At 60.4% G+C, this 56,401-nt stretch carries 53 protein-coding genes, 2 tRNA genes and 3 pseudogenes (1 of these 58 cut by a window edge); 29 read left to right on the top strand and 29 right to left on the bottom strand.

The window, feature by feature from the left end; all coding sequences use genetic code 11:
* From pheT to CKW16_RS11675, 4 genes are all read left to right on the top strand, one after another.
* Positions 1-55, top strand: the 3' portion of a protein-coding gene (pheT, locus tag CKW16_RS11690; RefSeq protein ID WP_095128561.1) for a phenylalanine--tRNA ligase subunit beta. It extends 2,327 nt beyond the left edge of the window; only the last 55 of its 2,382 coding nucleotides appear in the window; the start codon falls outside the window, past its left edge; the stop codon is at positions 53-55.
* 3 nt (positions 56-58) lie between these two features.
* Complete coding sequence (gene ihfA, locus CKW16_RS11685) at positions 59-361, top strand: integration host factor subunit alpha (RefSeq protein WP_002553164.1); 303 nt, start codon at positions 59-61, stop codon at positions 359-361.
* Complete coding sequence (locus CKW16_RS11680; protein WP_003179985.1) at positions 342-698, top strand: MerR family transcriptional regulator; 357 nt, start codon at positions 342-344, stop codon at positions 696-698. Before ihfA ends, CKW16_RS11680 begins: the two co-directional genes overlap by 20 nt.
* An 89-nt stretch (positions 699-787) precedes the next feature.
* A tRNA-Pro gene (locus CKW16_RS11675) sits at positions 788-864 on the top strand.
* 69 nt (positions 865-933) lie between these two features.
* Here CKW16_RS11675 and CKW16_RS11670 read toward each other — a convergent pair.
* Positions 934-1,107, bottom strand: a pseudogene (locus tag CKW16_RS11670) (site-specific integrase); the annotation flags it as partial.
* Between the two features lie 267 nt (positions 1,108-1,374).
* Here CKW16_RS11670 and CKW16_RS11665 point away from each other — a divergent pair.
* The 11 genes and pseudogenes from CKW16_RS11665 to CKW16_RS11615 all read left to right on the top strand — a co-directional run bounded on the left by CKW16_RS11665 (position 1,375) and on the right by CKW16_RS11615 (position 12,657).
* Positions 1,375-1,449: transfer RNA gene (locus CKW16_RS11665), tRNA-Gln, on the top strand.
* Positions 1,450-1,485: 36 nt separating this feature from the next.
* Positions 1,486-1,641, top strand: a pseudogene (locus CKW16_RS32555) (LysR family transcriptional regulator); the annotation flags it as partial.
* Positions 1,642-1,854: 213 nt separating this feature from the next.
* Positions 1,855-2,070 carry a hypothetical protein gene (locus tag CKW16_RS11655; protein WP_095128560.1) on the top strand — a complete coding sequence of 72 codons (216 nt, stop codon included), beginning with the start codon at positions 1,855-1,857 and terminating at the stop codon, positions 2,068-2,070.
* Positions 2,071-2,386: 316 nt separating this feature from the next.
* Positions 2,387-2,728, top strand: coding sequence for a hypothetical protein (locus tag CKW16_RS11650; protein ID WP_095128559.1), 342 nt, complete (start codon positions 2,387-2,389; stop codon positions 2,726-2,728).
* Between the two features lie 99 nt (positions 2,729-2,827).
* A complete protein-coding gene (locus tag CKW16_RS11645; RefSeq protein WP_095128558.1) occupies positions 2,828-4,084 on the top strand; it encodes a TolC family protein in 1,257 nt (418 codons plus the stop codon).
* Positions 4,081-5,565, top strand: coding sequence for an efflux RND transporter periplasmic adaptor subunit (locus CKW16_RS11640; RefSeq protein WP_095128557.1), 1,485 nt, complete (start codon positions 4,081-4,083; stop codon positions 5,563-5,565). The genes CKW16_RS11645 and CKW16_RS11640 overlap by 4 nt, the downstream gene beginning before the upstream one ends.
* Positions 5,562-8,720, top strand: coding sequence for an efflux RND transporter permease subunit (locus CKW16_RS11635; RefSeq protein ID WP_095128556.1), 3,159 nt, complete (start codon positions 5,562-5,564; stop codon positions 8,718-8,720). The genes CKW16_RS11640 and CKW16_RS11635 overlap by 4 nt, the downstream gene beginning before the upstream one ends.
* Positions 8,717-9,067: a copper-binding protein gene (locus tag CKW16_RS11630; RefSeq protein ID WP_095128555.1), complete on the top strand. Its 351-nt coding sequence runs from the start codon at positions 8,717-8,719 to the stop codon at positions 9,065-9,067. The genes CKW16_RS11635 and CKW16_RS11630 overlap by 4 nt, the downstream gene beginning before the upstream one ends.
* A gap of 179 nt (positions 9,068-9,246) precedes the next feature.
* Positions 9,247-10,341, top strand: coding sequence for an alpha/beta fold hydrolase (locus tag CKW16_RS11625; protein WP_095128554.1), 1,095 nt, complete (start codon positions 9,247-9,249; stop codon positions 10,339-10,341).
* Positions 10,342-10,401: 60 nt separating this feature from the next.
* Positions 10,402-11,457, top strand: a complete 1,056-nt coding sequence (locus CKW16_RS11620; protein WP_095128553.1) for an alpha/beta hydrolase — start codon at positions 10,402-10,404, stop codon at positions 11,455-11,457.
* A gap of 18 nt (positions 11,458-11,475) precedes the next feature.
* A complete protein-coding gene (locus CKW16_RS11615) occupies positions 11,476-12,657 on the top strand; it encodes a carboxymuconolactone decarboxylase family protein (protein WP_095128552.1) in 1,182 nt (393 codons plus the stop codon).
* Between the two features lie 36 nt (positions 12,658-12,693).
* Here the strand turns inward: CKW16_RS11615 and CKW16_RS11610 are convergent, their stop codons facing one another.
* From CKW16_RS11610 to psrA, 13 genes and pseudogenes are all read right to left on the bottom strand, one after another.
* Positions 12,694-13,587 (bottom strand): LysR family transcriptional regulator, encoded by an 894-nt coding sequence (locus CKW16_RS11610; protein WP_095128551.1) that lies wholly within the window; start codon positions 13,585-13,587, stop codon positions 12,694-12,696.
* 74 nt (positions 13,588-13,661) lie between these two features.
* On the bottom strand, positions 13,662-14,198 hold the full coding sequence (locus CKW16_RS11605; RefSeq protein ID WP_095128550.1) for an AAA family ATPase: 537 nt from the start codon (positions 14,196-14,198) through the stop codon (positions 13,662-13,664).
* 127 nt (positions 14,199-14,325) lie between these two features.
* A complete protein-coding gene (locus CKW16_RS11600) occupies positions 14,326-15,798 on the bottom strand; it encodes an aldehyde dehydrogenase family protein (RefSeq protein WP_095128549.1) in 1,473 nt (490 codons plus the stop codon).
* Positions 15,791-16,618, bottom strand: coding sequence for an ABC transporter permease (locus CKW16_RS11595; RefSeq protein WP_095128548.1), 828 nt, complete (start codon positions 16,616-16,618; stop codon positions 15,791-15,793). Before CKW16_RS11595 ends, CKW16_RS11600 begins: the two co-directional genes overlap by 8 nt.
* A gap of 1 nt (position 16,619) precedes the next feature.
* A complete protein-coding gene (locus tag CKW16_RS11590) occupies positions 16,620-17,537 on the bottom strand; it encodes an ABC transporter permease (protein WP_095128547.1) in 918 nt (305 codons plus the stop codon).
* Positions 17,538-17,568: 31 nt separating this feature from the next.
* On the bottom strand, positions 17,569-18,711 hold the full coding sequence (locus tag CKW16_RS11585; RefSeq protein WP_095128546.1) for a PotD/PotF family extracellular solute-binding protein: 1,143 nt from the start codon (positions 18,709-18,711) through the stop codon (positions 17,569-17,571).
* Between the two features lie 39 nt (positions 18,712-18,750).
* The gene (locus CKW16_RS11580) at positions 18,751-19,878 is read right to left on the bottom strand and encodes an ABC transporter ATP-binding protein (protein ID WP_371918019.1); all 1,128 of its coding nucleotides are present in this window, start codon (positions 19,876-19,878) and stop codon (positions 18,751-18,753) included.
* A gap of 105 nt (positions 19,879-19,983) precedes the next feature.
* Positions 19,984-20,793 carry a response regulator transcription factor gene (locus CKW16_RS11575; RefSeq protein ID WP_095128545.1) on the bottom strand — a complete coding sequence of 270 codons (810 nt, stop codon included), beginning with the start codon at positions 20,791-20,793 and terminating at the stop codon, positions 19,984-19,986.
* 579 nt (positions 20,794-21,372) lie between these two features.
* Positions 21,373-21,471: pseudogene (locus CKW16_RS32550) on the bottom strand (hypothetical protein); the annotation flags it as partial.
* Between the two features lie 53 nt (positions 21,472-21,524).
* The gene (gene phnX / locus CKW16_RS11565) at positions 21,525-22,352 is read right to left on the bottom strand and encodes a phosphonoacetaldehyde hydrolase (RefSeq protein WP_095128543.1); all 828 of its coding nucleotides are present in this window, start codon (positions 22,350-22,352) and stop codon (positions 21,525-21,527) included.
* An 86-nt stretch (positions 22,353-22,438) separates the two neighbouring features.
* Entirely contained in the window at positions 22,439-23,311 is an 873-nt protein-coding gene (locus tag CKW16_RS11560; protein WP_056744707.1) for a LysR substrate-binding domain-containing protein, read from the bottom strand.
* A gap of 53 nt (positions 23,312-23,364) precedes the next feature.
* Positions 23,365-24,660, bottom strand: coding sequence for an MFS transporter (locus CKW16_RS11555; protein ID WP_095128542.1), 1,296 nt, complete (start codon positions 24,658-24,660; stop codon positions 23,365-23,367).
* Positions 24,661-24,786: 126 nt separating this feature from the next.
* The gene (gene psrA, locus CKW16_RS11550; protein WP_095128541.1) at positions 24,787-25,878 is read right to left on the bottom strand and encodes an iron-containing alcohol dehydrogenase PsrA; all 1,092 of its coding nucleotides are present in this window, start codon (positions 25,876-25,878) and stop codon (positions 24,787-24,789) included.
* A gap of 259 nt (positions 25,879-26,137) precedes the next feature.
* Between psrA and CKW16_RS11545 the strand changes: the two genes are divergently transcribed.
* From CKW16_RS11545 to CKW16_RS11520, 6 genes are read left to right on the top strand one after another with little or no spacing between them, the layout of a single operon-like run.
* Positions 26,138-27,310, top strand: coding sequence for an acyl-CoA dehydrogenase family protein (locus tag CKW16_RS11545; protein WP_095128540.1), 1,173 nt, complete (start codon positions 26,138-26,140; stop codon positions 27,308-27,310).
* On the top strand, positions 27,307-28,500 hold the full coding sequence (locus CKW16_RS11540; protein WP_095128539.1) for an acyl-CoA dehydrogenase family protein: 1,194 nt from the start codon (positions 27,307-27,309) through the stop codon (positions 28,498-28,500). Before CKW16_RS11545 ends, CKW16_RS11540 begins: the two co-directional genes overlap by 4 nt.
* Before the next feature lie 14 nt (positions 28,501-28,514).
* A complete protein-coding gene (locus CKW16_RS11535; protein ID WP_095128538.1) occupies positions 28,515-29,297 on the top strand; it encodes an SDR family oxidoreductase in 783 nt (260 codons plus the stop codon).
* A 2-nt stretch (positions 29,298-29,299) separates the two neighbouring features.
* A complete protein-coding gene (locus CKW16_RS11530; RefSeq protein ID WP_095128537.1) occupies positions 29,300-29,758 on the top strand; it encodes a MaoC family dehydratase in 459 nt (152 codons plus the stop codon).
* A gap of 31 nt (positions 29,759-29,789) precedes the next feature.
* Positions 29,790-30,992: an acetyl-CoA C-acyltransferase gene (locus CKW16_RS11525; RefSeq protein ID WP_095128536.1), complete on the top strand. Its 1,203-nt coding sequence runs from the start codon at positions 29,790-29,792 to the stop codon at positions 30,990-30,992.
* Entirely contained in the window at positions 30,993-31,382 is a 390-nt protein-coding gene (locus tag CKW16_RS11520) for a steroid Delta-isomerase (protein ID WP_095128535.1), read from the top strand.
* A 161-nt stretch (positions 31,383-31,543) separates the two neighbouring features.
* Here the strand turns inward: CKW16_RS11520 and CKW16_RS11515 are convergent, their stop codons facing one another.
* On the bottom strand, positions 31,544-32,041 hold the full coding sequence (locus CKW16_RS11515; protein WP_095128534.1) for an SRPBCC family protein: 498 nt from the start codon (positions 32,039-32,041) through the stop codon (positions 31,544-31,546).
* A gap of 17 nt (positions 32,042-32,058) precedes the next feature.
* Entirely contained in the window at positions 32,059-32,832 is a 774-nt protein-coding gene (locus tag CKW16_RS11510; protein ID WP_095128533.1) for an SDR family oxidoreductase, read from the bottom strand.
* A gap of 163 nt (positions 32,833-32,995) precedes the next feature.
* Between CKW16_RS11510 and CKW16_RS11505 the strand changes: the two genes are divergently transcribed.
* The 4 genes from CKW16_RS11505 to dmpG are packed head-to-tail and all read left to right on the top strand — an operon-like array spanning position 32,996 to position 36,601.
* Positions 32,996-33,838 carry an alpha/beta fold hydrolase gene (locus tag CKW16_RS11505; protein WP_095128532.1) on the top strand — a complete coding sequence of 281 codons (843 nt, stop codon included), beginning with the start codon at positions 32,996-32,998 and terminating at the stop codon, positions 33,836-33,838.
* The gene (locus CKW16_RS11500; RefSeq protein WP_095128531.1) at positions 33,835-34,626 is read left to right on the top strand and encodes a fumarylacetoacetate hydrolase family protein; all 792 of its coding nucleotides are present in this window, start codon (positions 33,835-33,837) and stop codon (positions 34,624-34,626) included. The genes CKW16_RS11505 and CKW16_RS11500 overlap by 4 nt, the downstream gene beginning before the upstream one ends.
* 18 nt (positions 34,627-34,644) lie before the next feature.
* A complete protein-coding gene (locus CKW16_RS11495) occupies positions 34,645-35,553 on the top strand; it encodes an acetaldehyde dehydrogenase (acetylating) (protein ID WP_095128530.1) in 909 nt (302 codons plus the stop codon).
* 13 nt (positions 35,554-35,566) lie between these two features.
* Positions 35,567-36,601 carry a 4-hydroxy-2-oxovalerate aldolase gene (gene dmpG / locus CKW16_RS11490; RefSeq protein ID WP_095128529.1) on the top strand — a complete coding sequence of 345 codons (1,035 nt, stop codon included), beginning with the start codon at positions 35,567-35,569 and terminating at the stop codon, positions 36,599-36,601.
* Positions 36,602-36,654: 53 nt separating this feature from the next.
* On the opposite strand, the gene CKW16_RS32290 is transcribed toward dmpG, so the two are convergent.
* From CKW16_RS32290 to CKW16_RS11475, 4 genes are all read right to left on the bottom strand, one after another.
* Complete coding sequence (locus CKW16_RS32290; RefSeq protein WP_176471540.1) at positions 36,655-36,822, bottom strand: hypothetical protein; 168 nt, start codon at positions 36,820-36,822, stop codon at positions 36,655-36,657.
* A gap of 327 nt (positions 36,823-37,149) precedes the next feature.
* Positions 37,150-37,755, bottom strand: coding sequence for an ADP compounds hydrolase NudE (nudE, locus tag CKW16_RS11485; protein ID WP_256580480.1), 606 nt, complete (start codon positions 37,753-37,755; stop codon positions 37,150-37,152).
* Positions 37,756-37,842: 87 nt separating this feature from the next.
* Positions 37,843-38,973 (bottom strand): helix-turn-helix transcriptional regulator, encoded by a 1,131-nt coding sequence (locus tag CKW16_RS11480; RefSeq protein WP_046054842.1) that lies wholly within the window; start codon positions 38,971-38,973, stop codon positions 37,843-37,845.
* Positions 38,974-39,108: 135 nt separating this feature from the next.
* Entirely contained in the window at positions 39,109-40,152 is a 1,044-nt protein-coding gene (locus CKW16_RS11475; protein ID WP_095128528.1) for a Rieske 2Fe-2S domain-containing protein, read from the bottom strand.
* A gap of 145 nt (positions 40,153-40,297) precedes the next feature.
* Between CKW16_RS11475 and CKW16_RS11470 the strand changes: the two genes are divergently transcribed.
* A complete protein-coding gene (locus CKW16_RS11470) occupies positions 40,298-41,137 on the top strand; it encodes an SDR family NAD(P)-dependent oxidoreductase (protein WP_095128527.1) in 840 nt (279 codons plus the stop codon).
* A complete protein-coding gene (locus tag CKW16_RS11465) occupies positions 41,124-42,062 on the top strand; it encodes an alpha/beta hydrolase (RefSeq protein ID WP_095128526.1) in 939 nt (312 codons plus the stop codon). The genes CKW16_RS11470 and CKW16_RS11465 overlap by 14 nt, the downstream gene beginning before the upstream one ends.
* 516 nt (positions 42,063-42,578) lie before the next feature.
* On the opposite strand, the gene CKW16_RS11460 is transcribed toward CKW16_RS11465, so the two are convergent.
* The 3 genes from CKW16_RS11460 to CKW16_RS11450 form a co-directional block, all read right to left on the bottom strand.
* Complete coding sequence (locus CKW16_RS11460; protein ID WP_095128525.1) at positions 42,579-43,556, bottom strand: 5'/3'-nucleotidase SurE; 978 nt, start codon at positions 43,554-43,556, stop codon at positions 42,579-42,581.
* Between the two features lie 78 nt (positions 43,557-43,634).
* Positions 43,635-45,014, bottom strand: coding sequence for a DUF1329 domain-containing protein (locus CKW16_RS11455; protein WP_095128524.1), 1,380 nt, complete (start codon positions 45,012-45,014; stop codon positions 43,635-43,637).
* Positions 45,015-45,037: 23 nt separating this feature from the next.
* On the bottom strand, positions 45,038-46,615 hold the full coding sequence (locus CKW16_RS11450) for a DUF1302 domain-containing protein (protein WP_095128523.1): 1,578 nt from the start codon (positions 46,613-46,615) through the stop codon (positions 45,038-45,040).
* 265 nt (positions 46,616-46,880) lie between these two features.
* On the opposite strand from CKW16_RS11450, the gene CKW16_RS11445 reads away from it, so the two are divergent.
* Together CKW16_RS11445 and CKW16_RS11440 are read left to right on the top strand one after the other, a co-directional pair.
* The gene (locus tag CKW16_RS11445) at positions 46,881-48,623 is read left to right on the top strand and encodes an FAD-dependent oxidoreductase (protein ID WP_095128522.1); all 1,743 of its coding nucleotides are present in this window, start codon (positions 46,881-46,883) and stop codon (positions 48,621-48,623) included.
* A complete protein-coding gene (locus tag CKW16_RS11440; protein WP_095128521.1) occupies positions 48,620-49,498 on the top strand; it encodes an SDR family NAD(P)-dependent oxidoreductase in 879 nt (292 codons plus the stop codon). The genes CKW16_RS11445 and CKW16_RS11440 overlap by 4 nt, the downstream gene beginning before the upstream one ends.
* 40 nt (positions 49,499-49,538) lie before the next feature.
* Here CKW16_RS11440 and CKW16_RS11435 read toward each other — a convergent pair whose 3' ends face one another.
* From CKW16_RS11435 to CKW16_RS11410, 6 genes are all read right to left on the bottom strand, one after another.
* Entirely contained in the window at positions 49,539-51,119 is a 1,581-nt protein-coding gene (locus CKW16_RS11435) for a FadD3 family acyl-CoA ligase (protein ID WP_095128520.1), read from the bottom strand.
* A gap of 70 nt (positions 51,120-51,189) precedes the next feature.
* Entirely contained in the window at positions 51,190-51,936 is a 747-nt protein-coding gene (locus CKW16_RS11430; RefSeq protein ID WP_095128519.1) for an SDR family NAD(P)-dependent oxidoreductase, read from the bottom strand.
* A gap of 99 nt (positions 51,937-52,035) precedes the next feature.
* Positions 52,036-53,118, bottom strand: a complete 1,083-nt coding sequence (locus CKW16_RS11425) for a ferredoxin--NADP reductase (RefSeq protein WP_095128518.1) — start codon at positions 53,116-53,118, stop codon at positions 52,036-52,038.
* A gap of 13 nt (positions 53,119-53,131) precedes the next feature.
* Positions 53,132-53,887: a glucose 1-dehydrogenase gene (locus tag CKW16_RS11420; RefSeq protein WP_095128517.1), complete on the bottom strand. Its 756-nt coding sequence runs from the start codon at positions 53,885-53,887 to the stop codon at positions 53,132-53,134.
* Positions 53,875-55,554 carry an FAD-binding protein gene (locus tag CKW16_RS11415; RefSeq protein ID WP_095128516.1) on the bottom strand — a complete coding sequence of 560 codons (1,680 nt, stop codon included), beginning with the start codon at positions 55,552-55,554 and terminating at the stop codon, positions 53,875-53,877. Before CKW16_RS11415 ends, CKW16_RS11420 begins: the two co-directional genes overlap by 13 nt.
* A gap of 11 nt (positions 55,555-55,565) precedes the next feature.
* Positions 55,566-56,081: a flavin reductase family protein gene (locus tag CKW16_RS11410; protein WP_046049829.1), complete on the bottom strand. Its 516-nt coding sequence runs from the start codon at positions 56,079-56,081 to the stop codon at positions 55,566-55,568.
* Between the last annotated feature and the right edge of the window lie 320 nt (positions 56,082-56,401).

Here is a 56,401-nt window from a genome sequence, read left to right as displayed (position 1 = left end):
GCAAAACATCCTCACCTCGCTCGAACAAAGGTTGAACGCCACGTTAAGGAAGTGACGTATGGGGGCTCTGACGAAAGCTGAGATGGCGGAACGTCTGTATGAAGAGCTGGGCCTGAATAAACGGGAAGCCAAGGAATTGGTCGAACTGTTTTTTGAAGAAATCAGGCACGCTCTTGAAGACAACGAACAAGTCAAATTGTCCGGTTTCGGCAATTTCGACCTTCGGGACAAACGCCAGCGGCCTGGCCGCAATCCGAAAACGGGTGAAGAAATCCCGATCACGGCTCGCCGTGTGGTCACCTTTCGTCCAGGGCAGAAGTTGAAGGCCCGAGTTGAGGCTTATGCTGGAACCAAGTCATAACGACGAGCTACCCGTCATCCCAGGCAAACGCTACTTCACCATTGGTGAAGTCAGCGAGCTGTGTGCGGTAAAACCACACGTGCTGCGTTACTGGGAGCAGGAGTTTCCTCAACTCAACCCCGTCAAACGCCGCGGAAACCGCCGGTATTATCAGCGACAAGACGTGCTGATGATCCGGCAGATCCGCGCGCTTCTTTACGATCAGGGGTTCACCATCGGCGGTGCACGCCTGCGTTTGTCCGGCGATGAAGCTAAAGACGACACCACTCAATACAAGCAAATGATTCGGCAGATGATCGCTGAATTGGAAGATGTACTGGTTGTGCTCAAGAAATAATTTCCTGCTTTTAAATACTTCCAGTTTTCAAAAGCTTGCGATATATTCTTGAGCGTTCTTCGAGAAGAGGAACGGGTTTCACGCCTAGTCGGGGCGTAGCGCAGTCCGGTAGCGCACTAGCATGGGGTGCTAGGGGTCGAGTGTTCGAATCACTCCGTCCCGACCATATTTATCAGTAACTTAGCCGAACTCTAGCCAGTTCGGCTTTTTTACGCGTAAGGACTTTTGCGGGGGATCATCCCGTTTTCCTCCTGATAATGGTCAGTGCCTGTCCGCGGGAATCCGTGGTCGACGCTTTGTTTGCCGCTTCGATCAGTTGCCCAAGCTCTGCGGTAGAATAATGGCTCGTGATGCTGCCATTCTTGTGTCCAAGCAATGCTTTGCGATCTTCCTCGGTCACGCTTGGGGCCGGAACTGTCACCGGCCACCTTCGTGGTACTGCTGGAAAACTCAAAAGCCCCGGAGAGGATTGGATCTAACCTGGATAAACAGTAAGTGACTGTTTTGTAGCGAATTTTTTGTTTTTTATCTTCCCAGGCGAAGCGAAAGTTGATAAATTTCCGCGCATCTTGCAAAGGCCCTTACAGGGCTTATAGCGTAAGGACGCAGCATCTCGATGTTGCTCGCAAGCTGCAAAATCAGGAAGAGAGTGCTGGGCACTCGTAGCAACAGATACAGGGGCGTCGCCAAGCGGTAAGGCAGCAGGTTTTGATCCTGCCATGCGTTGGTTCGAATCCAGCCGCCCCTGCCATTTTCCTTATACTCATTCAGGTATAACTCAGCCGGCATGCTCGAAAGCATGCCCGGATGCACCACGGTCAACGTCTGGCCGTCGTCGGAATCCTTCCGTTATTTTCTCACCTGGCTGGTATGGCGCAGAGATGCTGTGTCGCAGAGCCTGACCATGTTTGTGCGCTTGCTGGAGGAGCGATGCGCAGCGCTTGAACCATTCGCAAGTATCAGCTCAAATATTCGTCTAGGTTGCTGGATTCTTCTGCAAAGCGCTCGATCAGAATTTCGAGAAGGGCGCGCCTAATCCTGGGCTCGGACGACGGCAACAGCTTCACCGAGCCTCAGAGCGACACTTGTTCCGATGGGCGATGTATTCGCACTAACAATTGAAAGACAGAGCAATGCCCTGCAGAAGGGTTACTGAATGCCGAAGAAAAAGCCGGAAAGTAAAGTAGCAGCGACGGCTACTGCTACTGAAATTGAGCACGCCATCCAAGCCCTGAACAGAATGGCTGAACGCCTTTGGGGAGATGGTCGAGAGATCGAGGCGAAAGCCCTCCTTGACGCCCTGGATTCTCTAAACAGGGCACTGGACCGGATCAGGATTGGCGAAAGCCGCAGGGTTGTGACTCTTCATTGACGACCGCATGTCAGCTATGACTCAAGAGCAGGTAGAAGCTATTGCGCAGCAAATAATAAGCGACATCAAGAGCGCAAAGGCTAAGTAATCTGGCGCGGCGGAGATCTGCAGGCGAAGATCCGCGCAATACCGGCACTTGTTTGGCGTTGTAACCCCGGAGAAATCGGCGTTCGGTGCTTGTATGAGTTCCGGTTTTTATCCGTAACGCTGGCTTAATCAAGCGATGGTGAGATCACGCTTCTTCAGCGTCTTTCACTAGATAGCTAAGACATTTTTCGAATGGTAACCGCTGTTTTCAAAGACTACACTCCAGCCCATGAAACGCTATCTGCGGTTTTGCATCATCTTCATGATTAGCCTGGCGCTTCCCCTCAACGGGATGGCAGGCGTTCAGGCACCGACAGAACCTTGCCCAATGAAGACGATGGGCATGGCGATGATGGACGACATGGGGATGGACTGCTGCAACGACATGAAAAGTTCTGTCGAGCACGGCAAACCTTGCAAGCCGGGCCAGGAGTGCAAGTCGGGCGGCATGCTGCAAGTCTCGATCTTCAAGCCTCCTGTAACCGTATTCAGCCCCGTTGTGATTTCCTTCTTCAGCGATTCCCTACCCGTACAGACCCCGTCCGGGGTATGGCGACCGCCTCGCGTTTGATTCCTGTCCCACATTGAGCCTCTTTCCGCATTAGCGGGATGGACTAGCTGCGCGCGTGTCTTTTGCCGCGCGCAGTGGATGATCACAGGAATCGTAAACATGAACTCCAAGTGCTATTGCACAGGTTGGTCCCTCGTGGCCGGTCTGGCGGCAAGCGTATTGGCATTGCCGAGCTTAGCTGGCGCATTGACACTCGATGAAGCGTTGCGGCTGGCCGAAAACAATGCACCGTCGCTGACCGCACAAGACGCCAAAATTCAGGCTGCCAGCAGCGCGGCTATTCCAGCCGGTGAGCTACCTGACCCCAAACTGCTGCTGGGTGTGCAGAACTACCCCATTGGCGGTCCGGATCGCTGGAGCTTCGACCAGGACTTCATGACTATGCAAATGGTCGGGGTCAGGCAAGAAATGCCCAACAGCGACAAGCGCAAAGCGCGCATCGAGGTCGCCGATGCGGCCATTGATCGCGCCGCTGCGGAGCGTCGAGTCGAACGTCTGAAGGTACGCCAGTCCACAGCGTTGGCCTGGATTAGCAGCTACTCGGTTGAACGCAAAGATGCGCTGTTCCAGGACGTCTACAAAGAAAACCGCCTGCTGAGCGATACCGTCCGGGCCCAGATTGCCGGTGGCCGTGCTCAACCCGCCGATGCCGTGACGCCCAAGCAAGAAGCGGCTCAACTGGCGGAGCAACAGGACGATCTGACTCGCCAGCGCACGCAGGCCCAGGCAGCCCTCAAACGCTGGATTGGCTCGGCTGCCAACGACAAGCCTGTGGGCAGCTTGCCTGAATGGCCCGTCGATCCCTCAAGTTACTCCCATAAACTGCCACACCATCCCGAGTTGGCAGCGTTTGCGCCGATGACCCGCGAAGCGCAAGCCAAGGTTCGTGAAGCCGTGTCGGAGAAGCAGTCGGACTGGAGCTGGGAACTGGATTACCAGCGCCGTGGCCGTGAGTTTGGCGATATGGTCAGCGTGCAATTTTCCTGGGATCTACCGCTGTTTCCTGACTCGCGCCAAAACCCCAAAATCGCAGCCAAACAGGCTGAACTCAGCCAGCTTGAGGCCGAGCGCGAAGCCCTGTCACGCGAGCACACCCAGCAACTGGAAAACGAACTGGCTGACTATGAGCGCCTGAACCGTGCCGTACGCCGAAACCAGGAAAGCCTGTTACCACAGGCCAAGGAAAAGGTCGAACTCAGCATGGCGAGTTATCGCGCCGGCAAAGGCGATTTGAACGCCGTTGTTGCCGCCCGACGTGAACTCATCGAAGCCCGTCTCAAACAGATCGATGTGGAAGAGCAGCGAGCGCTGACCAGTGCGCGTCTGTATTTTGCTTATGGGGAGTCCAGCCAATGATCCTTAAAAAATGGAACGGGGCATTGCTGGTAGGCATCTCGCTGGCATTGGGTGTTGCCGGTGGCTACTGGTTCGCTCACCAGCGCATGAGCGGAGTACCAGGTACCGCCCCGGAACAGCGCCTCAATTCACCGGATGAAGGCAAGGCTCTGTATTGGTACGACCCCATGTACCCGCAGCAAAAGTTCGATAAGCCGGGGAAATCCCCCTTCATGGACATGCAACTGGTTCCCCAATACGCCAGTGGCGCAGGGGACCGCGCGGCCGTCAGTATCGATCCAGGTCTGACCCAGAATCTAGGTCTGCGTTTTGCGACTGTCACTCGTGGGATCTTTGAGTCGAGCCTCGAAGTAACCGGTGTCTTGGCGTTCAACGAACGTGATGTCGCTGTGATTCAGGCACGCACCACTGGCTTTGTGGAGCGGGTCTATGCCCATGCTCCCGGCGATGTACTCAAAGCCAACGCGGCGTTGGCGGATATCCTGGTGCCTGAGTGGGCCGCTGCCCAGACAGAGTTTCTTGCACTGAAGCGCAACGGGGATGCCGACCTGTTGGCTGCGGCCCGCCAGCGACTACGACTCACAGGGATGCCGGCAACACTGATTACTCAGGTAGAGCGTGGCGGTAAGGTTCAGCCCTACCTGACGCTCACCAGCCCCATTGCCGGTGTGCTGCAAGAATTGAACGTACGTGCGGGCATGACCGTGGCGACTGGCGATACGTTGGCACGCGTCAATGGCTTGAGCCGTGTCTGGCTAGCGGTGGCCGTTCCAGAATCGGATGCCGGATCGATCACAGTGGGGCAGGCGGTCGAAGCGCGTCTGCCAGCCCTCCCAGGGACAACGCTCAATGGCAAGATCAGCGCGATTTTGCCCGAGACCAATCCGGACAGCCGCACCCTTCGTGTGCGGGTGGAACTACCCAATCCGGACGGGCGCCTCAGGCCGGGTTTGACCGCGCAGGTACGCCTGAACCGCTCGACCGAGAAAAGTGTGTTGTGGGTGCCGAGCGAGGCCGTCATTCGCACGGGCCGACGTGCTCTGGTGATGCTCGCCGAAGACGCTGGCCGCTACCGTCCCGTGGCGGTGCAACTCGGGCAGGAAAGCGACGGCAAGACAGCGATAGTGAAAGGTCTGGAAGAGGGCCAGAGGGTGGTTACCTCTGGCCAGTTCCTGCTCGACTCGGAGGCCAGTCTCAAGGGCATCGTTGCAAGCTCGGAGGAAGAGTCACCACCCAGCGCAGCAGCCTCCAGCTTTCATGAAGCGGATGGGCAGATCGTTGAGATCAACGACAAAGAAGTCACGCTCGCTCATGGACCTTTCAAAACGCTGGGCATGCCTGGCATGACGATGACATTCCCACTCGCCAACCCGGTGCTGATGCAGGGCTTCAAAACGGGTGACAAGGTTCGGGTTGCGGTGAGTCAGACCGACGACGGCCTGCGTGTTGAGCTCCTGGAAAAATCGGGGAGCCAGCCATGATCGCTGCCCTGATTCGTTGGTCAGTGGCCAACCGATTCCTGGTGCTACTGGCGACGCTGTTTGTCACGGCTTGGGGCATTTGGTCGGTGCAGAGCACGCCTATCGATGCGCTGCCAGATCTCTCGGATGTTCAGGTGATCATCCGCACCCCTTTTCCGGGACAAGCGCCGCAAATTGTCGAGAACCAGGTGACCTATCCGTTGGCCACCACCATGCTCTCGGTGCCGGGAGCCAAGACGGTGCGTGGTTTTTCCTTCTTCGGTGACAGCTTCGTGTACGTGCTGTTTGAAGACGGCACTGACTTGTACTGGGCCCGCTCTCGGGTGTTGGAGTATCTGAGCCAAATACAAAGTCGGTTGCCGGCCAGCGCCAAGCCGGCGTTGGGGCCGGATGCAACGGGAGTGGGCTGGATCTATCAGTACGCACTGGTGGATCGCAGTGGAGGACACGATCTGGCGCAGCTACGCGCACTTCAGGACTGGTTCCTCAAGTTCGAACTCAAGACCCTGCCCAACGTTGCGGAAGTGGCCACCGTGGGCGGCATGGTCAAGCAGTACCAGGTCCAGCTTGATCCCCTCAAACTGGCCAGCCTCGGTATCACTCAGGCTGAGGTGACCGAAGCTATCGGCAAGGCCAATCAGGAAACCGGTGGCGCGGTGCTGGAGATGGCAGAGACCGAGTTTATCGTGCGTGCTTCCGGCTACCTGAAGACGCTCAATGACTTTCGGGCGATCCCGCTCAAGCTGGCTTCGGGAGGAGTGCCGGTAACCCTTGGCGATGTCGCCACGATTCAGTTGGGACCGGAAATGCGGCGTGGCATTGCTGAACTCGATGGCGAAGGCGAGACCGTCGGCGGCGTGGTGATTTTGCGCAGCGGCAAGAATGCTCGCGAGACCATTGCGGCGGTCAAGACCAAGCTCGACGAACTGAAAAGCAGTCTGCCGGCCGGGGTGGAAATCGTCACCACCTACGACCGTAGCAAGCTGATCGATCGCGCTGTGGAAAATCTCAGCCACAAGCTAATCGAAGAGTTCATCGTCGTCGCGCTGGTCTGCGGGATCTTCCTCTGGCACCTGCGCTCATCCCTGGTGGCGATCATTTCGCTGCCGGTGGGGGTGCTGATTGCCTTCATTGTCATGCGTTACCAGGGCATCAACGCCAACATCATGTCCTTGGGCGGGATAGCCATCGCCATCGGCGCCATGGTCGATGCGGCCGTGGTGATGATCGAGAACGCCCACAAGAAGATTGAGGCTTGGCACGCGGCCAATCCGGGGGAAGAACTAAAGGGTGAACGTCATTGGCATGTAATGACCGAAGCAGCGGCAGAGGTAGGCCCGGCGCTGTTCTTCTGTTTGTTGATCATAACTCTGTCGTTCATTCCGGTGTTCACACTCGAAGCTCAGGAGGGACGGCTGTTCGGTCCTTTGGCTTTCACCAAGACCTACGCCATGGCCGCAGCGGCGGGATTGTCAGTGACCTTGGTGCCGGTGCTGATGGGCTACTGGATTCGAGGACGAATTCCCAGTGAATATCAGAACCCGTTGAACCGGTGGTTGATTCGGATCTATCAGCCAGCCCTGGATGCAGTCTTGCGTCGACCAAAGATCACGCTGCTGGTGGCGCTATTGGTTTTTGCCAGTGCGCTATGGCCAATGTCTCGCTTGGGTGGCGAGTTTCTCCCCCCGTTGGACGAGGGCGACCTGCTCTATATGCCTTCCGCTCTGCCGGGATTGTCAGCGCAGAAAGCGGCACAACTGCTGCAACAGACTGACCGTCTGATCAAGACCGTGCCAGAGGTCGAACACGTCTTCGGTAAAGCGGGGCGCGCTGAAACCGCCACCGACCCCGCACCGCTGGAGATGTTCGAAACCACGATCCAGTTCAAGCCGCACGAGCAATGGCGTCCAGGCATGACCCAGGAAAAGTTAGTGGAAGAACTGGATCGAGTGGTACGAGTCCCTGGGCTGACGAATATCTGGATACCACCGATTCGTAACCGTATCGACATGCTGGCTACGGGGATCAAGAGTCCCATCGGAGTGAAAGTTGCCGGCACCAACCTGACGGAGATCGATGTGGCCACCCAGGCGGTCGAGCGAGTGGCCAAGGGAGTCCCCGGCGTCAGTTCGGCTCTGGCCGAGCGACTGACCGGTGGCCGCTACATCGATGTGGATATCGACCGTAAAGCCGCCGCCCGCTACGGGCTGAATATCGCCGATGTGCAGTCCATCGTGGCCGGCGCTATCGGCGGTGAAAATGTCGGCGAGACCATTGAAGGGCTCGCACGCTTCCCGATCAACGTGCGTTACCCACGGGAGTGGCGTGACTCGCTCGGTGCCTTGGAGCAATTGCCGATCTATACCCCGCTAGGGAGCCAGATCACCCTTGGCACAGTGGCGAAGGTCAAAGTCACGGACGGTCCGCCGATGCTCAAGAGCGAGAACGCACGACCCTCTGGTTGGGTTTACATCGACGTGCGTGGCCGGGACATTGCCTCGGTAGTCGCCGATCTGCGCAGGGTGGTCAACGAGCAGGTCAAGTTGCAGCCCGGCATGAGCCTGAGCTACTCGGGACAGTTCGAGTTTCTCGAAAGGGCCAACGCACGACTCAAACTGGTGGTGCCTGCCACGCTGTTGATCATCTTCGTGCTGCTCTACCTGACTTTTGCCCGCTTCGATGAGGCCCTGCTGATCATGGCCACACTGCCATTCGCTCTCACGGGCGGGGCATGGTTCCTCTATCTATTGGGATTCAATTTGTCAGTCGCCACCGGGGTCGGCTTTATCGCCTTGGCCGGTGTTTCCGCCGAGTTTGGCGTGATCATGCTGCTCTACCTGAAGAACGCCTGGGCCGAACGTGAAGACCTCGGCGACCGCACTGAGCGCGGTCTGGTTGCGGCGATTCGTGAAGGCGCCGTGCAGCGTGTTCGACCCAAGGCCATGACCGTAGCCGTCATCATTGCTGGCTTGTTACCCATCTTGCTGGGCAGCGGGACCGGCAGCGAAGTGATGAGCAGAATTGCTGCACCCATGGTCGGCGGCATGGTCACGGCACCCTTGCTTTCCCTGTTTGTCATTCCGGCGGCCTATCGTCTGATGCGTCGCCGGCACCTCTCGGTTGAACCTATCAACCCTCAAGGAAAAGTCGTATGAAACTGACCCTGATTGCAGTTGCAAGCACCGTATTTACGCTGTCTCTTTCGGCCCACGCAGAGGATATGCCGGGCATGAAAATGGACGGAATGGAGGGCATGCAGATGAAGCAGGAAACAACGCAGGCTCCAGTCGCCACCGCCGACGGAACGATCAAGGCTATCGATACTGTGAAGCATACGGTGACCATCTCTCACGGCGCTGTTCCAGCTGTGCAATGGCCGCCGATGACCATGGCCTTTTCCGTGAAGGAAGATCAGCTGACAGGGCTGACGGCAGGAGACCGAGTGTCGTTTTCATTTCGAGTCGAGGGTGGCAGAGCGGCGATTGTTTCAATAAAAAAGTGAGATAGCGGTGGTGGAAGTGCCCGGGCCGTCTCCAGCCGCCATTGCTGCTTATGGCAAGGTTTTGGCTCATAAATCACATTTATGTGATTCTGATATTAGTGCTATCCGATTAGTGCTGTTTATCAATCAATAGTCGAAGGGTAAGTTGCTTCTCTGCGAATACAAGCCGAGAGCAATCCATGACCCAGCACATCATCCGCAAGTGCATGCCCGCCGTAGCGAAGGCGGGCACTCTTTGTTTTGCTCTGTGCACCGCTGCGGTCGTGGAGGCGGGCGATCGCAGTCCGCTGATCATCGATAAACAGGGAAGCCTGATGGCCGGCGGCGGAATGATGACCCAACCGGGTGTCTTTGATCCGTACACACCGATGAAGCCTGATGGCCAAACCTATCATGGCGATCACGTGTATGCGTTCTACCAGATTCCGGTCGACGCTCGCCCGCTCCCGATTGTCATGTTGCATGGTGCAGGGCAGTCCGCGAAGTCCTGGGAGACGACGGCGGATGGTCGAGAAGGGTTCCAGAACATCTTCCTGCGTCGCGGCTTTTCCACCTACCTGATCGACCAGCCGCGCCGTGGCGATGCGGGACGCAGTCTGGTTGAAACCACAATCAAACCAGTGGCGGACGAGCAACTGTGGTTTAACCAGTTCCGCATTGGTGTGTGGCCAAACAGCTTCGAGGGCAGTCAGTTTCCACGTGAGCAGGAGGCGCTGGAGCAATTCTTCCGCTCGATGACGCCCAATACCGGTCCTTATGACATTGATGTGGTTTCCGATGGCGTGTCTGCGCTGCTGGAAAAGACTGGCCCGGCCATTCTGTTTACCCACTCGCAAGGTGGCGGGCCCGGTTGGCTGACAGCGATCAAGAGCCGTAATGTGCGGGCCATTGTGGCGTTCGAGCCGGGCAGCAGCTTCGTGTTTCCCGAAGGTGAAGCCCCGGTGCCGATCCCCAGTGCATTCGACACACTCTCGGCGCAGGTCGTATCCAAGGCGCAGTTCGAAGCGCTGACCCGCATCCCCATCGTCATCTTCTATGGCGACAACATCCCCGAAAAACCGGTGCGTCTGCCCGCGCAAGACAGCTGGCGCGCCCGGCTTGAGATGGCGCGCCTGTGGCGAGACGCCGTGAACCGGTATGGCGGTGATGTAAGGCTGATCCATTTGCCTGAGATCGGGATCAAGGGCAATTCCCACTTTCCCTTCTCGGACCTCAACAATGTCGAGATCGCGGATCTGGTTTCGAAGTTTCTCGCAGAGAAAGACCTGGATTGAAAACGAGCCCGGCGATGGCCGCCGAGCTCCTCAGAAGTCGCAATAGGCAGGATTATTCATATGACGCGAACCACGATAAAGGCCACCGTTCTGGCCGCAATAATCGGTATATCGGCAGCCGAAGTTGAGGCCGCGGACTACAAGCAGAACCCCTTCACATTGACCTACGGTGGCGCACTGACGAAGAACGAGCCGGGCAAGGTCAACCTCCATCCGGTCACCTACAAGCTCAATGGACTGGACATTTCCGCCAACGTTTACACCCCGGCGAACTATGACTCGGCGAAGAAATATCCGGTTGTCGTGGTGGCGCATCCCAATGGCGGGGTGAAGGAGCAGGTTGCAGGCCTGTATGCCCAGCGCCTGGCAGATCAGGGCTACATTACGATCACTGCGGATGCGGCGTATCAGGGCGCCAGCGGCGGTCAGCCGCGTAACGTCGATAAACCCGCGTATCGCATCGAGGACATCCACGGCATGGCGGATTTCATCGCCCGCTACCCCGGCGTCGACAGTACGCGTTTGGGCTTGCTCGGCATCTGCGGCGGTGGCGGCTATTCATTGAAGGCGGCGCAAACCGACAAGCGATTCCAGTCGATCGCAACCTTGAGCATGTTCAACTCAGGGCTGGTTCGCCGTAATGGCTACCGGGATTCGCAACTGTCCACGGTCCAGGAGCGCTTGCAGCAAGCTTCCGCTGCCCGCGCCCAAGAAGCGGCCGGCGAGGAAATTCTCTACACCGGGGATGCCAGGCTGACGGACGAGCAGATCGCCAAATTGCCGTTTGATCTGTATCGGCAGGGTTTTGAGTATTACGGCAAAACCCATGCTCACCCTAACTCGACCTTCAGATACACCTTGAGCAGTTTGCTGGACTTGATGAGCTTCGATGCAACGGACCAGATCGAACTGATCGACAAGCCATTGCTGATGATTGCGGGCAGCAAGGCCGACAGCCTGTACATGTCTGAGCAAGCCTTTTCCAAGGCCTCCAGTACGAAAGACAAGTCATTGGTCAAGATCGATGGCGCGACCCATATTGAAACTTACTGGGTGCCTGCCTATGTGGACGTCGCAATGGACCAGCTGACCGCGTTTTACGCCAGAACGCTCTAAATTCAAGGAGCCGTCATCATGAACAAAACCCTATTGGGGATCGCGATGTGCGCCGCGACGCCCTTCGCCAGCGCCGCCGGACAAGCAGACAATGTCAGTGAGTCCCAGGCTGCCCAGCAGATCCGACGTGCCGGTACACAGGCTTCGACGGCGGGGCCGGCGGATTATTTCTCCGGGCGGGTGCGCGTCGATCCCTTGTTTCCCGCCACTGGCGAAATCAATGCATCCGGCGCCTACGTTACCTTCGAGCCGGGCGCGCGTTCGGCCTGGCATACCCATCCAGCAGGCCAGCGATTGGTGGTGATCGCAGGTGTGGGCCTGGCTCAGGAATGGGGCAAGCCCGTGCAGGAAATCCGTCCGGGAGACGTGATCGTCTGCCCACCGGGCGTCAAGCACTGGCACGGTGCCGCACCGACAAGCGCCATGACTCACCTGGCTGTGACCGGCGTGGTGGATGGCAAAAGTGTGCAATGGCTGGAGAAAGTCACCGATTACCCAAACAACGCACAAAGTTCGGCGACGTCGCAAGCAACGTCTGCCGAACATGCCGTTTCCGAGGTGCTGTCAGCCAAGCAGCAGGCTATCCCGTTGATTGCAGCCTCCATGGCCACAAGCAACATGCCCATGCTCAATGCTGCCTTGAACAAGGGGCTGGATGCGGGGCTGACCGTCAGCGAGGCGAAGGAAATACTGGTGCAGCTCTACGCTTACACCGGCTTCCCTCGCAGTCTCAACGCACTCGGCGAGCTGATGAAAGTGGTGGACGCACGCAAACAACGCGGCATTCAGGATGATCCGGGGCGCGAGCCCGGTCGTGTCATTCCAACCGGCGCTGAATTGCTGGTCGTGGGCAAGGCCAATCAGACCCGCATTTCCGGTGCACCCGTCCAGGGCCCGCTGTTCGACTTTGCACCTGTCATCAATCAATATTTGCAGGCGCATTTGTTCGGCGACATCTTCGAGCGAGACAACCTCGATTGGCAAAGTCGTGAACTGGCTACGGTTGCAGCGCTGGCCGCCACGCCCGGTGTGGAGCCGCAACTGCGTTCGCACATGGCCGCCAGCATGAGGGTAGGTCTGAGCGCTGCGCAATTGCGTCAACTCGCTCAGGTACTGGCCGACCAAGGTGACGCTGATGCGGCCAAGCGTGCCGGCGAGGCGCTGGACAAACATCTGGCTGAAACGGCCGGGCGGCCGTGAGTCAGGGATCGGCCACCGGTCAAGCGCGCAGGCCTGTCAGCTGGAATAGCGCAGGGCTTCACGCAGCAACGTAAAGGCGGGTGAACTCTGGCGTCGGCTTGGATAGTAGAGGTGGTATCCCGAGAATGGCTCGCACCAATCCGCGAGTACGCGAATCAACCGACCCTGTGCAACATGCTCCTGCACCAGGTCTTCTGGCATATAAGCCAGCCCCAACCCCTGGAGGGCGGCCTCCAGGCGCATGGCAATGTTGTTGAACACCAATTGGCCTTCCACGCGTACTTTCAATTCTTGCCCGTTCTTCTCGAACTCCCAGAGGAAGAGGCCACCATAAGTCGGCATGCGCAGTGTGATGCAGTTGTGCTGCATGAGATCGCTCGGGATTTTTGGCTTCGGATACCGAGCGAAATACTCTGGGGAGCTGACCACTGCCATGCGCATGTCGGGGCCGATACGCATCGCGATCATGTCCTTGGCGACCTGCTCACCCAACCGGACGCCGGCGTCGAAGCCTTCAGCCACGATGTCGGTCAGGCCGTAATCGACGATGATCTCGATCTTGAGATCGGGATTGTCGGGCAGCAGCTTTGCGAGCACGGGATGCAGGATCGTGATCGCAGAATGCTCGCCTGCCGTGATACGCAGTTTGCCTGAAGGCTTGTCACGGAATTCGCTGAGCAATGCCAGCTCGTTGTCGATCTCTTCGAATCTGGGGGCGATCACTCGCAGCAGATGCTCGCCCGCTTCCGTGGGGGATACGCTGCGAGTGGTGCGAGCAAGTAACCTGACGCCCAGTCGTTCCTCCAACTGACGCATGGCCCGGCTCAAGGCCGGCTGTGACATGCCCAGTTTGGCTGCCGCGCGGGTGAAACTGCGCTCCTGTGCCACGGCCGAAAAGATCGCGAGTTGGTCGTAGCTGTCAGCGGTCATTGATACGCCCCTGTTATGAACCGTTCGCGATTATGCCATCCAGCATCATCAATCGCTCGGATCTCACCCTCCCTCTATTCAAGGCAGATTCCAGGCGTTGCGGGCAAGCTATCGAGAAATGCAGCAATCTGCCGGGTACCGCGCAAGTGCACCGTGGAAATTTGCGGGCCTAGGGCCAGGCGCACCGCCTCGATACCCGGGCGATAGCCACGATCGAAATTCCACACGAAGCTCAGGAAGGTCAGGAACGCCCGGTCGAGCTTCTCTGTACAGCCTGCTGCAAGGTCAGGGCGAGGGCGGTTCATTACGCTGCGCATGATCACCCGGGTGAAACAGGTGAGCCGCGGCGTATCGAGCCAGATGATCAGGTCGGTAAGGGGCAGGCGAAGGTCGAAGGTTCGCCGCGCATAGTTGCCTTCACAAATCCAGGCATCCGGTGCGACCGCTTCGCGGACCCGTGCGCGGAACTGCTCAGCATCGGGTTCGACCCAACCAGGCTCCCAGAACAGCGTGTCCAGGTGCACCACGGGCAGACTCAGTCGCTTGCCGAGGGCACGGGCGAGGGTGGACTTGCCGCTACCGGCATTGCCCAGAATTACAATCCGTTGCATGGGGACTTCCTGTCGCGAAAAAAGCCGACAATTGTGCAGGTTCTGGAGGGCCAGTTAAAGGCCCAAGCAGATCACCCGATACAACGGCGAAGCCTGGGGCAGGTATTTGAACTGAAGCACCGACCGGTTATTTCAGATACCAGCCCCATGGTTGGTCGCTGACGTATTCGGTCACTTGCTTCACCTCCAGATAGTTGTGCAGCCCCCATTGGCCGAGTTCCCGACCAATACCGCTGTGTTTCATGCCGCCCCACGGTGCCTCGACGAAGGTCGGTTGCGAGCAGTTGACCCAGATAATCCCGGCGCGCAGTTGGTTGGCGACGCGGGCGGTACGTTGCAAATCAGCACTCATCACGGCGGCGGCGAGGCCGAAGCGGCTGGCGTTGGCCATTTGCAAGGCTTGCTCTTCGGTCTTGAAGCGCTTGATGCACAGCACCGGGCCGAACACCTCTTCGCGCCAGAGGATGCTGCTGTGTCCGGGCTCGTCGAAGATGGCCGGTTCGATGAAATAACCCTCTGGCAGATACGCCGGTTGCCGACCTCCGGTGAGCAGGCGTGCGCCGCTGGCCAGTCCCTGATCGATAAAGCCGAGGACCTTGTCGTGTTGACCCCGGCTGACCAAAGGGCCCAACAACACGCCGGGTTCCAGCCCTGGGCCGATGGTGATCTTGCGGGTTTCCTCAACCAGTCGCTCGATCAACCGCGAGGCGATGTTTTCCTGTACCAGCAAGCGTGAAGTGGCGCTGCACACCTGACCCTGGTTCCAGAAAATCCCGAACAGAATCCACTCCACCGCCGCTTCGACATCGGCGTCGTCGAACACAATCAACGCAGATTTTCCGCCCAGCTCCAGGCTGATGTTCTTGATGTCGCGAGCGGCCGCCGACATGATTTTTGCCCCGGTGGGCACGCTGCCGGTGAAGGCCAGTTTGTCCACGCCAGGGTGTTCGGTGAGCGGGCCGCCGGCGTCGGCTCCAAGACCGGTCACGACGTTCAGGACCCCGGCCGGCAGACCGATGCGGTCGGCGGCCGCGGCCAGTTCCAGTGCCGTCAGTGGTGTCAGTTCGGACGGTTTCAACACCAGCGTGGCACCGGCGGCCAAGGCGGGCGCGACCTTCCACGCGGCCATCAGCAGCGGGTAGTTCCAGGGGATGATCTGCCCGGCAACGCCGATCGGCTCATGACGGATGCGGCAGCGAAAACGCTCGTCCGGCAGCGCCAGCGGTTGATCCTGCTGCTGATCCAGTTCGCGGGCCAATCCGGCGTAGTAACGAAAGCAACCGATTGCATCGCCAACGTCCCACTGCGCTTCGGGCAACGGTTTGCCGTTGTCGCGCACTTCCAGTTCAGCCAACGCCTGTTGACCACTGTCCAGTTCATCAGCCAACGCTTCCAGCCACTGCGCGCGCTCGGCGCCAGTGGTTTGGCTCCAGCCGTTATCGAACGCTCGCCTGGCGGCGCGCACCGCATGATCGACGTCTTCTTCGGTGCCCGCGGCGACCCGATGGAAAGCCTGTCCGGTGGCCGGGTCGATGACGTCCAGGTAACCGCCCAGATCCGGGCTGACCCACTCGCCGTTGATGTAAAGCTGATCACGCATGGTGAGACTCCTGGACGCCGGTGCGGCGGTTTTGCAGGTGACGGGAAGTGAACAGCAGCGCCAGCGACGCGCAGATGATGACGGTCGAAACCGCGTTGATCTCCGGGGTCACGCCGCGGCGGATGGATGAAAAGATGTAGATCGGCAAGGTTGTTTCGGAGCCGGCGACGAAGAACGCGATGATGAAATCGTCGAAGCTGAAGGTGAACGCCAGCAGAAACCCGGCCATGATCGCCGGACTGATCTGCGGCAGGGTGACCCGCCAGAACGTTTGCATTGGCGGTGCGTAAAGGTCGGCCGAGGCTTCCAGCAAGGCCTTGTCCAGTGAATCGACGCGGCTGCGCACGATCACCATGACCAACGCCATGGTGAACAGCGAGTGCGCGGCGATCACGGTAAAGAAGCCCATGTTCAACCGTGGCACGCTCGGTATCCAGCTCGCCAGCAACGGGTTGATCAGGTCGAACAGGCTAATGAACGCAATCAGCGTCGAGATGCCGATGACGATCCCGGGCACGATGATTGCGCAATAGGTCAGCGCATCGAACAGCAACCGCACTTTGGCGCCGGCACGTTGCAAACCGAACACCGCGAGCGTGCCGAACAGCGTGGCAATCACCGCTGAAGTGAAGGCAATGAACGCACTATGGCCCAGCGCCTCCATGATGAACGGGTTGCCAAACGCGCGACCAAACCATTGCACCGAGCAGCATTCGAACGCCAGGCCACTGCGCCCGGCGTTGAAGCTGAACAGCACGATCAGCGCGATTGGTGCGTAGAGAAACAGGTACAGCGAAGTCGAATAGCTGCGCAGCCACATGTCACAACCCTCCGTCGGCAGGGCGGCCGCCATAGCGCGCCACCAGTTTCAAATACACGCCGATGATCAGCAGCATCATTGCCACCAGGGTCATCGCCAGCGCGCTGCCGAAGGGCCAGTTGCGCGATTGCAGAAACAGGTCGACCAGTGCGTTGCCGACGAAGAACACTTTGCCGCCACCGAGAATGGCCGGGATCAGGAACTCGCCCATCAACAGGATGAACACCAGCATCACCCCGGTGATGATTCCGGGCGCGGAGAGTGGCAGGGTGATCCGCCGGAAACTTTCGAAAGCGCTGGCACCCAGGTCCGCCGAGGCTTCGAGCAGACGCTTGTCGAGTTTTTCCAGGCTGACGTAAATCGGAAACACCATCAGCGGCAAGTAGCCGTAAACAATGCCGATCAGCACTGCCCACGGCGTATTGATCAGCCGCACGTCTTCAAGGCCAAGGCTGGCGAGCAAGGCCGGAATGCCCTTGCCGCTGAGGATGAAAATCCAGGCGTAAGTGCGGATCAGGAAACTGGTCCAGAACGGCACAATCACCAGCGTCAGTAGCAGCGAGCGATTCTTGCTGACCTTGACCGCCAGAAAATACGCCAGCGGGTAAGCCGCCACCAGGCACACCAGCGTGCCCAGCGGCGCCAACATCAGCGTGTTGCTGAACGCCGCGCCACGGGAACCGAGGTTCAGGTAGTTGGCCAGCGTGAAGCCACCGGCGTAACCGCCCACGGCACTGCGCTCGCCGAAACTGAAGACCAGGATGATCACCAGCGGCATCAACAACAGCAGCAGGAACCACAAGGTCGAGGGCAAGAGCATCAGCAGGGTGATCCGCCGGCCGAGGCTGCGCCGTTGGCGAACCTCGACCGACAGGGCATTGCCCGGCTGCACCGTTTGCGGATGGGTGGTGGCGTTCATGGGGGACTCCTCATTGGCCATGGCCAGGCGATCAGGCGGACTTGAAGCGAGCCATCAGTTCGGCGCGCGCCGGGCTGGTGAGCGTCGCCGCGGCACCGAACTCCAGAGGACTGAGCGCTTCGGCGGCCGGGTACATGATCGGATCGTCGAGCATGGCGGTGGGGAGCAACGCATCGACGCGTTTGTCGCCGCTCGGGTAGCCGTGGCTCAACACTTCGAGCTTGTTGTGCTGCGGATCGAGCAGGTAGTTGATGAAGGCGTAGGCCGCGTCCTTGTGCTCCGAGCTTTTGGGAATGGCATAGAAGTCACTCCACAATTCGCCACCTTCCTTGCCCAGTTCGAACTGCATCTGCGCGTTGTCGCGGTGCAACTGAGAGGCATCGCCGGTCCAGGACATGGCCAGCCAGGCATCGCCGCTGCGCATTGACGGCTGGATGTCGGAGTTGATGGCGAACAGGTGCGGCTTGACCTCGATCAGCAGTTTTTCGGCATCGGCCAGCTCTTTCGGGTCCAGGGAATTGAAGCTATAGCCGAAGCTTTTCAGCGCGTTGCCGATGGCGGTCAGTTGGTAGTCGTGAACCATCGTCCGACCGCTGGCGGGGCCTTGAGCTGCTGCCCAGAATTCTTTCCAGCTGGCGGGGCCGTTCTTCAGTTTGCCGGCGTCGTAGAGCATGCCGGTAGTGCCCCAGTTTTTCGGCACCGCATACACCTTGCCGTCCACCGTTCCCTGGGCCATGAACTTTTGCTGGAAAGCCGACGCCTCAAAGTTGGGAATGCGCGACAGGTCCAATGGTTCGATCAGGCCCAGGCCAACGTAAGTGCTAATGGTGTAGTTGGTCGGCACCAGTACGTCCCAGCCACTGCCACCGGCCTGCAATTTGGCAAGCATCTCTTCGTTGGAACCGAACACGCTCATCGAAACGCGCGCACCGGTGGTTTTGGCGAAGGTGTCGAGGTTTTCCTGGCTGTGGTAATTCGGCCAGGTCGCCAGCGACAGGCGATCGCCCAGCTTGGCCTGCTCGGCGGCCTCGGCGGTGGAGGTCAGCAGGCCGGGCATGTTGGTTGCGACCACCGCTGCGGCAATTCCCAGGCCTGTGCGGCCAAGGAATTCGCGGCGGCTGATCGAGCCGTTCTGCCAGCTACGCAAGGTTTTGATAAACGTCTTCTGGTCCATAGCACGCTCCACATTCGGTTGATGAAACGAATCGATGATTTACAACGCCATGGCCAGGCCATTGGCGTGATCCCAGCCGACGCTCACTGCAGCGCCGTGTTCGAATGCATTGGCGCCGTGGTCCTGCTGGCGCGGCACACGCACGCAAACCACGCCAAAGGCTTGGGTGCGCACGCGGTATTCGGTGGAGTTACCGAGGTAGATGCGGTCTTCCACGTGGCCTTGCAGTTTCACTTCGCGGGTCATGTCGGCGTTGGCGCTGGCGATGCTGATCAGCTCCGGGCGCACCGCGATGCAACCGGCGGCGTCTGCGCTTAAGGCGTTACCGGTGGGCGTCAGTGGGCTGGTCAGTTCCAGCCCTTGCTCGGTGCGCAGCACTACTGAATCGCCCTGCATTTGGCGAACCGTGCCGTTGAACAGATTGGATTCGCCGATAAAGTCGGCCACGTAACGGCTGGCCGGCGCTTCATACAGTTGTTCCGGGGTGGCGGTCTGGATGATCGAACCGTTGCGCATCACGCTGATGCTGTCACTCATCGACAAGGCTTCTTCCTGATCGTGGGTGACCAGCACAAAGGTGATGCCGACTTCGCGTTGCAGGCGCAGCAATTCGGATTGCATTTCCTTGCGCAGCTTGCGGTCCAGCGCCGCCAGCGGCTCGTCCAGCAGCAACACGGTCGGCTTGTTGACCAGCGCCCGGGCCAGGGCCACACGCTGCTGTTGGCCGCCGGAAAGTTCACTCGGCTTGCGTTGGCCGAAGCCGCTCAGGCGCACCATTTCCAACGCTTCATCAGCCATGCGCAGTTGGGTTTTTTTGTCGGGTCGCGGGGTGCGATAACGCAGCCCATAGGCGATGTTCTGCGCCACTGTCAGGTGCGGGAAGAGGGCGTAATGCTGGAACACCATGTTCACAGGCCGCTCAAACGCAGGCACTCCGGCAACGTTCTTGCCCGACAGGCGCACTTCGCCGCTACTGGGCTGTTCGAAGCCGGCGATCATGCGCAGGGTGGTGGTTTTGCCGCAGCCGGAACCGCCGAGGAAGGAATGGAATGAGCCGCGGCGCACCGCGAAGTTCAGGCCATTGACGGCTGACACCTCGCCATAGCGTTTGACCACGTTGCAGAATTCGATATCGCTTGGCGAAGTGTCGTTCACGCTGTTGTTCACGAGGCGGGCTCCCTTGCAGTGATGAATCAGTGCGTCGGGGGCCAAACTAGCAATCGGGGTTTTGCGCTGTATATATCCCTTGGGGGATAGAGTCGGTTTCAGGTGTCAGGCTTCGACGACCAGTTCCTGGCCGGTAAGGTCGCGGATAAACAGCCCGAGCAATTCGGACTGGCTGCCGATGCCGAGCTTGGCGTAGATGTTCTTGCGGTGAATCTTCACCGTGCCAGGACTGATGCTCAGTTGTTCGGCGACCGAGGCGCTGGAGTGACCGCGTAGCAGCAACTGCACAATCTCCTGTTCGCGGTGGGTGAGGATGTGTGCGCCGAACTGATCGAAGGCTTCGCGGATCTTGAAGTCCAGGTCCTGCGCCGGGCGCGGTTGCTGGGCTTGACGCAAACGCCAGGCTTCATTGATGACCTGTTCAACCACGGCCTGCGCGCACTCGATCAACTGCATCTCGTCACGACCAAAAGCACAGCTGGCGGTGGATCGCATCAACGACAGAACGGCCATGGCGCCGCCACCGAGATCGACGAAAAACGCCACTTCTTCAGCCAGCCCGGTTTGCTGGTAATACGTCAGGTAATACTCGCCGAGGTAGAAGTGGTCGGGGGCGAACTGGCGCAAACGCCACAGTCCAGGCGCTTGCCCGCGAGTGCATGCCAGGTAGAACGGATCAAGTAGATAGGGCCCGCACTGATAGTCATCGACATACACCGCACGTTTGTCGGCTGCGAAGGTGTCGAACAGCGCCAACGGCCGATGATTGCCTTCGTAGACGAACAGAACGAAGTGATCGACCGGGCATACTTGCCGCAACCAGTGACTTAAGCCTGCTAGGCGCGCATGCCCGGGAGGAAGGTCCAGTAAATGGGCAACACCGGTGGTCCAGAGTTTCAGTTCCTTGGGGCGCATGGCGGCTTCAAGCAGGATTGGGTTGCGTTTAGATGCACAATTTACGCCATGGCTGTTTTTGGCCTTGCAGGGCGGGGCGCGTGATGTCGAGTCGTTGAAAAGACGCACCGTAACAGCGCCGGATGTTACCGAGTGCTACAGCGAGGCGGTCGACTTGTGTTTTGTGTTTTGTGTACATATCCGTTTCTGTGGTCACGGCGGCTTAGGGTTCCGCCCTTACGGCGGGTCACTTTGGAAAAGAACCCCAAAGTAACCAAAGGGTTCTTGCCCCTTTCGTTCGGTGCCTCGCCTAGGCTCGGCATGCCCTCTCTCCGGTCCTGCTCCGTGGGCCCGCCGCCATCGGCCATCCATGGCCGGGGGCGGCTAACCCGGCATCCATGCCGGGTTGCCCACTGCGCAGAACCTCCACTCGGCCTCTCGATGGGGCGGTGCATCAAGATCAAAAGCTGCAGGCGAGCTAACGCTCGGCCTGTTGAGTGGTGAGGAGCGAAAGTTGTACGCTGATTAGGCCATCGCGAGCAAGCTCGCGATGACTATTGAAAGGGCGACGCAGAAACATCTGCATCGCCCACGCTTTTTAGAAGAAGCGCCCCAGGCAACAGCAGCCGCGAGGGCAGCGTCCAGGGCCTTTTCGATGTCTTCGGCCGTGGAGCGCCGGAATTCGGCAATCGGTTGGCCTCCGTTGTGGCCGTCCGTGGACGGCCACTGTCAGCTTCAGCCGCCGTATGGCGTCAGGAACCCTGAGGAGTTTCACCGCGCGCCAGGCGGGCATTGATGTCTTCGATGACTGCCGGCAACTCGACGATGGTGTCGATCAGATAGTGCGGGCGAGAGCCTTCGAACATCTTGATGATGCGGGCACGTTCTTCGGTCAGCTTGTCGGAGGACAACGCCTTGTACTGATCGTAGGTCAAGCCCAGTGCGTTGCCGGAGCAGGTCAATGCGACTGTCCACATACCTGCGCTACGGCCTTCGAGAATGCCCGGCCAGGTGTCGTCGACCTTCACGCAAGCCGCGACGTCACTGATCCCCAAGGCGATAACGTTGGCCAAGGCCTGAGCAGGGTGCGGGCGACCATTGGGCACTTCGTCGGTCGCTACCACATGGTCGGCGACGTAGCCGTTCTGTCGCGCCAGCTCCACTACTTTTGCCATGACCACGGCCGGATAACCGGAACACGAACCGATTTTCAGGCCCTTGTCGCGCAAGGCACCGATGGCATCCAGTGCTCCGGGAATCACGGCGGAATGCAACGCGATCTTTTCGATTTGCAGCGGCATGAAGCGCTCATAAAGTGCCGTGACATCATCATCGGTCGGCAGACGATCAAAGACCGCACGGTAGCGTTCGGCGATCTGTGGCTGGTTGCATAACGTGCGGATGTGGTCCCACTTGCCCATGCCCATGGGGCCACGTGCTTCCTCCAGCGAAACGGCTACGCCAAACTCGCCGAATGCTTCGACGAAAATTTGGGTTGGGGCGAAGGAACCGAAATCAACGACGGTGCCCGCCCAGTCCAGAACAACGGCTTGCAGATGAGTGGGTTGTTTGTAGTGCATGACGAATCTCCATTTTTGGGTATGGGTAGGCCGTCCCTCTCGTCACCGGGAGGTAAGCCTATTGATTGTTGAAACGCGTTACGAAATCAGGTTGTCGGTATCGGACTGGAGTCGAACAACTCCGCGATCATTGGCCGGTTCCTTCGAATACCCAGGCAGCACAGGTGGTAATCGATCGAAAACGGATGATTGACGAAGGTGATCGGCTTGGTGCCCGGCGTTTCGGCGTACTCGACGGCCGAAACGAAACCGATGCCGATGCCCTTGGCGATGGCATGGACAATGGCTTCACGACTGTTCAACTGCATGACGCAGTTCAGGGCGACGTCCAGTCGCTTGCAGCTCTCTTCCACCAGTTGGCGTGTGCGAGAGCTTTTTTCGCGAAGGACCCACTTCTCGCTGCTGATCTGCTCGACATGCACCTCTTTCTGACTGGCCCAGGGATGGTCGTCGCGGACGACGGCAATAATCGGATAGCGTCGATAAAGCTGAGTATCAAAGCGCTGGTCGAATTCGGAGAGCGCAAGAATCGCCACATCGATGTCGAAGTTGAAGAGACGATCCAGTGTTTCTTTTTCAGGAGAGAACGACGTTTCCAGCTCGATGTCCGGATGCCGCTGCATCAATTCGTAAGTCAGGTTCATCGCAATGGGAGGAGAGACCGCCCCCAAGCGCAGCATGCCTGTCTTGCGCTGCTTGAAACTTTGCAGAAGTTGCACGGCTTCATCCTCTTGGCCGAATAGCCCCTGGGTGATCGCATAGAGCTTGTGTCCCGCCGAACTCATTTCGATAAAACGGCCTCGACGATGAAAGAGTTCCACGGAGAACTTCTTCTCCAGCGCGTTGACCTGTTCACTTACAGTCGGCTGACCAACGCTCAGGTACTCGGCGGCGAGGGTGAAACTGCCGGTCTTCGCCACCGCATGAAAGGAACGTAACCACTTGTGGTACTGGTACATAGAAGGTCCTGTTCCTGAGTCGTTGCCTGTCTACAAGCATCCATGCTGTGTAATCAGCGTCTGATGAACAACGCGACCACCGCACTGCACAGGCATGCAGCGGTGACTACGATGAAGATCAATGAAGTATTGCCGGTACTGTCGAGCATACTGCCGATCAGCGGTTCCGCCAGGCCGGCGAACAGATAGGACGAGAAGTTCATGACACCGGTTGCCGTGCCAGCTCGCTTTGCGCCGACCAGGTCCGGGCAGAGCGCCCAGAAACTCGATGCCGGGCCGTAAACGAAGAAACCGCAGAGGAACAGCGCCACCAGGCCGATTGCGCTATGAGGCGGAATACTCCACATCCACAGGCTGGTCGCTGCACCGAGGAACATGTAGAGCATGATCGCCAGGTAGCGTTTGGAGCCGAACAGCTTGTCCGAAACCCAGCCATTACTGAGGGCGCCGATGGCCATGCCCACCGGCAGGGCAACCGTAATCCATTTCGGATCGACCATGCTGTCGCCGCTTTTCCAGTTGGCACCCAGAAAGTGCACCGGTACCCAGACGATCAGGCCATAGCGGGCCGCGTTCTGGAACCCCAGCGACACAGCGGCAATGATCAAGCGGAAGTTTTTCAGTACCGCCTTGTAGCGTTGCGCGGACGTTTCGACTTCACCGTGTGCCACTTCGTGGTCTTTGTCATTGGCGTTGGCCACACCGGTGTCAGCAAGTGGTTCAAAGCCAAGATCCTGCGGACGTTCACGGACAACCAGGTAGAAGATGATGCCGCCGGCCAGCATCAGCAGCACGGGCAAACGGAAGATCCAGCGCCATTCCAACTGGAAGACTTCGAGCACGACGATCGAGGTCACGTAGGACAGGACGGAGGCACAACCCGCGGCAAACACATATAAGCCATACACCTTGCCACGCTCGCCGGCACTCCACCAATTGGAGAGAAGTCGGCTACCCGGAGCCCAACCCAAGGCTTGGAAGTAACCGTTGATACCCCAAGGCAGGATCAAACTAGCCAATCCGCCGGCGAAGCTGGTTACCCAGTTGGCGCCACAGGACAGTACCGCGCCAAGGGTCATGATGCGTCGGCCGCCGAATTTGTCGGCGAGGTTGCCGTTGATGGCCTGGCCAATGGCATAGGCCCAGAGCATGACGGCCGATGCCCAGCCAAGATCTGCCTTGGTAAAACCAAACTCGGCCTGAATGCCCGGAATGGCAAAACCAAACGTCTGCCGACCGGTGTAGAAAAACAGATAACAGAACATGGCCGCCAGTAGCATGCGCCACTGTGCGACTCGGAACGATGAAGTAGATGTTGCGAGACCCGGCATGGTTTGGGCACGATTCATGATCTTTTCCTTATTATTGTTCGGTCCCCCCGAATGGCGTAGGAGGGTGCACTCTTTTGTGGGTGCGGCAGGAAATCGTCGCGGCTCGTCACGCCGCTGACAGTGCTTGGTTGGGGTTGGCAGGCGCTAGGCCGCCTGTGAGCCGATGAAGTTTTTGCCTCTGGCGCCCTGCATCGCGAAATGGATCATTTCCTCGGCTTCCGATGGCGTTACACCGTAGTCGGCAAACTCCGTCTTGACTCCCAGGCTATGCAGGAACTCGCGCAATTGGTCTTGAGCGCCCTGCAGGTCGTTGCCGAATATTCGCTGAAGGGTTCGGTCGCGCGCTTCGTCGTGGCCCCAGGCGAGGCCCAACACCAGCGGCAGAGTGAAGGAGCAGGCGATACCATGCGGCAGGCCGTAGCGCAGGGTCATTTCGTAAGAGATCGAATGGGCCAGTGCAGTTTTGGTATTGGAGAATGCCAACCCTGCCTTGAGTGCAGCCAATGCCATGCGCGAACGTAGCTCCCTGCTGGACAAGTCATGACGCAGCAGCGGCAGGCATTCCAGGATGTCCTCGATGGCGGAGATGGCGAAGGTGTCCGAGATCGGGTTGGCATTGATGTTCCAGATCGACTCCAGCGCATGAGACAGGGCATCCAGGCCCGTTGAAACAGTGACCCCCGCCGGAACCGTCAGCATTAACTGCGGATCGACAATGGCCACTTTCGGCCAGGTGCTGTCCAGGTGCAGAGAGTATTTCTTGTGGCTGGCCGAGTCCCAGATGGTGGCCCAAGGGGTAACTTCACTGCCGGTACCCGCCGTGGTCGGGGCCGCAATCAGTAACTTGCTACGCGCCGGGACGAAGGGTTTACCCGTTGCCAGCAACGCGAGCAATTCATCAAAACGCCCCGACTCGGTGCCCACGATCAACGCCTTGGCGGTGTCGATGGCACTGCCCCCGCCCACAGCGATGACTGCGTGGCATTCGCCGGCCTCCTGCCAAAAGCGTTCATACGTGTCGCGCAGTTGAGCCACGTCCGGATTGGGCTGGACATCCTCGATGACGTACACCAATCGGTCGCCCAGCAGGTCCTCAATACGATCGACCAATCCCAGCCCGCGAGCTTCGGGAAAAGTGACAAGTGCGACCTTTTGGTTTTCGGTGATAGAGGCAAGCTCGAGAAGGCTGCCCCAGCCGAAACGTGTATCAACTGGATTGTGGAATCGGGCAGTCATGGCGGGTCCTTTGTTTTTGTTGTTGGAGGTGGCCCCATACTCGGGGGACGCCGGCGCCAGCTCAAATCGATAATTCGCAGGCTTCTATCGGCTGAACCGATACCGAGGTCAGAGTGAAGGCTTGCTCGTAACCGGCTCGGCATCGCCCATTCGGACTAGGCAGGGCTGACGTTTCTGTCGTGTGCCGCTGACACCAAACTCGAAGGCCAGAGGGGTGTCGCTTCATGCGTGCCCCGCCTAACGAGCAGAAGGCGCCGCGATGGAGTTTGCATTCAGCGACGAACAGGAAATGATCCGCGCATCGGCCGAGGGCTTTCTCGCCGATGTCTCGGATTCTGCCGCCGTGCGAGCGGCGATGGTCAGCGAGCGAGGTTTTGACGAGGCGCTGTGGCAGCGCCTCTGCCGCGAAATGTACTGGCCGGCGATTCATATTCCCGAAGCGTACGGCGGCCTGGGACTGGGCTTTGTCGAGCTGTCGATTTTGCTGGAACAGATGGGTCGGCGCTTGCTGTGTTCACCGTTCTTCGCCACCGCCTGCATGGCCACGCCAGCGCTGTTGCTGGCCGCCAATGAACAACAAAAACAACGCTGGCTGCCGTTGATCGCCGACGGCAGTCTCACCGCTACGTTGGCCTTCAGCAGCGCCAACGGCTGGGCGGCCAAGGATGTTCAGGCCACGGTGGTGACCGAGGGCGAGGGTTTTGTGCTGGATGGAACCCTCAATCATGTGCTCGACGGGCACAGCGCTGAGCTCTTGATCATCGCCGCACGGGTTCCCGGATCGAGCGGCGAGGCGGGCATCAGCCTGTTCGCCGTGGACGCGGACCGGGCAGGGATCGAGCGTCAAATGTTGCCGACCATGGACCAGACCCGGCGTCAGGCGCGGGTTCAGCTCAAGGGGCTGTACCTCAGCGCTGACTGCCTGCTCGGTGAGTTCGGCGCGGGCTGGCCGCACCTGGAGCGGATGCTGCAACTGGCTTGCATCGGCCTGGCTGCCGAACAGACCGGTGGCGCGCAGCAGGTGCTCGACCTGAGCGTTGCCTATATGCAGGAACGCCAGCAGTTCGGTCGACCCATCGCCAGTTTCCAGGCGCTCAAACACCGCGCCGCCGACATGATGCTGCAGGTCGAATGCGCACGTTCGGCCAGTTATTACGCGGCTTGCGTGGCCCAGGAAGTCCTCGATCCTGAAGGCGACCCGCAGGTGGCCGCCGAGCTGCCGCTGGCGGCGGCGCTGGCCAAGGCGCAGTGCTCCGAAACCTATTTCCACTGCGCGTCCGAGTCGATCCAGTTGCACGGCGGCGTTGGTTTCACCTGGGAATACGACCCGCACCTCTACTTCAAACGCGCCCGCGCCAGCGAAAGCTTTCTCGGTGCACCTGCCCGGCATCGAGAGCGCATTGCCGTGGCGATTCTTGGGGAGCAGCCATGAAAATCAGTTTCAGCGAACAGGACGAATGCTTCCGTCAGGAAGTGGCCGACTGGTTGAGCGCTAACCTGTGCGGTGAATTCGAGCCCCTGCGTTTTCGCGGCGGCCCGGGTGACGAACACATGTTTCCCGAGGAGCGCAAAGCCTGGGAACGCAAACTCGCCGAGGGCGGCTGGACGTGTGTGGGCTGGGCGCCGGAGCACGGTGGGCGTGGTCTGTCGATCAGCCAGCAAGTGATTTTCCACGAAGAGTATGCCCGCGCTGGCGGCCCGGGACGCATGGGGCATATCGGCGAAGGGCTGGCCGGACCGACCATTGCCGCGTTCGGCACTGCCGAGCAGCAACAGCGCTTTTTGCCAGGCATCGTCAACGGCACGTCCTTCTGGTGCCAGGGTTATTCAGAGCCGGGGGCCGGGTCCGACCTGGCCAACGTCAAGACCCGCGCGGTGCTTGATGAAGCCCGCGGCACTTGGGTGATCAACGGACAAAAAGTCTGGACCTCCCTGGCCCATGAGTCGGACTATTGTTTTGTGATCGCCCGCACTGAACCGGGCAGCGTTGGCCATCGCGGCTTGTCCTTCTTGCTGGTGCCCATGGCCCAGACGAAGATTACCGTGCGGCCGATCGAGCAGCTCACAGGCACCTGCGAGTTCAACGAAGTGTTCTTCGATGATGCCTGCACCGACGCCGCCAATATCATCGGCGCGCCGGGTGAGGGCTGGAAGATCGCGATGGCGTTGCTCGGATTCGAGCGCGGGGTATCGACCCTCGGCCAGCAGATGCAATTTCACAATGAACTGAATGAAATCATCGCCATCGCCCGGATCAATGGCGCCGCGCGCGACCCGATCCTGCGCCAGCGCCTGGCCGAAGCCTGGAGCGGGCTGCGGATCATGCGCTACAACTCGCTACGCATGCTGTCCGGGGCGCAGGACGGTTCGCTGCGCAAGGAAGCGACCATCTACAAACTGTTCTGGTCCACCTGGCACGCCAGCCTCGGCAAGCTGGCGATGGACGTCCTCGGCGCCGAGGCCGAACTGCTTGAGGCCGCGCCTTACCAACTCACCCGTTTGCAATCGCTGTACCTGTTCAGTCGCGCCGACACTCTCTACGGCGGCAGCAACGAGATCCAGCGCAACATCATCGCCGAGCGCGCCCTGGGAATGCCCAAAGAACCGCGCCTGCGCACCTGACCAAGGAGTTTTCCATGTCTGTTCCTCACTATGTTGCGGGTCACGGTTTGCTGCGTGACAAGTCGGTGCTGATCACTGCGGCGGCGGGGGCCGGTATCGGTTTTTCCGCCGCGGTGCGTGCCGCCGAGGAGGGTTGCCGCGCCTTGATGATCAGCGATATCCATGAAGGCCGGCTGGCAGAAGCAGTGTCGAAAATCCGCGAAACGACCGGTCTGCAACAGGTCTTCGGTCAGGTCTGCAATGTCGCTGACGAAGCTCAGGTTCAACAGCTGATTGCCTGCGCCGAGCGCGATCTGCAGGGTGTCGATGTGCTGATCAACAACGCCGGTCTTGGTGGTTCACGGCTGCTGGTGGACATGACGGATGAGGAGTGGAACCGGGTCCTCGATGTGACGCTTACCGGCACCATGCGCATGACCCGTGCGATGTTGCCGAGGATGATCGAGCGGCGTGCCGGGGTCATCGTCAACAACGCTTCGGTGCTGGGCTGGCGGGCGCAGAAAGAGCAGTCGCACTACGCCGCGGCCAAGGCCGGGGTCATGGCGTTGACCCGTTGCGCCGCGGTCGAGGCCGCCGACTACGGAATCCGCATCAACGCGGTGAGCCCGAGCATTGCGTTGCACGATTTCCTGCGTAAGTCCGCCCCTCAGGCAGTGCTTGATCAACTCGCCGCCAACGAGGCGTTTGGTCGTGCCGCCGAGGTTTGGGAAGTGGCCAACGTGATGATGTTTCTGGCCAGCGACTACAGTTCTTACATGACCGGCGAAGTGTTGTCGGTTTCCAGTCAGAGGGCGTGAGCATGCCACGTATTTTCGACACGCCCCTTGCCTTGCACGATGCCGTGGGAGAGGTGCTGGGCGTCAGCGACTGGCTGGTTCTCGCGCAGGACCGCATCGACCGGTTCGCCGAGGCGACCGGTGATCACCAGTGGATTCACGTCGATCCGCTCAAGGCAGCCAGCGGTCCCTTCGGCGCCTGCATCGCCCATGGCTATCTAAGCTTGGCGTTGGTCAATCTGTTTTTACCGCAGATCGTCGAGGTACGCGGCATTGCCATGGGTGTCAATTATGGCTGCGAGCGGGTGCGCTTTCCCACGGTGGTGCGTGTTGGCTCGCGGGTGCGCGGCAGTGCGCAATTGATGGCGGTCGAGGAGGTCAAGGGCGGCGTTCAGGCGACCATTCGCGTCAGCGTCGAAATCGATGGCGAGGAACGTCCCGGCTGTGTGGTCGACACCATCAGCCGTTACTACCCCGCGTGAACCCTTTAGCAGAACATTCGAGGAATCCAGCATGAAAGAAGCCGTCATCGTTTCGACCGCACGTACCCCGATCGGCAAAGCCTTTCGCGGTGCATTCAATGACACTGACGCCCCGCAGCTCGGCGGCCATGTGGTGCGCGAAGCTGTGCGTCGCGCCGGCATCGAGCCGGGCGAAGTGGACGATGTGATCATCGGCGCGGCAGCGCAGCAGGGCACGCAGTCTTATAACCTGGGGCGTCTGTGCGCGATTGCCGGCGGCTTGCCGACCTCGGTCGCCGGGATGGCGGTCGAGCGCCAGTGTTCATCGGGGCTGATGAGCATTGCCATGGCCGCCAAAGGCATCATGTGCGACGAAATCGACATTGCCGTGGCCGGTGGCCTGGAGTCGATTTCGCTGGTGCAGAACAAGCACAAGAACCTGTACCGCAACCAGTCAGCCTCGGTGATTGAGCTGGATCTGCACGCTTATATCCCAATGATCGAAACCGGCGAGATCGTCTCCGCACGCTACGGGATTTCCCGCGAGGAACAGGACGAATACAGCTATCAGAGCCAGGTGCGTACCGCGCTGGCCCAGAGTAATGGATTGTTCGACCGTGAACTCGCGCCACTGACCAGCCGCAAGGCGATCGTCGACAAGGCCAGTGGCGAAACCCGCTACGAAACCGTCACCTTGCTTCGCGACGAGTGCAACCGCATCGACACCACCCGCGAAAGCCTGAGTGCGCTGGAACCGGTGTGGCCGGGCGGTCAATGGAGTGAAAAGGGCCGCTTCATCACGGCCGGCAACGCCTCGCAACTGTCCGACGGTGCTTCAGCCTCGGTGTTGATGAGTGCCAAATTGGCCGAGAAGCGTGGCCTGGAGCCGCTGGGGATTTATCGCGGGATGGCGGTCGCCGGCTGCAACTCCGACGAGATGGGCATCGGCCCGGTCTACGCCATCCCGAAACTGCTCAAGCGCCATGGCCTGACCGTGGATCACATTGGCCTCTGGGAGTTGAACGAGGCGTTCGCCTGTCAGGTGCTGTATTGCCGCGACACCCTGGGCATTCCCGCTGAACACATGAACGTCAATGGCGGCGCGATTTCGGTGGGCCATCCTTTCGGTATGTCCGGTGCGCGGATGGTCGGTCACGCGTTGGTCGAGGGGCAGCGCCGCGGATTGCGTTACGTGGTGGTGAGTATGTGCATCGGCGGCGGCATGGGTGCCGCCGCACTGTTCGAGGTGGTCTGAATGGTCAGTGCACAACAGGTTCAAGCGACTATGGCGCGTTATGTGGAATTGGTGGACGCCGGTGACATCGACGGGATCGTTGCGCTGTATGGTCAGGACGCGGTAGTCGAAGACCCAGTCGGCCAACCGCCGATTCGGGGCCTTGTCGCCATCGAACGCTTCTACCGTGAGGGGCTGGGGGCGAGCAAAGTCTCGGCGACCCTGACCGGCCCGGTTCGGGCGACGTTGAACGGTTGTGGGGCGATGCCGTTTCGGGTCGATATGCAATGGGCCGGGCAACCGTGTTCGCTTCATGTGATCGACGTGATGGAGTTCGATGCCGACGGCAAGATTCGCTCGATGAAAGCCTATTGGAGCGAGGCGAACCTAACCCCCCAAAGACACGCATAAAACCCTGTAGCAGCTGCCGAGCCTGCGAGGCTGCGTTCGGCTGCGAAGCAGTCGTAAATCCTGTGCACGCGGTTTACCTGGAAGACCGAGGTGCCTGATTTTACGACTGCTGCGTCCGAATGCGGCCCAAACCGAACGCAGCCTCGCAGGCTCGGCAGCTGCTACAGGGCGCGTTCCTGAGGTGTGGCGGCGAGCAAGTCGCGATTCTGCGTCCGCCCGGTTTCGTAGAAGGCCTTGAGGTTCTCGGCGATCTGGCGCACGACGTTGTTGAACGCCTTCGCCAGCAACCATTCCACCAGTCGGCCACCGCGCAGGCTGTAGTTCATTTGGGTGGTGATGCGCGTCGCGTCACCCTCTGCCTGCAAGGCATAACTGAAGCTGGCCTCGCGGAACGGGAAGGGCGCGCCGTCGCTGGCCTTGTGCAAAATCAGCACGAAACCGACACCTTCCTGCCATTGCACCACGCTCTCATCCAGCCACTGCCCCCCCTTGCGGAACACCCGGCGACTGGCGCCGAGCCCTTCGCGTGCACCGGGATGAAACTGGCAACCGGTCAGCCCCGGCACGTAATGCGGGGCGAGGCTCAGGTCGCGCAGTCTGGCCCACGCGGCTTGTGGGGTGAGGTCGAGCAAGACGCTGTGGCGGGCAATCGCGGGCATGTTGGAATTCCTGTTGTTCAATTGGATTGTGCCGCGTCGAGAAACGCGGGACGTTCGCCACCGCCGTGCACGGTGATGTCCGCGCCGCTGACATAACGTGCCAACGTTGATGCCAGATACAGACAGGTATCGCCGATGTCTTCCGGAGCCGCCAGGCGTTGCAGCGGGATGGTCGCCGCCACCCGGGCAATGCCCGCCTGATCGCCATAATGCATGGCCGCCTGCTCGGTGAGAATCAACCCGGCCGTCACAGCGTTGACCCGCACCTTGGGTGCCCATTCCACCGCCAGCGAACCGGTCAGGTTCAGCAGCCCGGCCTTGGCCGCACCATAAGCGGCAGTGCCGGGCGAGGGACGCGTCGCGCTGACGCTGCAAATATTGATGATTGCGCCACCGTCGGTTTGCGCCTGCATCACCTGATTGACCTGCTGACAGAGATTCAGCGGCGCCAACAGGTTGAGGCGGATGATCGCTTCGCTAAAACGCGGCGAGGCACTGGCCGCGTCGGCATTCGGTGAGCCTCCGGCATTGTTGACCAATACATCGAGGCGACCGAAACGCTCGACGATACTGTCGATCAACTGCCCGGACTGCTCGACATCCCGCAGGTCGCAGGGCAGAAACAGCGCCTCGCGCCCAGCACTGGCAGGCAGGGTGTCCGGTGCTTCGCGACCGCAGATCACCACGTCGGCACCACAGTCGAGAAAACGCTGACTGATGCCGCGACCGACGCCTTTGCCACCGCCGGTGACCAGTACCACTTTGCCGCGAAAGTCCATCGGATCAAGCATGGGATGCCTCGTTCTGTCGCTCGGGAATGCTGTCGATGCTAGGTGCGTGGCACCCGGCAGCCAACGTCCGAAAAGACTAGGGCAGCGTAGTCCTGTCGGACGATGTTGTTTGCCCGGGCTCTCGGAATAATCCGGCGACAACAATAGGCCGGGAGGACACCTTATGGACGCATCAGCGCAAGGGCACTTCGTTACGCTGCCGGATGGTTTGCAGCTGCACTACTTGGATATCGGCGGGCGTGACATCGGCAGCGGCGAGCCGGTGATTTTCATTCACGGCAGCGGGCCGGGCGCCAGCGGTCACAGCAACTTCAAGCAGAACTACCCGGTGTTTGCCGCGGCAGGCTACCGGACCATCGTCCCGGACCTGCCGGGTTATGGCGCTTCAGATAAGCCAGACACCCTCTACACCCTGGACTTCTTTGTCGCCGCCTTGAGCGATTTGCTCGATGCCCTGGATATCCAGCGATGCGTGCTGGTCGGCAATTCTCTGGGCGGTGCGATCGCGATCAAACTGGCCCTCGACCAGCCACAGCGGGTCAGCCGGCTGGTGCTGATGGCGCCCGGCGGCCTGATGGAAAAAGAACAGTATTACTTGCAGATGGAAGGCATCCAGAAAATGGGTGCGGCCTTCGCCAAGGGTGAACTGCACGATGCGGGCGGAATGCGCCGGCTGTTGGCGCTGCAACTGTTCGATGAGTCCTTGATCAGCGACGAGACGGTCAATGAGCGGGTCGCAGTGGTGCGACAGCAACCGGTCTGCGTGTTGTCGACCATGCAAGTGCCGAACATGACCTCGCGCCTCGGCGAGTTGCAGTGTCCGATCCTCGGTTTCTGGGGCATGAACGACAAATTCTGCCCGGTGTCTGGCGCGCAAACGATGATGCAACACTGCCAGAACATTCGCTTTGTCCTGCTAAGCGAATGCGGGCATTGGGTGATGGTCGAGCACCGTGAACTGTTCAACCGCGAGTGCCTGGCGTTCTTTGAGGAGGCTCGCTCATGAGTGAACAACTGCGCCATCAATACGGCGAAGAGCTCTATCAGGCGTTGCTGAGCGGCACCACCCTCGCGCCGCTGACCGAGCGCTGGCCATCGATCAGCATCGAAGACGCCTACCATATTTCCCTCTACAGCATCGAACGCCGGGTGGCCGCCGGTGACCGGATAGTCGGCAAGAAAATCGGCGTGACGTCGGCGGCGGTCCAGCAAATGCTCAACGTGCATCAGCCGGATTTCGGCTTCATCACCCGGCAGATGTCGTTCGCCAATGACGCGCAAATCTCCCTGTCCGCGAACAAGCTGATCCAGCCCCGCGCCGAGGGCGAGATTGCCTTCAAGCTCAAGCACGATCTGATCGGCCCCGGTGTTACCGAAGCCGACGTGCTGGAAGCCACCGAATACGTGATGCCTTGCTTCGAGATAGTCGACTCACGGATTCATGACTGGCGGATCCGCATACAAGACACCGTCGCCGACAACGCCTCTTGCGGTGTGTTCGTGCTGGGCGATGTTCAGGTCGATCCACGGACGCTGGATTTGCCCAACTTGCGCATGCGTGTGTTCAAGAATGGCGAGCCTCTCAGCGAAGGTTTGGGCTCGGCAGTGCAGGGTAATCCGCTGACGGCCGTGGCCTGGCTGGCCAACACTTTGGGTGCTTTCGGTATTCCGTTCAAGGCCGGGGAAATCATTCTCTCAGGCTCTTTGGTGCCGCTGGAGCCTGCGCGTGCGGGCGACCTTTTTTCCTTGACCATCGATGGCCTGGGCAGTGCCCAGGTGTCCTTCTGCGCCTGACCTGTGGGGTTTAACCGGATGAGCAAGAAACTCAGAGCGGCCATTATCGGCCCTGGCAATATCGGCACTGACCTGCTGATGAAAATGTACCGATCGGAATGGATCGAGCCGGTCTGGATGGTCGGCGTCGACCCCCAATCCGAAGGCCTTAAACGCGCCCGTGAATTGGGCGTGAAAACCACGGCCGAGGGCGTCGACGGGCTGCTGCCCCATGTACTCGACGATGATATTCGCATCGCCTTCGATGCCACGTCGGCCTATGTACACGCGGAAAACAGCCGCAAGCTCAACGAACTTGGGGTGATCATGATTGATCTCACGCCAGCGGCCATCGGCCCGTTCTGCGTGCCGCCGGTCAATCTCAAGGAACATGCGGCGACGTTGGCGATGAACGTCAACATGGTGACGTGCGGTGGCCAGGCGACCATTCCGATGGTCGCGGCAGTGTCGCGGGTCCAGTCGGTGAGTTACGGCGAGATCGTCGCCACCGTGTCCTCCGGTTCGGTCGGCCCGGGCACTCGCCAGAACATCGACGAATTCACCCGCACCACGGCCGGTGCGGTCGAGAAGATCGGCGGCGCCCGACGCGGCAAGGCAATCATCGTCATCAACCCGGCCGAGCCACCGCTGATGATGCGCGACACCATCCACTGCCTGACGGATGACGAACCGAACCAGGACGCCATTCGCACCTCGGTGTTGCAGATGGTCAAGGAAGTGCAGCGTTATGTTCCCGGCTACAAGCTGATCAATGGCCCGGTGTTCGATGGGCACAAGGTGTCGATTTTCATCGAAGTCGAAGGCCTCGGCGACTTCCTGCCAAAGTCTGCCGGCAACCTGGACATCATGACCGCTGCGGGGCTGCGCACCGCTGAGATGTTCGCCGAAGAAGCCCACAAGGGCACCCTGCAACTGCCCGTCCGTTGAGTGGAGAATTGCCATGAATTTGCAAGGTAAGAGCGTCCGTCTGCACGACATGAGCCTGCGCGACGGCATGCATGCCAAACAGCATCAAATCAGTCTGGAACAGATGATCTCGGTAGCGACCGGTCTCGATGCGGCCGGCGTGCCGCTGATCGAAATCACCCACGGCGATGGCCTGGGCGGTGCGTCGCTGAACTACGGTTTTCCCGCCCACAGCGACGAGGAGTACTTCGCGGCGGTGATCCCGCGTATGAAACAGGCCAAGGTCTCGGCGCTGTTGTTGCCGGGTATCGGCACCCTCGATCATTTGAGAATGGCCCATGAACACGGGGTGTCGACCATTCGTGTGGCCACACACTGCACCGAGGCGGACGTCTCCGGCCAGCACATCGGCATGTCAGCGAAGATGGGCCTGGATACCGTCGGCTTTCTGATGATGGCGCACATGGTCAGCGCGGAAAAACTGCTGGAGCAGGCGCGGTTGATGGAGAGTTTTGGGGCCAATTGCATTTACTGCACTGACTCGGCTGGCTACATGCTGCCTGATGAAGTCACCGAGAAAATCGCTGCATTGCGAGCAGGGCTGAGTGCCGGGACCGAAGTCGGTTTTCACGGTCACCACAACATGGGCATGGCGATTGCCAATTCCCTTGCCGCGATCGAGGCGGGCGCCGCACGTATCGACGGTTCGGTGGCGGGGCTGGGCGCAGGGGCGGGCAATACGCCGCTCGAAGTGTTTGTCGCGGTGCTTGAGCGGATGGGCGTCAACAGTGGCATCGACTTGTACCGGATCATGGACGTTGCCGAGGACCTGGTAGTGCCGATGATGGACCAGCCGATCCGCCTCGACCGCGATGCGCTGACCCTGGGTTACGCCGGGGTCTACAGTTCGTTCCTGTTGTTCGCCAAACGTGCCGAGCAAAAGTACGGCATTGCCGCACGTGAGCTGCTGGTGGAACTGGGTCGACGCGGCACCGTCGGCGGTCAGGAAGACATGATCGAAGACCTGGCGCTGACCCTGTCACGTTCGCGGGGTGTCTTGCCAACCTGATCTGGCGACAGCACAAAAAGCCACCGGCCTTGCTTGCAGGCCCGGTGGTTTTTTTATGGGAGCAGATTACGCACCAGCGGGGGATAGCAATTGATGGCACTGGCCGAGCAACTGAAGAACGCGGAGGTCGGTCGGTAAGCTTCGTTCTTGAACAGCTGACACAGGCTGGCGGTGCTGCTGGCGCAGACGATGATGAACAGGGCACAGGTGGCTTTTCGCATAGCGAGCCTCGACACGGATTTTATTGTTGTAGAGGCAAGGTATTGCGGCTGGCGGAACGTGGCTTCGTCCGAATGGACTAGCCGATGACATTCGTCCCGATCGGCAATGACCTGTGGAAGGGTCAACCCGGGTATTTGCCTACGACCTCGATCCCCTGTAGGAGCCGAGCTTGCTCGCGATAGCGGTGTGTCAGGCGACATCAATGTTGAATGTGCCGCCCTCATCGCGAGCAAGCTCGGCTCCCACATGGTTAGAGGGTCAACCCAGGTATTTGCGTACGACCTCGCTCCCCTGTAGGAGCCGAGCTTGCTCGCGATGGCGGTGTGTCAGGCGACATCAATGTTGAATGTGCCGCCCCCTTCGCGAGCAAGCCCGCTCCCACAGGTTTTGCGTGCGGCGAGGGCCCCCATGGCCATGAACAGTGCAGCAATGGCCCGCGCTTCATTGAGTTCGCCGCGGGCCACCAGGTCGGGGATCTGCGCCAGCGGCACGCGCAGGCATTCCAGCGGTTCGGGCTCGTCGCCGACCAGTTGGCAGGGACTCAACTGTTCGGCCAGCACCACCCGGTAGCGATGGCACAGGTGACCCGGTGCCAGGGTCAGTTCGCCCAGTTCGCTGAGGCGTGCAGCGCGCATCCCGACCTCTTCGCAGAGTTCGCGTTGCGCCGCTTGCAGATAGTCTTCATCAGGCTCCGCGCCGCCCTTGGGCAGGCCGAGCACGGTTTTTTCGACACCGACCGCATATTCACGGACCAGCAACACATGCAGCGGATCGGGCATCGCCACCAGCATCACCGAGCGATAACCGGTGCCGCGTAGACGCTCGTAAACCCGCTGTTGGCCGTTGCTGAATTGCAGGTGTAAAGCTTCGATCTGAAAATAGCCGCTTTCAGCCAGCAATTCAGTCTTGAGGATGGTTGGACAGTTGCGCATGGTCAGGCCCCTGGTTGGGATGAAGCCACTGTGCGCCGTGCCGGGATGGCCGCCTTCGTCCGAGCGGACGAGGGCGGAGGTTGAGCGCTAACCGAGGGTCGCCACGCTGCGCAGAATTAGCCGCACGAGCATGGTCTGGCGGGTCACGCCGGTCTTGGAGAAGGTTGACCGCAGGTGCGCCCGCGAGGTGTTGCGGCTGATGCCCAGCTCCTCGGAGGCTTCGTCGAGGGTCAAACCGTTGGCCAACAACATGGCCAGTTGAGTTTCGGCCGGGGTGAAGTCGAACAGCGCGCGGACGATCTCCTGTGGTGCGGTGGATTGTTGCTCCGGGTCGCTGATGAAAATCACCACGGTGGGGCATTGTTTGCCTTCGCTCCAGTCCGACAACGGCACCGAGCGCACGATGATCCCCAGGTCCGCCCGCCCGGATGGTCGTTGCACGCGCAGGGCTTCGACCACCGACGGGTTGCTGCTTTTTTGCGAGAGCAGCGATTGCTTCACCAGGCGTCGAAACTCTTGAGTGTCTCGCGCCGTACCGACTTGCAGGCCGTCGTTGACCAGTTTGATGCCGTCCTTTTCCTGGATCAGCCGATCGGCGACCTGGTTGGTTTGCAGCACTTTGCCAGCCTCGTCGAGGATGATCGTACCGACCGCCAACTGATTCACCGCGCCGGCGTAGAGGTTGCGCTCGGCTTCGATGCGATTGAGCTGCATGTGGATCTTGATCGAGCGTTCCAGGTGCGGAATGAAGTGCGTCAGCAAGGCTTTCTCTTCGTTGCCGAAGGCCTTGTCATCGCGTCCGCGACTGATGCGGATACGGCACTGGGCGCCGTCGCAGGTGTTGATGTCGGCGCCTAGGATGTGGAACACATCCACCGGTTCGAGGAAATTCTTGTAGAACTCCGAGTGCTGCCAATCGTCGTTGGACACGAACTCGGCGAGGGTCACCACTTGGCGGTTGGGCAGGTCGACGAACGGGTCGAGGGTGAAAAAGTGTTTGTTATACGACGCGGTCGCCTCGGTCGACGTGCCAGTGGTGTTGACCATCAAGCCATCCACATGCGCGCTGGGCGGACGCAGGATGAAGGTCACGTACTTGCTTTCCAGGTACACATTGAGCTGGTTGAGAAAGGTCGCCCAGGGAATGGTTTCCAGCGGTCCCTGATAGAGGTTGCCGATCAAATCACTGAACGTATCGAGGCTGAGGCTCTGCTGCATAGGGAAAACCGTTTTTATTATTAGCGTTGGCGGTGGCCGAGAATAAGCACCGATATCGACTCCTTGCAACGCTCGGGCTCAAGGCCTGACGGGCGGTTGCCGGTCAGGCGCAGGGAGCGCGAAAGGCCGCTGTGTTCAGGCCCGTTCGGTGGCGCGCACGACGAACCGTTTTTGCTCCAGCACGTCGGCCGAGAGCGCCGCGACGTCGGTGTAGAACTGCTCGTACCAGCGGCGCAATTGATAGACCGGGCCATCGCCGTCACACAGCAGCGGGTTGTCGACGCGGGTCTTGCTGTGCCAGATGGTCACGTCTTCGTAGAAGGCTTCCTGGGCCTGTTGCACATAGGCCTTGGCCATCGCCTGATTCTGTTCTTCGCTGAGACCGGGGATCTTTTTCACCAGCACGCCGTAGCGCAGGGTGAAGCTGTCGAGGTCGATCGGCACATGGCAGTTGAGCAGGATCGAGTGGATCGGCTGGCCGTTCATCGCGCCGGTCATTTCGGTGATCTGGTAGGCCGGGCCGAAGTAGGTGGCCACGGTGCTCAACGCGCTGTCGCCGGACAAGCGCTCACTGCGGGCACTCATGATCTGGGTGGCCAGGTGACCTTCGAAAACGTTGCTGAACGCCTCGACGGGTGCGCCATGCACCGTGCCGAAGTGCGCCATGTCGGCGATGTTGTCGATCAGTTCGCGGCAATTGGTGCCTATCTGCAGTTCGGCGACTTCCCAGGCGGCCCACTCGTCACTGAAGCAAGCGTCAATGCGCGGGATGCGTTGCTCGGGGAGCGGCGGGTTGCCTTCCGGGTCATTCCAGACGAACAGCAACTGGTTTTCTTCCATGAGCGGCCAGCTCTTGAGCCGGGCCCGTGGCGGAATGCGTTTGGCGTAAGGAATGTCATCGCAGACACCATCGGCACCCCAGCGCCAGGCGTGGAACGGGCAGCGAATCGAGTTGCCTTCAACACAACCGGTGCTGAGGTCGGCGCCCATGTGCGGGCAGTAGCCATCCAGAATATGCAGCTCGCCGTCTTCGCCCTGAAAGGCCACCAACCGGGTGCCGAACACCTCCAGGCGATGGGCCTTGCCGTCGCGGTATTGGGCGGCCAGACCCAGACAATGCCAGCCACGGGCGTAGCGGTCTTCCAGCAGTTTGGCTTCGATGCGGTGCAAGGTACTCATCTTATTATTCTCCCAGGGTTCACGGGTTTGGCGCCTGTCACGGATTCTGCCGCCCCTGTAGAAGCGGGCATCGTCTGAATGGACGATGGCCGGTTTACGCCCGCCCGCTCTACTGACGCCATTGGACCCAGTGCAGGAGTTGGCGATGAGCAATGAAAAAGGGCCGGTCGCGGTGATTACCGGGGCCGCCAGTGGTATTGGCCGGGGGTTGGCCGAGCATGCGGCAAGGCTGGGGATGCGCCTGGTGCTGGCCGATCTCGATGGGCCGGCGTTGCAAGCGCTGTGCGATGAACTGCAGACGGGCGGTGTGCAGGCGATTGCATGCGTCACGGATGTTGGCGATCTGGCGCAAGTCGAGCGCTTGCGCGATATCGCCCTCGAGCACTTTGGCGGGGTTGATCTGCTGTTCAACAACGCCGGAGTGATGCAGACCGGCTACAGCTGGGAAATCACTCAGGCGCAATGGCAGCGGATGCTCAACGTCAACCTCAGCGGTGTGATCAATGGCATTCGCAGTTTCGTGCCGCTGTTTTTGCGCCAGGGGCGGGCGGCCCATGTGATCAACACGGCGTCCCTCGCGGGCTTGCTCAGCAGCCCGTTGATGGCGCCTTACAACGTGACCAAGCAGGCAGTGGTCGCACTCTCGGAAACCCTGCACTACGAATTGAGCATGCTCGGTGTGCCGGTATCGGTTTCAGTGCTGTGCCCAGGGCCGGTGGCCAGCGAAATCATGGCGTCGAATCAAGTGGTGGACGCGGCCGGTTCGTCATTCAGTCAATTGCTCGATAGCAGCATCCGCCAAGGCATGACGCCGAGTGAACTGGCGGAGCAAGTGTTCGCCGCCATCGCCGAAAAACGCTTCTGGGTCTTCCCTCACAAAGGATTCAAACCGGCGCTGGAGCGACGTATGCAAAGCATCCTGGAAGAAACCAATCCGCAGTTTCAAATGACCGATGTAGCGGGAGATGCCCATGCCGCTCGATAAGCAGATCGCCGCAGTGCTCCAGCAGTTTCGCGACCTGCCGGAACCTGACTTCAGCCAGCTCGATGCCGGGCAGTATCGGCAGTTTTGCGACAACCTGCTGCCCGCCATCCCCGGCGATCCGATGATCGAAGTGCGTCACCTGCGGGTCGCGGGCGCGGCGGGCGAACTGGATGCGCGGCTGTATCGGCCACTGGAGCAGGACAACCTGCCGCTGCTGGTGTTCTTCCACGGAGGCGGTTTTGTCATGGGCAACCTCGACACCCATGACAACCTCTGCCGTTCACTCGCCAGCCTGACGGAGGCGGTGGTGGTGTCGGTCGCCTACCGACTGGCGCCGGAAAACCATTTCCCGGCGGCACCACTCGATTGTTATGCGGCCACCTGCTGGCTGGTCGAGCACGCGTCTGAACTGGGCGTCGATGGCAGCCGGCTGGGCTTGGCCGGGGACAGTGCCGGGGGCAATCTGGCGCTTGCCGTGAGTCGGCTGGCGGCGCAACGGCAGGGGCCGAAAATCAGTTATCAGTGCCTGTTTTACCCGGTCACCGATGCGCGCTGCGACAGCAAGTCTTATGAGGATTTTGCCGAGGGCTATTTCCTCACCGGTGCAATGATGTACTGGTTTTGGCAGCAGTACCTGCCGGATGCCGATCAGGGGGATGATCCCTTGGCCTCGCCGTTACGCGCCGACCGGTTGGCGGACTTGCCGCCGACCACCCTGATCAGCGCCGAGTTTGATCCGCTGCGCGACGAGGGCGAGGCGTTTGCCTTGCGCCTGCGGGAAGCCGGCGTGTCGGTACGCGTGCAGCGCTGCGAGGGCATGATTCACGGTTTTATCAGCATGGCGCCGTTTGTCGAGCGCGCTGCGCAAGCCTTGTCCGATGCCGCGGCAGACCTGCGCAGGGCGCTATCTGGAGCGAACACATAACCTGTAGGAGCCGAGCTTGCTCGCGATGACGGTGTATCAGGCGACATCAATGTTGAATGTGCCGCCCTCATCGCGAGCAGGCTCGCTCCCACAAGAGATTTAGGGTGTTCACAGGCGGTGTGTTTACCGACGATCAACTGTGGGAGCGGGCTTGCTCGCGAAAGCGGAGTTACCCGCGACATAGATGTTGAATGTGCCGGCCTCTTCGCGAGCAAGCCCGCTCCCACAAGGGATTTAGGGTGTTCACAGGCTTTGTGATTACCGACGATCAACTGTGGGAGTGAGCCTGCTCGCGATAGCGGAGTTACCCGCGGCATAGATGTTGAATGTGCCGGCCTCTTCGCGAGCAAGCCCGCTCCCACAAGGGATTTAGGGTGTTCACAGGCTTTGTGTTTACCGACGATCAACTGTGGGAGCGAGCCTGCTCGCGAAAGCGGAGTTACCAGCGACGTAGATGTTGAATGTGCCGGCCTCTTCGCGAGCAGGCTCGCTCCGACAGGGGAGGTTCTGCGTGCCTTAAGGTTTTATTCCCCGCAACATTTCCTTCGCCTGATCCTGCACCGCACCCGGTGCGCTCATGTTGCCGTCGATCACGGTGATCACCGCATGCCCTTGCCATAATTGATACGCATCGGCCTGTTGCTGGGCGGCCGTCGGTGTCGGCGGGGAGACCAGGTTGACGTGAACCATGCCGTCGGAGCCGCGCTGAGAAGTGAAGTTCACCCGGTCCCAATTGCCGATCGGGGCAACACTCACGCCTTTGACTTCACTGGCCGCCAGCGCCGGGTAATTGATATTCAACCCGCTGACACCCGGCAAACCGAGCACATTCAATTCGCAGCCGAGGTTGTTTTTCCCGCAGGCCTGTTTGGCTTGAGCACCCGCGAGGCTTGCCTGCTCGATAACCTTCACCGCAAACCGGGCGGTGTCGTCCATGGCGCCGAGGGTTTTGCGGTAGCCGGCCTGTTGGTCGCGGATGATCAGGTCCATGTCGATGGCCGTCGACACCGCCACCGCCGGAATGCCCTTGAACATTGCGCGGACCGCGGCGTTCAAGGTGCCGGACATTTGCGTCAGCGGGCCGACGTTTTCGCCAAAATTACTGCCCGATACCACCAGGTCTGGTGGATTGCCTTTGAGCAGCACGTCCAGGCCAACATTGACCGCATCCACCGGGGTGCCGATGGCGGAAGTCTTGCCCGGGGGCGGGGTGTAGCCCTCGGGTGGGCCGACGCAAAATTTGCCTGGCGCCAACTCGGTCACTGCCAACGCCTGACCGGGCACGACCACGCTGGCCGCGCTGATGCCACTGCTGTCGTTCAACGGACCAACGAGGGTCACCTGATGCCCGGCGGCCGTCAGCGCCCGGTACATCGCATCGATGCCGGGTGCCCGGCATCCATCGTCGTTGGTCAGCAGGATGTTCAGGGCATTGGCCTGCATCGACAGGCTGACGCTGGCCATGGCGATGACGCCAGTGAGCAATTTATTCATGGGGCGTTTTCCGTGAAATGAGCGAGTTCAAAAAAGCACAACGCCCCGACCGAGTAAATCGGTCAGGGCGCGGAGGGCTTAGCGGGTGCCGAGTTTGCGCAGGTTGCCGGGAGTGAATTCGTCTTCAGTGAAGGCGGTGGCGTTGAGCTTGGCGGGCTTTTGATCGATCAACATCCGGTCAACCAGGTACGAACCGGCGATCAGATCATGGTAGATCCCGAGGCGAGCGTGGTAGCGCTGCAGCTCGTAGGCGTAGATCGAAGTTTGCATGTTGGTGCGCCAAAGCTCGCCGCGGCTGTCGTAATTGTCGGCCAGGGTTGCGGCCCAGGAATCCTCGTCCAGGTACAACACGCGCTTGGCGTAAACATGCCGGGCGCCTTCTTTAAGGGTTGCCTGCAAGACCCAGACGCGGTGCTTTTCATAGCGCATGTACTGCGGATCGATGTGGCCGGTGGTGGCCAGAATCTGGTCGGTGTTCACGCTCGGGTCGTCGATCTTGTAGTTGTGGTACGGGATGTAGATTTCTTTCTTGCCGACGATGGTCCAGTTGTAGCGATCCGGTGCACCGTTGAACAAACGGTCTTCGTCATACACCCGAAAACCGCCGGCGCCGCTCGGTGAGTCATAGCCTACGGTTGGCGCACGACGTACTCGACGTTGCCCCGGGCTGTACTGCCAGGCCTGGCGAGGGGAGGCGGTCGGGTTGATGAACTCGTGACCGACGACAATCTCGCCTTTCTTGCGCACCGGCTCCAGGGTGGTGATCAGGAAGTTGGTGAGAATGCCGTTGGCGCTCTCCAGGGTTTTATCCGGGCTGGACCAGATCGAGAAGATCTTGTAGTTGACCTCTTCGAGTACCCGTTCCTTGTTGGAATAGACCACCGCCTGCCCGTAGTTGGCCTCTTCGGTATTGGCGCGTCCGGCCAGCGTATGGTTGAACATCAACTCGCTACCGTTCTTTGGAATCGGGAACGGCGAGGCGCCCCAAGCGTTTTGCGTGTCGTTGTTGTCGTTGGCCAGTTCGGCGCTGACCGCGTTTTTCTTGACCAGATCTTCCAGGCGCTGATCGAAACGGAAGTCGCGATGGCTCGGGTACACCGGAATGTTGAAGGTCGCGGGGTAGCGTTTCAGCAGTGCCTTTTGGCCATCGGTGAGGTTGTTGGCGTACTTGTCCATGTTCTGCGCATTGATCACGAACAGCGGTTTTTCCGCCGCGTACGGGTCCGGGTACGGCGTACCGGGGCCAGCGTATTTGAGCTGTGGCGGCAAGCCGCGCCATTTTCCGGTCCAGGCCGGGATGCTGCCGTCGGCGTTGCCCGCCTTCTCGGCACCCATCGGGGTCAGGTCCTGACCCAGGCGTGCGGCTTCTTCATTGCTGATTTTGGCCTGAACCAGGCCACTGCCGAGCAGGCTGACGGCCAACGCCGTGCCCAACAATGTGTGGGTAAATCTAGACATGCTGTGCTCCTCCATCAGGGGATTCAGAACCGGTATTTGAAGTTGAGGGCGACGTTGTCGCGGTCGGCCAACGGGGCGTTGTTGGCGTTGCCCAGGTAGGCGTTGTAACGGGCTTCTACGGTGAAGTTGCCCAGATAGCGCCACGAGCTGCCGATGCTCGCGCGGTCGTCGCCCTGGCCTGAGTTGATCGAGCCCACCAGTGCGCTGTCATGCTGGGCGGCGGTGCTGTAGGTGACGGGCACCGACATGTCCCAGCCGCTGAACACGTTGTTGTAATCGAAGTTCGCCTGAACCGTGTAACCGAAGGCGTCGCGGTCATAGACCAGGCTGTCGGTGCCCGGCTGCGAGAATCCAGGGGCGAATGTCACAGGTTCCGACTTGTCGTTGCTGAGCACGGTGTTGTAGACCAGCTCACCGGTCAGCGTGGTGTTGTCGGCCCATGATGTCGGGCCGAGCACGTAGATCATCGACGTCTGCGCCTGCAGGGTTTTGCCGCGCACCGGGCTTGAGAAACCGTTGTCGACCATCACGGGCTGACCGTCGCGGTAGCTGACTTCACCGGCCCAGCTCACGCTGCCCAGCACCGTGGAGAAACTCGCGCCGTAAAGATCGATGTTGTCGAAGTAGCGCACCCGGTAGTGCCCCAGGTCGGTCTGGAAATCCAGCGACGGGGTCTTGTCGTGGTAGCGCGAGTAGTAGAGGCCGAACTCGGTGTTGTTCAGCGACTCTGCCGCATAGGTCAGGGCCACACCGTATTGGCCGCTGTTGCTCGGCTTGTCGTCACCCAGGCGTGTCAGGAAACCGCTGGCGTCGTTGAAGCCACCCTCGTCGATGAAGTCGGTGGTGGAAAAGTAGCTACCCACGCCGAACAGCTCGGTCTTTTCCCATTTGTATTGGTAGTAGGCCTGCAGATCGAGGCTGTCGGTCAGGCTGAACTGCGTGAACAGTTGGCCGACGGGCAGCAGGATCTCCTTGACCTCAACCCCGGGGGTGGTCGACTTGGTCGCATCCACCGGGCTCTGGGCGGCGGAAATGCCGGGGTAGAACAGGCTTTCACCCCAGCTCACCACCTGATTGCCGAGCCGCGCGTTGAAGGTGTGGCCGCCGATGTCCCAGGTGCCATACGCGTAGTAATCGAGCATGCGCAGTTCATTGCGGTGTTGATCGATGGTGTCCTGGGAGAACCGGTCGGGACGGTTGCAATGACCGCCGGCGAAGCAGTTCGAGGTGCCCGTGTCGTTGTCGTTGCCCTGATCGTAAACGTTGTCGTAGAAGCCCGTCCCACGCAGGAACACGCCGTAGTCCTCACGCCATTTGATGTTGGCCTCGGTGAGAAAACCGCTGCGGTTGTTGATCAGGCTGCCTTTGTCGAACGCGTTGTTGCCATCGTTGCCGTTGGCATTGGCCGTCAGCTTGTGATCGCGAGAATCGGTCCGCCAGGCCAGGCTGTGCGTCAGTGTGGTATCCCAGTCGACGCTCAAATCCTCGTTCGGCTGGAAACTCATGGCGCTGGCTTGACTGCCCAGTCCACCAGCCAGCAAGAGCATGGCCAGCTGTACGCGAGGGTGCAGCGATTGTGGGGCGATTATTGTTTTTATCATGTCGTCCTCATGCCCAGGTCAGACCTGCCCGACCTGCATTTCAGGGGGGTGATTGGTGCTGTGGGCGACTATGGAGTCAGCTTTGGGGCGCAACATCGTCCAAGCGGACTAAGCGATTTGCACGGGGCTGGGGCGCCCATCGCCTTAGTCCCATCGGACGATGACCGTTCAGGGCACGCGGCGAACAATCCCGAGACCGACTGCACCGGGCGAAGATCTGGCGGCGGCGGTTTTTGCCTGATGGGCGCTGAGCAAAGGTGATCGCATGAAAGCTGCCGGGATCAAATGGGATGAGTGCTGCGATGTACTGGTGATTGGCTCCGGAGCGGGGGGAATGACTGCGGCGCTGCGTGCCCACGATCTGGGGCTCAATGCGCTATTGATCGAGAAGAGCGCCGAATACGGCGGCACCTCGGCGGTGTCCGGCGGCGGCATCTGGATACCTGACAACCACCGGATCAAAGCCCTTGGTGGCAGCGATTCAGCGGTAGAAGCGATCGCCTATATCCGTGCAGTGACCCATGGCGAGATCGATGACGGGCGTATCGAAGCCTATGTCGAACACGGTCGCGAGATGGTCGAATACCTTGAACAACAGACCCGCGTGCGCTTCGAGGCGCAACCCGCTTATGCCGATTACTACCCGGAAGTCGAAGGCGGAAAACCGGGCTACCGCTCCATGGACCCGCAACCGTTTGACGCCGCCGAACTGGGTGAAGAGTTTCTGCGCATGCGTGCGCCATCCCCCGGAACGCTGATGATGGGACGCATGGCGATGACCATGAAAGAGGCGCAGGTGCTGCTGTGTCGTGGCCCTGGCTGGTTGCGACTGACGCTGCGGGTGATGTGGCGTTACTGGCGTGACCGCGAGGGGCGGCGGTTGTCACGCCGAGATCGCTTCCTGACCCTTGGCAATGCCTTGATCGGCGCCTTGCGTTGTTCGTTGCAGGACCGCGGCAAGTCCCTTTGGCTGAACTGTGCACTGGAAGAACTGCTGCTCGTTGGTGATCGGGTTGGCGGCGCTCGCGTCTGTCGCGACGGGCAGTTGCTCAACGTCAAGGCACGCTACGGCGTGATCATCGCGGCCGGTGGTTTCGAGCGTAATCAGGCGATGCGTACGCAGTATCTGCCACAGCCGACCCAGGCCACCTGGAGTGCCACGCCGCAGCACAATACCGGTGACGGCATTCGCGCCGGTCAGGCAATCGGTGCTCGCACTGCGCTGATGGACCACAGTTGGTGGGCGCCGACCACCCATGTCCAGGGCGAAGAAAAGCAGCGTGCACTGTTCGTCGAGCGGACCTTGCCGGGCTGCGTACTGGTCAACTCTGCCGGCGAGCGCTTCGTCAACGAAGCCGCGCCCTATACCGATATCGTTTACGCGATGTACGCCAACAATCGCGAAGGCGCCGTGAGTGTGCCGTGCTGGATGGTGTTCGACGCCGAATTCCGCCGCAAGTACCCCTGCGGCGCGTTACTTCCAGGCTACGCCCAGCCCGATTGGCAGTTGCCCGAGCATCTGCGCGAGTACTTTTACAAGGCTGCGAGTTTGCAGGCGCTGGCAGAAAAAATCGGCGTCGACGGTGCCGGTCTGGTCCGTACGGTGCAGCGTTTCAACGGTATGGCCGTGCAGGGTGTCGACGCTGATTTCCATAAAGGTGAGTCGCTGTTCGATCGCTACTACGGTGATCCGAATGTGCAGCCCAATCCTTGCCTGGCACCGTTGCTCAAAGGTCCGTTCTACGCCGTGCGCATTGATGCCGGGGATATCGGCACCAAGGGTGGTTTGCTGACCGATGTTCACGCCCGCGTATTGCATGAGGACGGGCAACCCATCAACGGTTTGTATGCCATCGGCAACAGCGCCGCTTCGATGATGGGGCGCACGTACCCGGGCGCCGGTTCGACCATCGGCCCGGCAATGACCTTCGGTTACGTGGCGGCCAATCACATCAAGTGTCAGAGCGAGACCTGCTCGGCCAAAAGCCTGTTCAGGAGCGTCGAATGAATCAGCCACTTAAACAAGTCGCGGTGGTGACCGGCGCCAGTCGCGGGGTCGGTCAGGGCATCGCCCTGGCCCTTGGCGCAGCGGGCATGACGGTGTTTGTCACCGGACGCGCTCCCGAGCACGGTGGATCGAATGTGTATGGGCATGCATTGCGCGGCTCACTCAAGGACACGGCTGCCGCGATTACTGCGGCAGGTGGGCGGGGTATCGCGGTGGTCTGCGATCATGCCGATGATGCGCAGGTCCAGGCACTGTTCGCCTGGGTTGAAAAGGAATGCGGCCAACTGGATTTGCTGGTGAACAATGCCGCGTTCATTCATGACCAGTTGATCGAGCCAGGGCCTTTCTGGGAGAAGCCGCTGGACCTGGTACGGATCCTCGACGTTGGTCTGCGTTCGGCTTATATCGCCAGTTATCACGCCGCGCCGTTGTTGCTGCGCAGCGGTCGAGGGCTGATCTGTTTTACCTCTTCATTCGGTGCCGGGTGTTACATGCATGGCCCCGCGTACGGTGCGCAAAAGGCTGGTTGCGACAAACTGGCGGCTGACATGGCCATCGACTTCGAGGGGCGGGGCGTGGCGGCGTTATCGTTATGGCTCGGCCCGCAACTGACCGAACGCACCCGGATAGCCGGCGAGCAACATGGCGAGCAATACCGGGCGTTTCTGGCCAATGCTGAAACCCCGCAATTCAATGGCCGGGTGATTCACGCTCTGCTCAATGACCCGCAGTTGATGACGTTCTCCGGGCAGACATTAATCACCGCTGAAATCGCCGCCGGTTACGGCATCAGCGAAGCCGGCGGCCGTCAGCCACCTTCCCACCGCGCCATGCTCGGCGACCCGCGCCAGCAACATCCGGCACGGGTGGTCTAGCCGACACTGATCGTTCCCACGCAGAGCGTGGGAACGATCGTCAGTCAGCGCCAATCCCGGCCCACTCGCGCAACACATTCTTGGTCACTTTCCCCGCCGCATTCAGCGGCATGCTCTCAAGCACTCTCACCCGGCGAGGGACTTTGTAGTTGGCCATCTGCTCGCGGCACCAAGCGAGGAATCGGGCTTGCTCGATCTCTATGCCCGGCGCCGGCAGCAGGAAGGCCATTGCCACTTCACCAAGACGTTCATCGGGGATGCCGATCACCGCGACCTGGGCCACGCCGGGGTAGGTCAGCAAACAGTGTTCGATCTCCGCCGGGTACACGTTGAAACCTCCAGTGATAAACATGTCCTTGAGGCGGTCGGTGATGCGCAGGTAACCCTGTTCGTCGAGCACGCCGATGTCCCCGGTGTGCAGCCAGCCGTCGGCATCGAGGACTTCCCGGCTGGCCTGCGGATCATTGAAATAACCCTGCATCAGGTTGTAGCCGCGCACCTGAACCTCGCCGGGAACGTTGGCCGGCTGGCTGCGGCCGGTGCTGCCAACGCAGCGGATTTCCACGCCAGGCATGGCCCGGCCGCTAGTGTTGGCGACCAATTCCGGCGAATCGCCAGGACGGCAGATCGTCGCAAAACCGCAGACTTCGGTAAGTCCATAAGCGGTGACGATGGTGGCAAACCCCAGTTCGTCACGCATGCGGCGGATCATCTCCACCGGAATCGCCGCGGCACCGGTCACCGCTACCCGCAATGACGTCAGGTCAAATTCGCTGCGTTGCGGATGGGCAAGCAATGACTGATAGAGGGTCGGCGGGCCGGGCAGCACGGTGATCCGTTCGCGCTCGACGCATTCAAGCACCGCCTGCACATCGAACACCTGCTGCGGCACGATGGTGCAGCCGCGCATCAGCGCCGCCAGCCAACCGGCCTTGTAACCAAAGGAATGGAAGAACGGATTGACGATCAGGTAACGATCGCCCTCACGCAAACCCACCACCTCGCTCCAGTCGCGCACCACCCGCAGGTTTTGTCCATGGTGGGTCATCACGCCTTTTGGCTTGCCGGTGGTGCCCGAGGTGAACAGCAGGTCGGACAGCGCTTGCGGGCCAAAGCTTTGTTCGCGGGTTCGCAGGAACAATTGCGAAACGTCTGCGCCCAGGTCGAGGAAGTCATCCCAGTTCAGGGTGCCCGACCCACCGTCGCGCAAGGTGACGATCTGGCGCAGCGCTGGCAGATCTTCAGACGCCAGCATGCGCGGGTAATCGGCACCCAGAAATTCACCGATGGCAAACAGCATGCAGGCACCGCTTTCGCGAAGGATGTAACCCGCCTCGCTGCCCTTCATGCGGGTGTTGAGTGGCACCAGTGCTGCGCCGACGCTTTGTAGCGCACCGGCGGCCACGATCCATTCCCACATATTAGGCGCCCAGATCGCCACCCGATCCCCGGCTTGAACGTCTAGCGCCAGCAGCGCGCGGGCGGCTTGGCGGCGCAGCTGGTCGAGTTCTCGGTAGCTGATCGAGCGCCCGTCATCCTCGATGGCCGGGCGGTCGCCGTAGGCCTGGGCAGCGTTGGCGAACAGTTGGGCGATGGTCAGTGCGTTTGCGACAGGCGGCATGGGGCCTCCTCGGCTAGAGGACAAGTGCGAAAAGGGGAGAGACCGGGCAGGGTGCCCGGCCGGATAGACGTTACGCGGCGGGCGGGGCGAAGCGGCGACCGGCGGAGAAACCACCGTCCACGGCGATCATCTGACCGCTGACAAAGGACGCTTCGTCTGAAGCCAGGAACAGCGCGACGCTGGCCACTTCTTCCGGTTGTCCGGAGCGATTGAGCATGTGCTGCGAGGCGAAGAAGGCGTGGAAGGCTTCCTGCTCGCGGACCATGCTGGTCATCGGTGTTTCGATCAGGCCGGGGCACAAGCCGTTGACGCGGATATTGGCGTAGCCGTAATCAATGGCCATCGAGCGCGTCAGCTGGTTGATACCACCCTTGGAGACGTTGTAAGCAACGTTGCCGTCGCAGCCTTGCAGACCGAAGATCGAGCCGATGTTGATGATCGAACCGCTGCGTTGCGACACCATCGATTCCAGCGCGTATTTGCTGGTGAGCATGCTGCCCGTCAGGTTGATGTCCATCACCCGTTGCCAGTTGGCGGTGGTGGTCTGGGTTACGCTGCCCTGGTCGGCGACGCCGGCCGCGTTGACCAGCACGTCGATGCGCCCGAAGTGGCCGATGACTTCTTGCATGACCTGCTGGACCTGCGCTTCATCGCGCACATCGAGGGTCATGAACAGGCCAGGGAAATCCGCCGGTGCGGTGCCGATGTCCAGCCCGACCACTTGCGCGCCTTCAGCGGCGAAGCGGCGCACACAGGCCAGACCGATCCCTGAAGCGCCGCCGGTAACCACCGCGACCTTGTTCTGCAAACGAGCCATAACTGCACCTCTTTTATTGTTGTGGGCTAATGCTGTGGCCGAGTCTAACCGCAGACCCGGCCAAGGTGATCGTCCGTTGAGACTATGGCTGACGGACGTTCAATCCGGGAATTTCAACCGTACCCGGGCGCCGGTTGGACGGCTCTGGCAGGCCAGCGTCCAGCCTTCGGCCAACTCTTTGGGGCTGAGCACATCGTTGCGTGCCAGCTGGATCTGACCTTCCTGGACGACGCACATGCAGGCCCCGCAAAAACCTTCTTCGCAAGAGGAGGGCACGTCCAGGCCTGCCGCTTTGCAACTTTGCAGCAGGGTGTCGCCGGGGCGGCAGGTAATTTCGTGTTGCTGACCATCGAGCTCGACAATCAACGCCTCGCACCGTGATCCGAGGGCTGCCACCCGAGCCAGGGTTGCTTCAGCGAGTAGTTCGTCGGGATCCGGAGGCGAGACGAAGCGCTCGACATGGATGCGTTCGGCGGCTTCGCCCAGTCCCAACAGCGTGCGCTCCACGGTGTCCATGAACGGCCCCGGTCCGCAGATGAAGTAGTCACCGCCAGCCGAACCGCGCAGCAGATGACGCACCTGAGCCTCGGTCAGGAAACCCTGAACCGAGTCGAGGACGTGCACCACGTGCAGTTGATCAGGATGCGCCTTGATCAACTGACGCAGCTCATCCTTGAAAATCACCGAGGCTTCATCGCGGTTGGCGTAGATCAACTTGATCGGCCGCTGGCTGCTGTGTAGCACTGATTTCAGGATCGAAAACACCGGGGTAATGCCCGATCCTCCACCGAACAGCACCAGCGGTCTGTCAACCGATTGCTCCTCGTTCAGGCAGAAATGCCCGGCTGGCGGCAACACCTCCAGCCAGTCACCGACCTGTACTTCGTTCATCCAGTTCGACACCCGGCCGCCCTCGACCCGTTTGACCGTGACCTTGGGCAGCCCATCCGACAGCGGCGAGCTGGCCATGGAGTAACAGCGGGTCAACAGCTTGCCGGCGCAAGGCACGCGAAAACTCAGGAACTGGCCCGGTTTGTAACGAAAGCGCTCACGCAGTGGCGGTGGTATTTCAAGCACCAGCGAGCGCGCATCAAAGGTCTCGTCGATCACCGCGCACACTTGCAATGAGTAGCTTCCCGTCGCTGATTCGGCCGGTGTCAGGTTCTGCTGTTGCGTGCCCATGTTCACCTCGGCCTCAGAGCCCGCTGATCAATTGGGCGTTGTCGACGCGGATCTCGGCACCATTGACGAAGCGTGACTCGTCAGTGGCGAGGAACAGCACCACATTGGCAATGTCCCGGGGCGCGCACATACGATTCATCGGGTCTTGGTCGAGGGCTTCCTGAGGGATCGGCTGGCCGCCGGTCAAGGCCTGGGTCATCGGCGTGTTGACGCCATCCGGGTGCACGCTGTTGCAGCGAATGCGGTAGCCCTGTTGTTTGCAGTGCAAGGCAATCGAGCGAGTCATTGCCGCCACCGCGCCTTTGGACGCCGAGTAGGCACAGAACATCGGCATCGCACCCAGTGCCGCCACCGACGACATATTGATGATCGAGCCGCCGCCGGTTTCCTTCATGGCCTGGATCGCGTATTTGCAGCCGAGAAAGTAACCGTCGCCATTGATTTTCTGCACCTTCTGCCACAGTTCCAGCGTGGTGTCTTCGATGCTGCCCAAGGCCAGAATCGCAGCGTTGTTCACCAGCACGTCGAGGCGTCCGAAGTGTTCCAGGGTGGTTTTGATCACTTGTTGCCAGTCGCTTTCGCTGGCGATGTCATGGCGAATGAACAGCGCATTGCTGCCGATTTCTGCGGCGACCTGGCGTCCGGCTGCTTCGTTGAGATCGGTCAGCACCACTTTGGCACCTTCACGGGCCAGCAGCAGGGCGTCTTCGCGACCGATGCCGCTGGCGGCGCCGGTGATGATGCAGACTTTGCCTTCTACACGTTGCATTGTTGTTCTCCTGAGCGTGTGGTTTGAAGTGCGACTTGATCGGCCAGATGGGCAGCGGCCCGGCGACCGGAATAGATGCAATCGGCCAGCGACAGGCCGGAGACATAAAGGTTGGAAGCGACACCGACTGCATTGCGGCCCGCGCTGTAAAGACCCCGGATCGGCTGACCTGCGTGGTCCAGCACCTGGCCGCTGAGCTCGCAGACTTTCAGCCCGCCAAGGGTGATGACCGGGCAGGGAAACAGGCGGCTGGCGAATGACAGATCGAGGGCGTACCACGGCCCCTGGTCCATATCGGCGAGCATGGCTTGCGACTTGCCGAACGTATCAACGGCTTCGCCCCGCGCAGCGCGGCTATAGGCTTCCACGCTCTGTCGCAGGGCCTCGACGGGCAATCCGCAACGCTTGGCCAGCCTCGTCAAGCTGTTGCTGCGCCGGGCGTTGAACAGCAAGTTGAGCAGCACCGGCAGGCGCTGGAATTGCCAGACTTTGCCCGGCCCGACCTGACGCAATGCCTCGCGTACCAATGCCCGGTTGAGAATCAGAATCGCGCGACCGTCCTGCTCTTCGACCATCGCGTGGCCGAGGGTCGCACCGTAGATTTCTTCGTTGGCGTAACGCTGCCCCCGAGCATTGACGATCAGCCCTCGGGCCCAGGCCAGTGGTGGATTGATAAAGCGCCAGGCGCTGACTTTGTCCATCCGCGCCACGCTGCCACCGGCACTCTGGCCCAGGGCGATTCCGCTGCCGTTACAGCCAGTGGTCCCCAGCGGCAAACCGGCCAGATACTGCGGCGCATGCTGGCGGACCCAGCCGCGATTGAAGATAAAACCGCCGCTGCTCAGCAACACACCCTGTTCGGCGCGAATCAGCTGGCGTTCGGCACTGGTTTGTTCGATGCGTCGCAAGCGAGCGCGCAAACGGTCGGCCAATGCCGGGGCGTACATGTGGATGGCGCTGGCCCAGCGCGAAAGCCGGGCATGTTGACGGGCTGCGCGACTACCGGGCGGCAGTTGCCAGGCTTCGACCCCCAACACCTGATCGCGGGTGTCGAGCACCAGCCGCCGCACTTCGCACTGGCTGCGCAGGCGCGCACCGTGACGCAAGGCGCTGGCCTTGAGCGGGGCGAACAGGCTGGCGCCGGACATGCCGGGGCCTTTGGTGCGGTGACCGCGAGGTGCCGGTTTGGCAACGGCGGCATAGGCCGGCACGGCTTCATTGCCGGAGTAATAAAGGTAGTACTGATCGCTTGGGTACGAGGTTTTGTGCGGCGGCACGCTGGATTCGAACGCGACACCCTGACGCTCAAGCCACGCCAGTTGCTCGGCACTGCCTTCGCAGAAACTACGCAGCGTCTGGCTGCTGACGGCCTCGCCGACTTCCCGGCGCAGGTAGTTGAACATCGCTTCGCTGCTGTCTTCATAGCCGGCCTGACGTTGATACGGCGTGCCGCCGCCGGCATACACCACTCCGCCACTGAGCGCGGTGGCGCCGCCACCTTCAAAGCGGTCCAGCGCCAGCACCGCCAATCCGCGACTGGCCGCTTCGATGGCGGCACAGGCGCCGGCGCCGCCAAAGCCGACCACCAGCAAGTCGCAGCGATCATCCCAGTTCAGCTGGTCGGCGCTGCTCACTCGCAACGCCGTCAACCCGTTCAGGCTGTCCATTTTTTCAGGCCTCAGCCGGCGACAGCGAAGGAGGGTACGGGTTTGGCGGTGGTGGTGTAGGTGCCGTCGAGGTAGACCAGCGGGGTGATCGCTTCGCTGGTGTGGATTTGCAGGATGCGCCCGATGAAGACGGTGTGGGTGCCGTAGCTGAAGTGGCCGTCTTGCCGGCAGAGGATTGCCGATTGGGCGTCTCCCAGGTAGGGAATGCCGCCGGCGCTGGTTAGCCAGTTGCCTCGGTCGAATCGTGCTTCGCCTTTGATTGCGCCGCTGCACAGGTGGGCGAGGTCTTGTTGTTCGACGCCGAGGATGTTGACGCAGAAGTCTGCGCCGGTCGCCAGTGCGGCGTGGGGGGAGGCGGTTTTGTTGATGCAGATGAGTAGCGATGGGGGTTCGGTGCTGAGGGAGTCGACTGCCGTGGCGGCCATGGCGAAGCGCTCGGAGCCGTTACTGGTGCTGATTATGGTGACTGACTTGGCCAGGCGGCGCATGGCCTGGAGCATGTCGGCTTTCAAATTGATGTCGTTCATCGCACTAGCCCTTTCGTTGTGCATGGAGTGCGATGGATTCTTGCTCCGACGCCCCTCTGTAACATCGTCCGAGGGGACTAGGCCTTGGCGGCCTCTGGGCCGACCAGGCTCTTGTTGGTTGAGTACATATCCATTCCTTCGGTTATGGCGGCTGACGGTTTCGCCCTTACGGCGACTCACTTTTTTTTCAAACCCCTCCGTGTCAGGCTACCTGTCGCCCTTGTTGATTGACTCAATCATTCAAGAGGGCGAAGGTGAATAACAAATGTCCAAAATGGGCAAGCGATACGAAAGCGACTTCAAAGACTGGGTCGTTCTGC

Origin of the sequence: Pseudomonas sp. Irchel s3h14 (assembly GCF_900187425.1) — a bacterium.
In the GTDB taxonomy this organism is placed as follows: domain Bacteria; phylum Pseudomonadota; class Gammaproteobacteria; order Pseudomonadales; family Pseudomonadaceae; genus Aquipseudomonas.
The sequence above is the reverse complement of the archived record's forward strand: the minus strand, read 5'-3'. Positions and strand labels throughout refer to the sequence as shown.

Bases quoted from the DNA above. Each gene is read 5' to 3' on its own strand.
- CKW16_RS11600 (WP_095128549.1), bottom strand. From the start codon at position 15,798: ATGCGTGATCAGCTTTACATCAACGGCGAGTGGGTCAGCCCGGATCTG.
- CKW16_RS11610 (WP_095128551.1), bottom strand. From the start codon at position 13,587: ATGACCGCTGACAGCTACGACCAACTCGCGATCTTTTCGGCCGTGGCA.
- CKW16_RS11500 (WP_095128531.1), top strand. From the start codon at position 33,835: ATGAGTGAACAACTGCGCCATCAATACGGCGAAGAGCTCTATCAGGCG.
- CKW16_RS11530 (WP_095128537.1), top strand. From the start codon at position 29,300: ATGCCACGTATTTTCGACACGCCCCTTGCCTTGCACGATGCCGTGGGA.
- CKW16_RS11480 (WP_046054842.1), bottom strand. From the start codon at position 38,973: ATGCAGCAGAGCCTCAGCCTCGATACGTTCAGTGATTTGATCGGCAAC.
- CKW16_RS11520 (WP_095128535.1), top strand. From the start codon at position 30,993: ATGGTCAGTGCACAACAGGTTCAAGCGACTATGGCGCGTTATGTGGAA.
- CKW16_RS11465 (WP_095128526.1), top strand. From the start codon at position 41,124: ATGCCGCTCGATAAGCAGATCGCCGCAGTGCTCCAGCAGTTTCGCGAC.
- nudE (WP_256580480.1), bottom strand. From the start codon at position 37,755: ATGCGCAACTGTCCAACCATCCTCAAGACTGAATTGCTGGCTGAAAGC.
- CKW16_RS11585 (WP_095128546.1), bottom strand. From the start codon at position 18,711: ATGGACCAGAAGACGTTTATCAAAACCTTGCGTAGCTGGCAGAACGGC.
- CKW16_RS11560 (WP_056744707.1), bottom strand. From the start codon at position 23,311: ATGTACCAGTACCACAAGTGGTTACGTTCCTTTCATGCGGTGGCGAAG.
- CKW16_RS11635 (WP_095128556.1), top strand. From the start codon at position 5,562: ATGATCGCTGCCCTGATTCGTTGGTCAGTGGCCAACCGATTCCTGGTG.
- CKW16_RS11680 (WP_003179985.1), top strand. From the start codon at position 342: ATGCTGGAACCAAGTCATAACGACGAGCTACCCGTCATCCCAGGCAAA.
- CKW16_RS11625 (WP_095128554.1), top strand. From the start codon at position 9,247: ATGACCCAGCACATCATCCGCAAGTGCATGCCCGCCGTAGCGAAGGCG.
- CKW16_RS11425 (WP_095128518.1), bottom strand. From the start codon at position 53,118: ATGGGCACGCAACAGCAGAACCTGACACCGGCCGAATCAGCGACGGGA.
- CKW16_RS11590 (WP_095128547.1), bottom strand. From the start codon at position 17,537: ATGAACGCCACCACCCATCCGCAAACGGTGCAGCCGGGCAATGCCCTG.
- CKW16_RS11430 (WP_095128519.1), bottom strand. From the start codon at position 51,936: ATGGCTCGTTTGCAGAACAAGGTCGCGGTGGTTACCGGCGGCGCTTCA.
- CKW16_RS11510 (WP_095128533.1), bottom strand. From the start codon at position 32,832: ATGCTTGATCCGATGGACTTTCGCGGCAAAGTGGTACTGGTCACCGGC.
- CKW16_RS11555 (WP_095128542.1), bottom strand. From the start codon at position 24,660: ATGAATCGTGCCCAAACCATGCCGGGTCTCGCAACATCTACTTCATCG.
- CKW16_RS11420 (WP_095128517.1), bottom strand. From the start codon at position 53,887: ATGCAACGTGTAGAAGGCAAAGTCTGCATCATCACCGGCGCCGCCAGC.
- CKW16_RS11595 (WP_095128548.1), bottom strand. From the start codon at position 16,618: ATGTGGCTGCGCAGCTATTCGACTTCGCTGTACCTGTTTCTCTACGCA.
- CKW16_RS11440 (WP_095128521.1), top strand. From the start codon at position 48,620: ATGAATCAGCCACTTAAACAAGTCGCGGTGGTGACCGGCGCCAGTCGC.
- CKW16_RS11640 (WP_095128557.1), top strand. From the start codon at position 4,081: ATGATCCTTAAAAAATGGAACGGGGCATTGCTGGTAGGCATCTCGCTG.
- CKW16_RS11410 (WP_046049829.1), bottom strand. From the start codon at position 56,081: ATGAACGACATCAATTTGAAAGCCGACATGCTCCAGGCCATGCGCCGC.
- phnX (WP_095128543.1), bottom strand. From the start codon at position 22,352: ATGCACTACAAACAACCCACTCATCTGCAAGCCGTTGTTCTGGACTGG.
- CKW16_RS11505 (WP_095128532.1), top strand. From the start codon at position 32,996: ATGGACGCATCAGCGCAAGGGCACTTCGTTACGCTGCCGGATGGTTTG.
- CKW16_RS11655 (WP_095128560.1), top strand. From the start codon at position 1,855: ATGCCGAAGAAAAAGCCGGAAAGTAAAGTAGCAGCGACGGCTACTGCT.
- CKW16_RS11525 (WP_095128536.1), top strand. From the start codon at position 29,790: ATGAAAGAAGCCGTCATCGTTTCGACCGCACGTACCCCGATCGGCAAA.
- CKW16_RS11645 (WP_095128558.1), top strand. From the start codon at position 2,828: ATGAACTCCAAGTGCTATTGCACAGGTTGGTCCCTCGTGGCCGGTCTG.
- CKW16_RS11605 (WP_095128550.1), bottom strand. From the start codon at position 14,198: ATGCAACGGATTGTAATTCTGGGCAATGCCGGTAGCGGCAAGTCCACC.
- CKW16_RS11540 (WP_095128539.1), top strand. From the start codon at position 27,307: ATGAAAATCAGTTTCAGCGAACAGGACGAATGCTTCCGTCAGGAAGTG.
- CKW16_RS11445 (WP_095128522.1), top strand. From the start codon at position 46,881: ATGAAAGCTGCCGGGATCAAATGGGATGAGTGCTGCGATGTACTGGTG.
- psrA (WP_095128541.1), bottom strand. From the start codon at position 25,878: ATGACTGCCCGATTCCACAATCCAGTTGATACACGTTTCGGCTGGGGC.
- CKW16_RS11415 (WP_095128516.1), bottom strand. From the start codon at position 55,554: ATGGACAGCCTGAACGGGTTGACGGCGTTGCGAGTGAGCAGCGCCGAC.
- CKW16_RS11630 (WP_095128555.1), top strand. From the start codon at position 8,717: ATGAAACTGACCCTGATTGCAGTTGCAAGCACCGTATTTACGCTGTCT.
- CKW16_RS11515 (WP_095128534.1), bottom strand. From the start codon at position 32,041: ATGCCCGCGATTGCCCGCCACAGCGTCTTGCTCGACCTCACCCCACAA.
- CKW16_RS11495 (WP_095128530.1), top strand. From the start codon at position 34,645: ATGAGCAAGAAACTCAGAGCGGCCATTATCGGCCCTGGCAATATCGGC.
- CKW16_RS11450 (WP_095128523.1), bottom strand. From the start codon at position 46,615: ATGATAAAAACAATAATCGCCCCACAATCGCTGCACCCTCGCGTACAG.
- CKW16_RS11620 (WP_095128553.1), top strand. From the start codon at position 10,402: ATGACGCGAACCACGATAAAGGCCACCGTTCTGGCCGCAATAATCGGT.
- CKW16_RS11455 (WP_095128524.1), bottom strand. From the start codon at position 45,014: ATGTCTAGATTTACCCACACATTGTTGGGCACGGCGTTGGCCGTCAGC.
- CKW16_RS11545 (WP_095128540.1), top strand. From the start codon at position 26,138: ATGGAGTTTGCATTCAGCGACGAACAGGAAATGATCCGCGCATCGGCC.
- dmpG (WP_095128529.1), top strand. From the start codon at position 35,567: ATGAATTTGCAAGGTAAGAGCGTCCGTCTGCACGACATGAGCCTGCGC.
- CKW16_RS11475 (WP_095128528.1), bottom strand. From the start codon at position 40,152: ATGAGTACCTTGCACCGCATCGAAGCCAAACTGCTGGAAGACCGCTAC.
- CKW16_RS11535 (WP_095128538.1), top strand. From the start codon at position 28,515: ATGTCTGTTCCTCACTATGTTGCGGGTCACGGTTTGCTGCGTGACAAG.
- CKW16_RS32290 (WP_176471540.1), bottom strand. From the start codon at position 36,822: ATGCGAAAAGCCACCTGTGCCCTGTTCATCATCGTCTGCGCCAGCAGC.
- CKW16_RS11460 (WP_095128525.1), bottom strand. From the start codon at position 43,556: ATGAATAAATTGCTCACTGGCGTCATCGCCATGGCCAGCGTCAGCCTG.
- CKW16_RS11435 (WP_095128520.1), bottom strand. From the start codon at position 51,119: ATGCCGCCTGTCGCAAACGCACTGACCATCGCCCAACTGTTCGCCAAC.
- CKW16_RS11650 (WP_095128559.1), top strand. From the start codon at position 2,387: ATGAAACGCTATCTGCGGTTTTGCATCATCTTCATGATTAGCCTGGCG.
- ihfA (WP_002553164.1), top strand. From the start codon at position 59: ATGGGGGCTCTGACGAAAGCTGAGATGGCGGAACGTCTGTATGAAGAG.
- CKW16_RS11470 (WP_095128527.1), top strand. From the start codon at position 40,298: ATGAGCAATGAAAAAGGGCCGGTCGCGGTGATTACCGGGGCCGCCAGT.
- CKW16_RS11615 (WP_095128552.1), top strand. From the start codon at position 11,476: ATGAACAAAACCCTATTGGGGATCGCGATGTGCGCCGCGACGCCCTTC.
- CKW16_RS11575 (WP_095128545.1), bottom strand. From the start codon at position 20,793: ATGCGCCCCAAGGAACTGAAACTCTGGACCACCGGTGTTGCCCATTTA.